The organism is Aerolutibacter ruishenii (genome assembly GCF_007830115.1).
GTDB lineage: Bacteria > Pseudomonadota > Gammaproteobacteria > Xanthomonadales > Xanthomonadaceae > Aerolutibacter > Aerolutibacter ruishenii.
The window spans coordinates 42272-98960 of sequence record NZ_VLKP01000009.1; the positions used below are offsets into that span (position 1 = coordinate 42272).

Annotated in this window: 56 protein-coding genes (1 of these 56 only partly in view); 22 read left to right on the plus strand and 34 right to left on the minus strand. The window is 62.7% G+C overall.

What is annotated here, in order from left to right:
- Window positions 1–333: 333 nt before the first annotated feature.
- The 8 genes from IP93_RS10995 (at window position 334) to IP93_RS11035 (ending at window position 7311) form a co-directional block, all read left to right on the plus strand.
- Complete coding sequence (locus IP93_RS10995) at window positions 334–2187, plus strand: tyrosine-type recombinase/integrase (protein ID WP_144815667.1); 1854 nt, start codon at window positions 334–336, stop codon at window positions 2185–2187.
- Between the two features lie 74 nt (window positions 2188–2261).
- A complete protein-coding gene (locus tag IP93_RS11005) occupies window positions 2262–2417 on the plus strand; it encodes a hypothetical protein (protein ID WP_199747192.1) in 156 nt (51 codons plus the stop codon).
- A gap of 94 nt (window positions 2418–2511) precedes the next feature.
- Window positions 2512–3156, plus strand: a complete 645-nt coding sequence (locus tag IP93_RS11010; RefSeq protein WP_144815670.1) for an ArsR/SmtB family transcription factor — start codon at window positions 2512–2514, stop codon at window positions 3154–3156.
- Window positions 3157–3171: 15 nt separating this feature from the next.
- Window positions 3172–3513 (plus strand): DsrE/DsrF/TusD sulfur relay family protein, encoded by a 342-nt coding sequence (locus IP93_RS11015; protein WP_144815672.1) that lies wholly within the window; start codon window positions 3172–3174, stop codon window positions 3511–3513.
- Window positions 3514–3525: 12 nt separating this feature from the next.
- Window positions 3526–4263: an MBL fold metallo-hydrolase gene (locus IP93_RS11020; protein WP_144815675.1), complete on the plus strand. Its 738-nt coding sequence runs from the start codon at window positions 3526–3528 to the stop codon at window positions 4261–4263.
- Window positions 4264–4266: 3 nt separating this feature from the next.
- Window positions 4267–5514: an MFS transporter gene (locus IP93_RS11025; RefSeq protein ID WP_144815677.1), complete on the plus strand. Its 1248-nt coding sequence runs from the start codon at window positions 4267–4269 to the stop codon at window positions 5512–5514.
- Window positions 5507–6667: a cysteine desulfurase family protein gene (locus tag IP93_RS11030; RefSeq protein WP_228972602.1), complete on the plus strand. Its 1161-nt coding sequence runs from the start codon at window positions 5507–5509 to the stop codon at window positions 6665–6667. Before IP93_RS11025 ends, IP93_RS11030 begins: the two co-directional genes overlap by 8 nt.
- Entirely contained in the window at window positions 6664–7311 is a 648-nt protein-coding gene (locus tag IP93_RS11035; RefSeq protein ID WP_144815680.1) for a class I SAM-dependent methyltransferase, read from the plus strand. The genes IP93_RS11030 and IP93_RS11035 overlap by 4 nt, the downstream gene beginning before the upstream one ends.
- Before the next feature lie 46 nt (window positions 7312–7357).
- On the opposite strand, the gene IP93_RS11040 is transcribed toward IP93_RS11035, so the two are convergent.
- Window positions 7358–7984: a substrate-binding domain-containing protein gene (locus tag IP93_RS11040; protein WP_144815682.1), complete on the minus strand. Its 627-nt coding sequence runs from the start codon at window positions 7982–7984 to the stop codon at window positions 7358–7360.
- A gap of 106 nt (window positions 7985–8090) precedes the next feature.
- On the opposite strand from IP93_RS11040, the gene IP93_RS11045 reads away from it, so the two are divergent.
- Complete coding sequence (locus IP93_RS11045; protein ID WP_003282197.1) at window positions 8091–8390, plus strand: helix-turn-helix domain-containing protein; 300 nt, start codon at window positions 8091–8093, stop codon at window positions 8388–8390.
- Between the two features lie 26 nt (window positions 8391–8416).
- Here the strand turns inward: IP93_RS11045 and mobH are convergent, their stop codons facing one another.
- The 3 genes from mobH to IP93_RS11060 form a co-directional block, all read right to left on the minus strand.
- Complete coding sequence (gene mobH, locus IP93_RS11050; protein ID WP_144815685.1) at window positions 8417–10267, minus strand: MobH family relaxase; 1851 nt, start codon at window positions 10265–10267, stop codon at window positions 8417–8419.
- A gap of 203 nt (window positions 10268–10470) precedes the next feature.
- A complete protein-coding gene (locus IP93_RS11055; RefSeq protein ID WP_144815687.1) occupies window positions 10471–11391 on the minus strand; it encodes a nucleotidyl transferase AbiEii/AbiGii toxin family protein in 921 nt (306 codons plus the stop codon).
- A complete protein-coding gene (locus tag IP93_RS11060; protein WP_199747194.1) occupies window positions 11384–12142 on the minus strand; it encodes a type IV toxin-antitoxin system AbiEi family antitoxin domain-containing protein in 759 nt (252 codons plus the stop codon). Before IP93_RS11060 ends, IP93_RS11055 begins: the two co-directional genes overlap by 8 nt.
- A 226-nt stretch (window positions 12143–12368) precedes the next feature.
- Here IP93_RS11060 and IP93_RS11065 point away from each other — a divergent pair, with 226 nt between their 5' ends.
- Window positions 12369–12737: a DUF3742 family protein gene (locus tag IP93_RS11065; protein ID WP_144815693.1), complete on the plus strand. Its 369-nt coding sequence runs from the start codon at window positions 12369–12371 to the stop codon at window positions 12735–12737.
- A gap of 28 nt (window positions 12738–12765) precedes the next feature.
- Here IP93_RS11065 and IP93_RS11070 read toward each other — a convergent pair whose 3' ends face one another.
- The 16 genes from IP93_RS11070 to IP93_RS11145 all read right to left on the minus strand — a co-directional run bounded on the left by IP93_RS11070 (window position 12766) and on the right by IP93_RS11145 (window position 26917).
- Window positions 12766–14298: a conjugal transfer protein TraG N-terminal domain-containing protein gene (locus IP93_RS11070; RefSeq protein WP_144815694.1), complete on the minus strand. Its 1533-nt coding sequence runs from the start codon at window positions 14296–14298 to the stop codon at window positions 12766–12768.
- Window positions 14299–14313: 15 nt separating this feature from the next.
- Window positions 14314–14667, minus strand: a complete 354-nt coding sequence (locus tag IP93_RS11075) for a hypothetical protein (protein WP_144815697.1) — start codon at window positions 14665–14667, stop codon at window positions 14314–14316.
- Window positions 14664–16070 (minus strand): integrating conjugative element protein, encoded by a 1407-nt coding sequence (locus tag IP93_RS11080; RefSeq protein WP_144815700.1) that lies wholly within the window; start codon window positions 16068–16070, stop codon window positions 14664–14666. The genes IP93_RS11075 and IP93_RS11080 overlap by 4 nt, the downstream gene beginning before the upstream one ends.
- A 10-nt stretch (window positions 16071–16080) precedes the next feature.
- Window positions 16081–17025 (minus strand): TIGR03756 family integrating conjugative element protein, encoded by a 945-nt coding sequence (locus IP93_RS11085; RefSeq protein WP_031754976.1) that lies wholly within the window; start codon window positions 17023–17025, stop codon window positions 16081–16083.
- On the minus strand, window positions 17022–17471 hold the full coding sequence (locus IP93_RS11090; protein WP_144815703.1) for a TIGR03757 family integrating conjugative element protein: 450 nt from the start codon (window positions 17469–17471) through the stop codon (window positions 17022–17024). The genes IP93_RS11085 and IP93_RS11090 overlap by 4 nt, the downstream gene beginning before the upstream one ends.
- A 168-nt stretch (window positions 17472–17639) precedes the next feature.
- Window positions 17640–18134 (minus strand): RadC family protein, encoded by a 495-nt coding sequence (gene radC / locus IP93_RS11095; RefSeq protein WP_003292123.1) that lies wholly within the window; start codon window positions 18132–18134, stop codon window positions 17640–17642.
- Window positions 18135–18329: 195 nt separating this feature from the next.
- Window positions 18330–19073, minus strand: coding sequence for a DsbA family protein (locus IP93_RS11100; RefSeq protein ID WP_144815705.1), 744 nt, complete (start codon window positions 19071–19073; stop codon window positions 18330–18332).
- A gap of 13 nt (window positions 19074–19086) precedes the next feature.
- Window positions 19087–21975: a conjugative transfer ATPase gene (locus IP93_RS11105; RefSeq protein WP_144815708.1), complete on the minus strand. Its 2889-nt coding sequence runs from the start codon at window positions 21973–21975 to the stop codon at window positions 19087–19089.
- A complete protein-coding gene (locus IP93_RS11110; RefSeq protein WP_016446152.1) occupies window positions 21975–22409 on the minus strand; it encodes a TIGR03751 family conjugal transfer lipoprotein in 435 nt (144 codons plus the stop codon). The genes IP93_RS11105 and IP93_RS11110 overlap by 1 nt, the downstream gene beginning before the upstream one ends.
- A complete protein-coding gene (locus tag IP93_RS11115; protein WP_144815711.1) occupies window positions 22390–23823 on the minus strand; it encodes a TIGR03752 family integrating conjugative element protein in 1434 nt (477 codons plus the stop codon). The genes IP93_RS11110 and IP93_RS11115 overlap by 20 nt, the downstream gene beginning before the upstream one ends.
- Entirely contained in the window at window positions 23813–24727 is a 915-nt protein-coding gene (locus IP93_RS11120) for a TIGR03749 family integrating conjugative element protein (RefSeq protein ID WP_144815714.1), read from the minus strand. Before IP93_RS11120 ends, IP93_RS11115 begins: the two co-directional genes overlap by 11 nt.
- Entirely contained in the window at window positions 24724–25416 is a 693-nt protein-coding gene (locus IP93_RS11125; RefSeq protein ID WP_144815716.1) for a PFL_4703 family integrating conjugative element protein, read from the minus strand. Before IP93_RS11125 ends, IP93_RS11120 begins: the two co-directional genes overlap by 4 nt.
- Window positions 25417–25495: 79 nt before the next feature.
- A complete protein-coding gene (locus tag IP93_RS11130) occupies window positions 25496–25906 on the minus strand; it encodes a TIGR03750 family conjugal transfer protein (RefSeq protein ID WP_043221495.1) in 411 nt (136 codons plus the stop codon).
- Window positions 25907–25918: 12 nt separating this feature from the next.
- The gene (locus IP93_RS11135) at window positions 25919–26287 is read right to left on the minus strand and encodes a TIGR03745 family integrating conjugative element membrane protein (protein WP_016446157.1); all 369 of its coding nucleotides are present in this window, start codon (window positions 26285–26287) and stop codon (window positions 25919–25921) included.
- A gap of 22 nt (window positions 26288–26309) precedes the next feature.
- Complete coding sequence (locus IP93_RS11140) at window positions 26310–26549, minus strand: TIGR03758 family integrating conjugative element protein (protein WP_018076243.1); 240 nt, start codon at window positions 26547–26549, stop codon at window positions 26310–26312.
- Entirely contained in the window at window positions 26546–26917 is a 372-nt protein-coding gene (locus IP93_RS11145; protein WP_018076242.1) for an integrative conjugative element protein, RAQPRD family, read from the minus strand. Before IP93_RS11145 ends, IP93_RS11140 begins: the two co-directional genes overlap by 4 nt.
- Window positions 26918–26948: 31 nt before the next feature.
- Between IP93_RS11145 and IP93_RS11150 the strand changes: the two genes are divergently transcribed.
- From IP93_RS11150 to IP93_RS11210, 12 genes are all read left to right on the plus strand, one after another.
- Window positions 26949–27197, plus strand: coding sequence for a hypothetical protein (locus tag IP93_RS11150; protein WP_018076241.1), 249 nt, complete (start codon window positions 26949–26951; stop codon window positions 27195–27197).
- Window positions 27198–27447: 250 nt separating this feature from the next.
- The gene (locus IP93_RS11155) at window positions 27448–27651 is read left to right on the plus strand and encodes a helix-turn-helix domain-containing protein (protein WP_011927933.1); all 204 of its coding nucleotides are present in this window, start codon (window positions 27448–27450) and stop codon (window positions 27649–27651) included.
- A gap of 9 nt (window positions 27652–27660) precedes the next feature.
- Window positions 27661–28176, plus strand: a complete 516-nt coding sequence (gene brxF, locus IP93_RS11160) for a BREX-3 system P-loop-containing protein BrxF (protein WP_018076240.1) — start codon at window positions 27661–27663, stop codon at window positions 28174–28176.
- Window positions 28173–31904, plus strand: coding sequence for a DUF6079 family protein (locus IP93_RS11165; protein ID WP_144815719.1), 3732 nt, complete (start codon window positions 28173–28175; stop codon window positions 31902–31904). The genes brxF and IP93_RS11165 overlap by 4 nt, the downstream gene beginning before the upstream one ends.
- Window positions 31905–31913: 9 nt before the next feature.
- Complete coding sequence (locus IP93_RS11170; RefSeq protein WP_144815722.1) at window positions 31914–33032, plus strand: PDDEXK nuclease domain-containing protein; 1119 nt, start codon at window positions 31914–31916, stop codon at window positions 33030–33032.
- On the plus strand, window positions 33029–35887 hold the full coding sequence (locus tag IP93_RS11175; RefSeq protein ID WP_144815724.1) for a DNA methyltransferase: 2859 nt from the start codon (window positions 33029–33031) through the stop codon (window positions 35885–35887). Before IP93_RS11170 ends, IP93_RS11175 begins: the two co-directional genes overlap by 4 nt.
- A 3-nt stretch (window positions 35888–35890) precedes the next feature.
- Complete coding sequence (locus IP93_RS11180) at window positions 35891–37813, plus strand: AAA family ATPase (protein WP_144815727.1); 1923 nt, start codon at window positions 35891–35893, stop codon at window positions 37811–37813.
- Window positions 37806–38855, plus strand: coding sequence for a hypothetical protein (locus IP93_RS11185; RefSeq protein WP_144815730.1), 1050 nt, complete (start codon window positions 37806–37808; stop codon window positions 38853–38855). The genes IP93_RS11180 and IP93_RS11185 overlap by 8 nt, the downstream gene beginning before the upstream one ends.
- Window positions 38852–41746: a DEAD/DEAH box helicase gene (locus IP93_RS11190; protein ID WP_199747196.1), complete on the plus strand. Its 2895-nt coding sequence runs from the start codon at window positions 38852–38854 to the stop codon at window positions 41744–41746. The genes IP93_RS11185 and IP93_RS11190 overlap by 4 nt, the downstream gene beginning before the upstream one ends.
- Window positions 41743–43737 carry a BREX-3 system phosphatase PglZ gene (gene pglZ / locus IP93_RS11195; RefSeq protein ID WP_018076232.1) on the plus strand — a complete coding sequence of 665 codons (1995 nt, stop codon included), beginning with the start codon at window positions 41743–41745 and terminating at the stop codon, window positions 43735–43737. The genes IP93_RS11190 and pglZ overlap by 4 nt, the downstream gene beginning before the upstream one ends.
- Complete coding sequence (locus tag IP93_RS11200; RefSeq protein ID WP_425480046.1) at window positions 43734–44531, plus strand: hypothetical protein; 798 nt, start codon at window positions 43734–43736, stop codon at window positions 44529–44531. The genes pglZ and IP93_RS11200 overlap by 4 nt, the downstream gene beginning before the upstream one ends.
- 227 nt (window positions 44532–44758) lie before the next feature.
- Window positions 44759–45952, plus strand: coding sequence for a hypothetical protein (locus IP93_RS11210; protein ID WP_019751247.1), 1194 nt, complete (start codon window positions 44759–44761; stop codon window positions 45950–45952).
- Between the two features lies 1 nt (window position 45953).
- Here the strand turns inward: IP93_RS11210 and IP93_RS11215 are convergent, their stop codons facing one another.
- From IP93_RS11215 to IP93_RS11285, 14 genes are all read right to left on the minus strand, one after another.
- Window positions 45954–46703 carry a TIGR03747 family integrating conjugative element membrane protein gene (locus IP93_RS11215; protein WP_019751248.1) on the minus strand — a complete coding sequence of 250 codons (750 nt, stop codon included), beginning with the start codon at window positions 46701–46703 and terminating at the stop codon, window positions 45954–45956.
- Window positions 46700–48856, minus strand: a complete 2157-nt coding sequence (gene traD, locus IP93_RS11220) for a type IV conjugative transfer system coupling protein TraD (RefSeq protein WP_144815732.1) — start codon at window positions 48854–48856, stop codon at window positions 46700–46702. The genes IP93_RS11215 and traD overlap by 4 nt, the downstream gene beginning before the upstream one ends.
- An 8-nt stretch (window positions 48857–48864) precedes the next feature.
- On the minus strand, window positions 48865–49398 hold the full coding sequence (locus IP93_RS11225; RefSeq protein ID WP_144815734.1) for an integrating conjugative element protein: 534 nt from the start codon (window positions 49396–49398) through the stop codon (window positions 48865–48867).
- A complete protein-coding gene (locus tag IP93_RS11230; RefSeq protein WP_013982131.1) occupies window positions 49395–50015 on the minus strand; it encodes a lysozyme family protein in 621 nt (206 codons plus the stop codon). Before IP93_RS11230 ends, IP93_RS11225 begins: the two co-directional genes overlap by 4 nt.
- Window positions 50000–50719: a TIGR03759 family integrating conjugative element protein gene (locus tag IP93_RS11235; RefSeq protein ID WP_144815736.1), complete on the minus strand. Its 720-nt coding sequence runs from the start codon at window positions 50717–50719 to the stop codon at window positions 50000–50002. The genes IP93_RS11230 and IP93_RS11235 overlap by 16 nt, the downstream gene beginning before the upstream one ends.
- Window positions 50720–50805: 86 nt before the next feature.
- Window positions 50806–51453: a GPO family capsid scaffolding protein gene (locus IP93_RS11240; protein WP_144815739.1), complete on the minus strand. Its 648-nt coding sequence runs from the start codon at window positions 51451–51453 to the stop codon at window positions 50806–50808.
- Window positions 51450–52004, minus strand: coding sequence for a PFGI-1 class ICE element type IV pilus protein PilL2 (gene pilL2, locus IP93_RS11245; protein ID WP_019751254.1), 555 nt, complete (start codon window positions 52002–52004; stop codon window positions 51450–51452). Before pilL2 ends, IP93_RS11240 begins: the two co-directional genes overlap by 4 nt.
- 247 nt (window positions 52005–52251) lie before the next feature.
- Entirely contained in the window at window positions 52252–52539 is a 288-nt protein-coding gene (locus IP93_RS15780) for a hypothetical protein (protein WP_019751255.1), read from the minus strand.
- Between the two features lie 18 nt (window positions 52540–52557).
- Window positions 52558–53187, minus strand: coding sequence for an RDD family protein (locus tag IP93_RS11260; protein WP_019751256.1), 630 nt, complete (start codon window positions 53185–53187; stop codon window positions 52558–52560).
- Between the two features lie 18 nt (window positions 53188–53205).
- Window positions 53206–53856 carry a hypothetical protein gene (locus IP93_RS11265; RefSeq protein ID WP_144815742.1) on the minus strand — a complete coding sequence of 217 codons (651 nt, stop codon included), beginning with the start codon at window positions 53854–53856 and terminating at the stop codon, window positions 53206–53208.
- 2 nt (window positions 53857–53858) lie between these two features.
- A complete protein-coding gene (locus tag IP93_RS11270; RefSeq protein WP_125896072.1) occupies window positions 53859–54908 on the minus strand; it encodes a hypothetical protein in 1050 nt (349 codons plus the stop codon).
- A gap of 17 nt (window positions 54909–54925) precedes the next feature.
- Window positions 54926–55414, minus strand: a complete 489-nt coding sequence (locus IP93_RS11275) for a hypothetical protein (protein ID WP_019751259.1) — start codon at window positions 55412–55414, stop codon at window positions 54926–54928.
- A gap of 9 nt (window positions 55415–55423) precedes the next feature.
- Entirely contained in the window at window positions 55424–56068 is a 645-nt protein-coding gene (locus IP93_RS11280; RefSeq protein ID WP_019751260.1) for a hypothetical protein, read from the minus strand.
- 31 nt (window positions 56069–56099) lie between these two features.
- Window positions 56100–56689, minus strand: partial view of a hypothetical protein gene (locus IP93_RS11285; RefSeq protein WP_050543045.1) — the end only. The gene runs 1435 nt beyond the window's last position; 590 of the gene's 2025 nt are visible here — the last part of the coding sequence; its start codon lies beyond the right edge, outside the window; the stop codon is at window positions 56100–56102.

Consider the following 56689-nt stretch of genomic DNA (forward strand, 5'->3'; position numbering starts at 1 on the left):
GTCCACAATCGAGTCCATTCCGTGACGCCTGGATCGGAAAAAACGTTCGTAATAAACGAGTTAGCGACCGGGTGCTGTTCCCATCACCCGCTCCACTGCATCAATCTGCGGACTTCCGCAGAAGTCCAAGAGAGTCTACAAGTCGTTGCCTCACAAGGACTTTTCCTCTCTTTGATGTTCTGCCGTAGTCCACTGCGATCCGGCTACAGCCGGGACTTTTAAGTCCACAAACAAGTCCATTTTTGCGGGCGCGGCTGATTCCGGATTGTTGATGGAGGGGCGAGGTCGACGTGACCAGCATCTGGTTCCTGACTCATGTTCAGGAGCAAGAGCATGGCACTCTCAGACCTGGCCGTTCGACAGGCCAAGGCAACAGGCAAGGCATACACCCTCCCTGACTTGGATGGCCTCTCCCTGGCCGTCACCGCTGCAGGGGGCAGGACTTGGCACTTCCGCTACTACTGGGCGGGCAAGCAGAAGCGGATGTCGCTCGGCACCTACCCGGAGGTGACGCTTCGCGAGGCCCGCAGCCTGCGCGACGAAGCGCGCGCCCTGCTGGCCAAAGGCACCAATCCTCGCGTACACCGCAAGCAGAAGCGCACTGCTGTCCGGCTCGCCGACGAAAACACCTTCGAGGCGGTGTATCGCAAGTGGCTCAAGCATCGCGGGCTCAGCCTCAAGGAAGGCCGGCAGACGACCCTCTCGATACTTCCGCGCATCTTCGACAAGGATGTGCTGCCCACCTTGGGCAAACGGTCGATCTATGAGATCAAGCGTCCCGACCTCTTGGAGGTGATCGCCAAGATCGAGAAGCGCAGGGCGCTCTCCGTCGCCGAGAAAGTCAGGACGTGGTTCAACCAACTGTTCCGCTACGCGCTGGTGATCGTGCCGGGCCTGGAGCAGAACCCTGCCTCCGATCTCGATGTGGTGGCGCTGCCGCTGCCACCCGTCAACCACAACCCGTTCCTGCGCATGGCCGAGCTGCCGAAGCTGTTGCAGAGGCTGCGCAGCTATCGCGGCAGGCGGCAGACCCAGCTCGGGCTGCGGCTATTGCTGCTGACCGGCGTGCGAACCGGCGAGCTGCGACAGGCGACGCCGGATCAATTCGATCTGGACCGCGGGCTGTGGATCATCCCGCCCGACGTCGTGAAGCAACTCCAGTTGGATATGCGCAAGAAGCGGCAGCAGCCAAAGGACATCCCGCCCTACATCGTGCCGCTGTCGATTCAGGCCATGGAGATCGTCCGGCACCTGCTGGATGAGTTCAAGCCGGCCCAGCGCCACCTGTTCCGACACGACAGCGACTTGAAGAAGCGCATCAGCGAGAACACGCTCAATGGTGCGCTCAAACGCATGGGCTATCAGGAACGCCTGACCGGACATGGTATCCGCGGCACGATGTCCACTGCGCTCAACGAGATCGGCTACCCGAAGGTCTGGGTGGATGCACAGCTCTCGCATGTCGATCCCAACAAGGTCAGCGCGACCTACAACCATGCCGAGTACGTGGAGCAGCGTCGCCGCATGATGCAGGACTGGGCCGATCGGCTCGACCTCTTCGAGCAGAACCAGGTCGAGGCGGCCAGCATGCCGCTCACCGTGCATCTGGAAGGCGTTCCCGCGTTCCCGAATGAGCAAACCGCAAGCGCACCCTCCACGTCGGTTGCCGCTTCGCCAATCCTGCTCGTGACGAAGCCGGGTGACGCCATGCCGTTGGTTTCTGCCGCCGCACATCGGCTACCGGCGGTTCCGCCCCCTCGATCGGCCGCGCCGCTGGTGCCTTCGGACATTCAGCGCGAGAGGATGGAGCTGTTCGATGTCTTCGAAGCGCCGCACAACCTTCCCGTCGCGGCGTTTGCCAAGATGGCGGGCAAATCCCGCAGGTGGATCAGCTACGAGATCAAGGCGGGCAACTTGCTGGCGTTGAACATAGGCAATCGCGGCCAGCGTGTGCCGGACTGGCACCTCGACCCACTCAAGCACGAGCTGATCCAGTCCGTCCTGAAGCTGACCAGGGGTGCGGACCCTTGGCAGATCTACCATGCACTGCTGCAACCGCGCTCGATGCTGCGGGGGCATTCGGCACTGGAGGGCGTGACGGCCAGCAATCTCGACAAGCTCGTCATGGCAGTGAGCACAGCCGTGAAGGAAAGCGAATGGACCCCGCTGCGAGTCGGGGTCGCCTAGCAGCACGCAAACACCATCACTTTCAACGCCGCCATCAGTAGCGGCCCAGATCGCCAGGTTGCCCGAAGCTACCAATGGCAGAGATCCGGGCACGCTGGCGGAAGCTGGTCGGTGGCGACACGCCCATCCTGGACGACGCGCCGCCGAACCACATCACCCTGTTCGATCTAGCGGTTGACCCGCCGGCGCTATGGGATGAGCAGCGGGAGCGGATCGGGATGCCGTCCTGAAGGACTGTCATGTAACCGACTGGCTCCCGAAACCACCCTTTCCATACGTTCGCATACTCGTTAGAATGATTGAACAATACCAAGCGTTGTGACCATGAAAACCATTCTCTATGAACAGGTGTCCCGAATCGGGAAGGCGATTTCCAGCCCCAAGCGACTGGAGCTTCTGGAGCTACTGGTACAGGGGGAGAAGACCGTCGAAAAGTTGGCCGATCTGGCGCACATCGATGTCAAGCTGGCTAGTGCACATCTGAAGGCTTTGCGCGAGGCGAGGCTGGTCGGGACTCGCCGTGACGGCAAGTATGTTCACTACCGCCTCACCAACGATGACGTGGCTGACCTCTTGGTTAAGGTTCGCGAGGTCGCCGAAGAGCATCTGATCGAGTTGCGTGTCGCACTGGACCAGATGTCGGCCACGGCAAATCTCCTGAGCTCTGAAACGCGCGAGTCATTACTAGCCAAGGCCCGGGCAGGTGACGTCGTCGTGATCGATGTACGACCGAGCGATGAATACGCGTCGGCACACCTGCCATTTGCGCGCTCGATGCCGTTGGATGAACTGCAGAAGCGAATCGATGAGCTGCCGCCGGGCAAACCGGTGGTTGCTTACTGTCGCGGTCCTTATTGCGTGATGTCCGATGCGGCGGTCGAGTTGCTGAGAAACAAGGGTTTCAGTGCGCACAAGATCAGCGATGGCGTTGGTGAATGGCGCGCGACAGGTCTGCCCCTTGAATGCTGATCATTGGAGGTTCCCGTGAATACCCTGTTCATTCTCAACGACGGGCCTTATGGCACCGAGCGCAGCTATAACGGATTGCGCTTGGCGCGAGCACTTTCCAAGGAACCGGATCAGGTCGTTCGTGTGTTCCTGATGGGGGATGCGGTGGCATGTGCAAAGAGTGACCAGAAAGTCCCGAGCGGTTACTACAACGCCGGTGACATGGTGCGCATGGCCGGAGGAGAAATTGGCCTGTGTGGCACGTGCATGGATGCGCGAGGCTTGAGCGACGATCTAGTGGTTCCCGGTGCGCGTCGCAGCACCCTGAAGGAACTCGCTGAGTGGACGGCAGAAGCCGACAAAGTGCTCGTGTTCTGAGAGGAAATGGCGATGTTCTTCAAACAGCTGGCTACCAAGGAATCGTCTCTGTCTTACTTCTTCGGCTGTGGTGGGTTAGGCAAGGCCGTCGCCGTGGATGTGGTGGCAGGCGACGAGGACTGGTTTATCGAGGCGGCCCGCGAGGCCAAGGTCGAGATTACCCATGTCATTGACACCCACGTCCATGCCGATCACTACTCAGGAGGGCGAGCATTGGCGCAACGTGCCCATGCCCCCTACTGCTTGCACGAATCCAATCGCGACCGGGTGAAGTTCGACTTCCTGCCCTTGCAGGACGGACAGTTGCTCGACATCGGCAACGTCAGGATCAAAGTCCTGCATACGCCCGGACATACACTGGACAGTCTCTGCCTGCTGGTGACCGACAAGCGGCGCGGCGAGGCGCCCTGGTTCGTCATGACCGGCGACACGCTGTTCGTCGGCGCCACAGGCCGTCCGGACCTTGCCGGGCAGGAACGAGAGATGGCGGGCGTGCTTCACGACAGCCTGCATACCAAGCTACTGGCCCTACCCAATGAGATCGAAGTCTATCCGGGGCACCAGGCGGGCAGTGCGTGCGGCGCCGGTCTATCGGGCAAGCCGGCCTCGACGTTGGGTTTCGAGAAGCGCTGGAATCCGGCGCTCGCCATGGAGCGGGCGGCGTTCATCGATTGCGTGACGAAGGAGATTCCGCCGCGCCCGGCCGAGATGGATGCGATGGTGCGTTTCAACCTCGGCGTGGAAAACTGATCTATGCACACGGCCGCTATCCGCCTCGGGCTGCGCGAGAACCTTGGCCAGTTCTCTCTGCTGGTGTTGGTCAATGCCTTCGTCGGCGCCATGGTGGGCCTGGAGCGCAGCATCCTACCTGCCATCGCCGAGCAGGAGTTCCAGATCGCGGCTCGGGCGGCAATTCTGTCATTTATCGTCGTCTTCGGCATCACCAAGGCGCTGACCAATTATTTTGCTGGGCGGCTCTCCGACCGGTATGGCCGCAAACACGTGCTGGTGGCTGGATGGCTGGTGGCCGCTCCAGTGCCGTTCATCCTGATGTGGGCACCCGATTGGAACTGGATCGTCGGTGCCAATGTGTTGCTGGGTGTGAGCCAAGGCCTCACCTGGTCAACCACCGTCATCATGAAGATCGACTTGGTTGGACCCAAGCAGCGGGGTCTGGCTATGGGGCTCAACGAGTTTGCGGGTTATTTCGCCGTGGCGGGTAGCGCGCTCGCCACTGGCTGGCTGGCCGCCCATTTCGGGTTGCGGCCGGAGCCGTTCTACCTTGGGGGCGCCTATGTCGTTCTTGGTTTGTTGCTCTCTGCACTGGCCGTCCGCGAGACCCGTCATCATGTGGCACACGAAGTACGGGCGCATCACGCAGGAGATGAAACGGAATCGCCCAGTCAGGGCGAAATCTTCCGTCGCACCTCGCTGACCGACCGCAACCTGTCAAGCGTCAGCCAGGCCGGGCTCGTCAACAACCTCAACGACGGCATGGCCTGGGGCTTGTTCCCATTGGTTTTCGCCGCTGCCGGCATGACACTCGCCCAAATCGGCACGCTCGCAGCGATCTATCCGGCTGTTTGGGGGCTGACGCAGATTTTCACCGGAGCCCTTTCCGACCGCATTGGTCGCAAGCAGTTGATCGTCTGGGGGATGTGGGTTCAGGCGGCGGGCATTGTCGTCACGGCGCGGGCTACGGACTTCCTCGGTTTCGGCCTTGGGGCGGTGCTGCTCGGCGTTGGCACGGCGATGGTCTATCCCACCTTGCTGGCGGCTATCGGCGATGTAGCCCATCCCGTCTGGCGCGCTTCTGCCGTGGGCGTCTACCGGCTCTGGCGCGATCTGGGGTATGCAGTCGGCGCGCTTTTGGCTGGCTTCACGGCCGACCTGTTTGGACTCGCCGCCGCTGTCTGGTTGGTAGCAGGGCTCACCTTCCTGTCCGGTGTGATCGCTGCAGTGCGGATGACCGAAACGCTTTCGAGAAGAGCCGATGTCTGAAAACATGAAACCTTCGCTTCCGATCTACCTCGACTACAACGCCACGACACCTGTGGCACCTGAAGTCCTGACCGCGATGCTGCCGTACCTGGGCGAGCACTTCGGCAATCCGTCCTCTTCACACCCCTATGGAATTCGGGCGCGGCAAGCAGTGATGCAGGCAAGGGAGGCGGTCGCAGCCTTGATCGGCACCCAGCCGGATGAGGTGATCTTTACCGGAAGCGCCACTGAGGCCAACAATCTGGCGCTGCTTGGTGCTGCGCGTGTTGCCGGACCAGGCAAGCGTCATCTGGTCGTAAGCGCGATTGAGCATCCTGCTGTCATGGCGCCGGCCGAGTATATGAAGACACTTGGCTGGGAAGTGACGACATTGCCGGTGGATGGATATGGCCGCGTCGATCCGGAGGATTTGCGGCGAGCGCTCAGGCCCGACACCTTCATGGTTTCGGTGATGCATGCCAACAATGAAATCGGTACGGTTCAGCCTGTTGCCGAATTGGCGGAAATTGCCCGCAGCCACGGCTGCCTGATACACACCGATGCGGCGCAGTCGGCGGGCAAAATTGCACTCGACGTGGATGCGCTTGGCGTCGATCTTCTGACGCTCGCCGGTCACAAGTTTTATGCACCCAAGGGCGTGGGTGCCCTTTATGTCCGTCACGGCACCCCGCTCGCCGGTATCCTCCATGGCGCCGAACAAGAACATGGGCTGCGCCCCGGAACTGAGAACGTGCCGCATATCGTGGCACTCGGGGCGGCGGCCACACTCGCTGATGGTCGACTCAATGAGGCGGTGATGCGTATGAAAGCAGCGCGCGATGCATTGCATACTCAGTTGGCCGAGGGAGTGCCGGAGCTTGTCCTCAATGGTCATTCCGAATTTCGGCTGCCGAATACGTTGCACGTGTCGTTCCCTCACGTTACCGGCCGGACGTTGCTGGCCGAAGCCGCTGCGGTGGTGGCTGCTTCTGTAGGGTCTGCTTGTCACTCTGAAGGCGACACTGTCAGCGGGGTGCTTGCAGCGATGGGAATCGACACAGCGCGGGCCGCGGGAGCGATCCGGCTTTCCACGGGTTGGGCGACAACGTTGCAGGACATCGAGCGCGCTGCCGACGCATTGATCGTTGCTTGGCGGCGCTTGGCACATCAGTGAAAGCGGCCGAGTACGATGCTTGGTACGACACCGATCGTGGTCGCTGGATCGGAGAAACCGAATACCGACTCTTGACCGAGTTATTGACGCCGCAGTGTGGTGACCATGTTCTCGATGTCGGTTGCGGCACCGGCTGGTTCACTCGGCGCATTGCCGGACTGGCTGGTGTAGAGGTCACAGGTGCCGATATCGATTCCGAAGCGTTGACCTTCGCGCGTGAGCACGACACCCGTTCGCGCTACATGGAAGCTGACGCGTGTTGCCTGCCTTTTGCAAACGACAGTTTTCGCAAGGTGATGTCGGTGACGGCGCTCTGTTTCATCGCCGATTGGCCACAGGCGCTGTCCGAAATCGTTCGCGTCACCAGCGACCGCTTCGCTGTCGGGGTGCTGAACCGCCACAGCCTGCTGTGGTGGAAGAAAGGGCGCAACGGTGGGAGCGGGGCATATCGGGGCGCACATTGGCACACCCATCGGGAGCTGCGGAAAGCCTTGGCGGATTTACCGGTTTGCGACCTTCAGATCCGAACTGCCGTGCTGTTGGCTTCCGGCTCGCCGCTCGCCCGACAGACGGAGCAGTGCCTGTCCGGGCGGTTGCCTTTCGGCAGTTTTTTGGTCGCTGCGGGGCGCAAATTCTCACAGTAGCCCCCGAGGCGAAACCTATACCGAAACCGCGATTCCCGCGCGTCAGTCAGGACACCAAGCGCGCGCGGCGGGCGAATCTTGCCTGGGTGTCCGACAAGGAAGTGTTGCGGCGGAGCAGGTAAGCCATCACGATCGTTGGTGCGCCGGCCAGCGGCCGCACGGCGATGCCTCGGCGTAGGTAGCTCGCCAGTCTCGCGGCAGGCGCAATGGCGATCCCGTACCCGGCGGCCACCAGCGTCATCGCCACATCGAATGTCTCCACCGTTTGCTCTCGCTCTTGCAGCGCGTTCTCGAACACGCGCTGCACGGTCATGCGCCATGGTTCATCGGCCGTGGACTGCGAGCAGATCAAGGGCTGCTTGAGCACTTCCTCGCACGGCACTTCACGGTAGGCCAGCAGGTGGGAGCGCTTGGCCACGGCGACCGCCAGCGTGTCATGCCACAGCGGTTCGCATACCCAGCCAGGCCACTGCCGGGCAACCGCAGACAAGGCGAAATCGAAGCCGTCGCCCGGCAGCTCCGCGCCTCGAACGGGATCTGTCCATCCGGCCAGGACGGCATGGGTCTCCGGCTCTTCGGCACGCTGCATGGCGAGCACGTCGGCGAGCTGGGGAGGCACCCATTCGCCGAGGACGGCCATGCGAATTTCGGCGGTGATGTCACTCGATTCCACGTCCAGCTCCCCCCAGGCGGTGAACTCGTGGCAACTGATCTCGAAGTCGTTGAATGAGTTAAGTTTAACGTGGTTTAAATCGTGACCGTGTTCGACGCTCTTGGCAATGCCAAAGCGTTCGATCCAAAGGGGCCGCCCCACCGGCACCACTACCTACGAAGCGGAACCAGCCATCGCGTTTGGGGCTGCCGTGCGGGAAGAAAGAACGAACCAGGGTATCGCTCAGGAAACGCTGGCCCACATGGCCGGCATCGAACGGTCGCACATGGGCAAGATCGAGCGCGGCGAGCATGTCCCCACGCTCCCTCTCATCCTAAAGATTGCCCGCGCGCTGAAATGCAGTTCCGCCCACTTGATGACTCTGACCGAAGCCAAGCTGGCAGAGTCGGCCCCATCCGCAGATTGAAGCCGGCCCGCACAGCGGTCGCATGCCTACGCCTGATCGGCGTCCTTGCCCCCAAGGGCTGAATCTTCGCGCTTTGCGGCCTCGTTGAGGAGCCGCAGGTATGGGTTGTCTGGCGGCGTCTCCTGGAACAGCGTATCCGGGCTGACAAGCAGGTAGCCGTGCAGCCGGCGCGACTTGCGCGGCCCCGTGACTTCGCAGGTCCAGATGTTCAGCCCGCTGGGCTGCTTGCGGTGCTGCCCCAGCTTCTCGAAGCGCTTCTGCACCCACTGCCACCCCTCCAGCTTCTCTTGCTTGGCCAGCGCGGCGACTTGAAGGTACTCCTGCGCGTAGCGCTGGAACACGCCGGGGCTGACGAGGTAGGTCGTACCGGCGACGGTATGCACCAGGGCCTTGGCGTCGTTGATGATGAGCTTGCGCGTCTGGATGCTCTGACGCAGCCAGGCCATGAAGTGCGCCCCGGAGGGCTCCGCGCGATCCTGGGCAGGCGCGAGGCCCATCTGCGGCGGGGGCACGGTCGAAGGGGCCGGCTCGGGCTCGGCGACAGGACAACTCGGGGTTTCCGGTGCTGTGGGCGGAGCGGTGTCGCCCAGCAGGTCGAGCAGCGCGGCCACGCCGGTGTCTGTGGCTGCGGATGCGATCGGCGTCGTGCTCGCGCGTGCAGCTTCGATACCTTCCACGCGCGGCTCATCGGCCACCGCCGGCGCTAGCGGCGGCGGCTCCGCCTGTTCCTCTTCGACCTGCACACGGCCTGCGAACGGCGCCGGCCGGTCGGCGGCATCCCAGATCATCGCTGGCGAGAGTTTCAGGAAGGTGAAGGCGTGCGACCAGCCGGCGTCGCTGGTGACGGTAGCCTTCCAGATCGCCTTGCCATCCGGCGTCGGTTGCACGATGCCGTGATCCTGCAACACGTTGAACACCGCCGTATTGCTCGCCGGGATGCCGTCGATCCCCTGCGACAGCAGATGTGCGCGCAGCTTGTCGGAGACGGTCTTGCTCACCAGCCACAAGGCGTCTTGTGTCAGCCAGCCGTCCGCCGGGCCGGCCTGATTCAACTTGAACGCTTCCTTGAGCAGGTAGCGCAAGCCGTCGAGCAATTTGCGTTGCAGCGCATGCTTGGGCGCCGCCAGCGCCTTGCTGGGATCGCCGCCGAGTTCCTGGGCGACCGATGCCTGGTCGGCCTGCACGACCAGTTCGCCGAGCGTGCCGGCGTGCTCGTACTGGCCGGCCAGCACGTACAGCAGCGCGGCCCAGAGGTCGGGATAGCCGCTGAGCCAGTCGAAGATGTCCCGATCGAGAAGGCGCGCGTAGAGCAGCCCGGTGGCGGCGCTGTGCAGGCGGTACTCGCGCTCCTTTCGGTAACGGAAGCGGTAGGGCTTTCGCAGCGGGCCGTGCCAGGGATGCCAGACGCTGCCGTCGGCATGTTCGACGTGTAGATCGACCGCAATCTTGCCGATGTCGTGCAGCAGGGCCGCGTAGGCCGTGCCTGCGGTCCAGGCTTCGGCCTGGGCCGCCTGTGCCTCCGGCGTGACGCCCGCAGGCAGCAGGTATGACTGCCGCAGCTTCAGCGCATAGGCGACGATCTCCAGGCCGTGGTCCAGCATGCCGCCCGGATAGGCGTGGTGGTGGTTCTCGGAGGCCGGGAACTGCTGGACCAGCTCGGCGTAGCGTTCCAGTGGGGCGAGGTAGAGCGTGGCGAACTGCCGGCGCGAGAGCGATGTTCGCTGCCAGATGTGTTCCAGCAGTTTCTGCCGACGCGGCGTGGTCAGCAGCGATGCGGCCGACTCCGGCCGCATCGACCCTTTCGGAGTTTCGATGGCGGATGTGGGCGGTGTGCCGGCGGTGGGTGGCACCCGTTTGCGCTGGAACAGCGAGAGCATGGCGAACCCCGGATGACGGGCTGCTCGGGGGCGCCTTTTGGCCTTTTCAGGATAGGGCCTTTCCCCTTGGCACCCTTCCTTTGCCCCTTCCCAGCCCTTTGGCCTTTGTCGGAAGCCTTTAGGTATAGGGCCGCTGCTGTGCGGATGCCACGATGAATGCGGCATGGGGCAATCCCGGCAAGTGGGACGCTGCGGGACGTTCGTCAGCTCTGGCCCAAGCCGGTGTCGAGGGCGGCGGATTGCGCTGCGAAGTCGTCGGGGCGGCGCTTGCGGAAGGTTTCGAGATTGCTCAGCTTCCAGCGCAGTGCCGGCAGTTGAGCGGCGTGTTGGCATTGCACCAGCGACCAGTCCGGTTCCGCGCGCACCAGCCCGCTCAGAAACTGCTTGTGCGCGGTGCTCAGCCGCTGTGGCAGCTCGCGCCGCAGCCTGGCGCGAGCGTCGAGCAGTGTCTCCAGGGAGCAGTCCACTTCGGTCATGCCGACAAAGGCCCGCTCGTACTCGCCGGCGATGTCCTTGTCGTTGCCGAACAGCACTTCGTGGGGCGGCCGGTTGTGGCCCGCCAGATAGATCACGAAGCACTCGACCATGCCGTCGCTGATGTCGCCCGATTCGTAGAGCTGCCACACGTCGAACAGGTCGCGGGGGTGCTGCCGATCCAGCGCGGCCACCAGCTTGCTGGCGTACAGCTCGTCCGGTGCCAGAACCGGCAGCTCGAACTCGACGCCGAACAGATCGCTGGTCTTGGCGCTCAGCGGCCGCCGCTCGACGGGCAGCACGCTGCCTCGGAACACGACGTTGACCTCGATCTTCACCTGGTTGGCGTCGTTCTCGACGATCAGCTTGGTGTCTCCCAGGTCCTTGGCGCGAACCAGGCGTGTCTGCACGCCCAGTGGTGCAACGCGCGTGGCGATGGCGGCCAGCTCCTGGTTGATGGCTTGCAGCGCTTCGTCGCGCGGCGTCTGCCATGGGAGGTACACCACGTCGATGTCCACCGACAGGCGCGGCATGTCCTGCACGAAGAGGTTGATGGCCGTGCCGCCCTTCATGGCGAAGATGTCGTTGGCGAACACGTCGGGCGCGACGGCCAGCAGCAGGCGAACGGTGTCCGCGTAGGTCTTATCCATGAGGTCTCAGGCTCAGCAAGGTGCCGTCATCGAGCCGGCTCATCCAGCGCGTGTTGCTGCCGGTGCGAACCGGGTACTGCTCCAGCAGGGCATCGACATCCACGAGGCTGGTCTCGCGCGCCCAGGTGAGGAACAGGCGCACGGCCTTCACGCTGGCGCAGCAGGACAGCAGTTGCCCGAGCAAGTCCTTGCGGGGGGAACGCAGTCCATCAAAGATGTTGCGGGCCTCTTCGAGGCTCTGCTTGACGCCGGCTTCGTACAGCAGCTCCAGAACGGCACGCTCGGAGGCAGCCACCCGCAGATCCTCGGGCAGGCCAGGCGGCGTGGTCAGGGTCTTGCTGGACAGCGCCGTGTCCGGCCAGTCGAACAGGCGGGCGTGGACGTAGCGGGCCGGAAAGCGCGAGGTGAACCAGGCCGGCAACGCGAAACGACCGTCGCCCCACAGCACCAGCGTCTCGCGGCTGCCCAGGTTGTGCCGCACGCCCTGCAGGGCCAGGGCGCTCTTGCCGCCGACGTGCAGGCCGGGCACGCGCTGTTGCAGGAACTTCAGCGCACCGTAGACCCCGAACTCATCGTTCGGGAAGGCATAGACGCCATGGGCCAGGCGCACGAGCCACCCGCCGTCGGCATAGTGGGCGGCGAGCTGGGGCGACACCCCGAACTGGCTCAGGGTGGCAAGGTCGAACGGCGCCCCGCGGGGGAGTCCCGCCTGCAGCCGCTTGATTACCTGGTGCCTAGAATTTCCATCCATGCTATAAAAATAGCACGGAATCCAATCAGACCCTAGAGCTATCGCAAGAACGTGAAGGGAAAGTAGCATAAGGTTGGATTTTCAGTGCAAAATCTAATCATCTTGGCGACCCCCGAGCCAGCCCGGTATCTGCCAGCCGCAACCCGCCCTCCTGATCGCGGTCTATGCTGGAGGGCAAGCCGCAACCGGCCGCTCCTGAGGTGAGGCACCACTGAAACCGAGGCACATGAGCATGACCACCAACACGCACAACGGGCGCTGGAGCCACCGGCTGGGCCGGGGGGCTGGCCGTGCTTGGCGTGGATACCTGCGCCGCGAGCGGCGTGTCGCCGGCTGGCTGGTGACGCGCGGGCACCCCGCGGGCGCGGCGACGGCGGTGCTCTGGATCGTCAAGCTGGCCGTGCTTGGCATGCTGCTCTACACCGTATCCTGGCTCGTCCTGCTGCTGGCCTTTGCAGTGGTCGCCGCATGGCTCGCGCGGAATGCCGATGAGGACGACGAGAAGCAGCCGGAACTTAGAGACGGGCACTCGGGCGTCGGCCTGTACGACAAAGATGACTGGCGGATCGACATGGGCGATCCCGACGAGCCGTAGCTGTCGCATCGACGCGAGAGAGTGCTCCTTACTTCGCCGCACCTTTCGATACGGCCGTCATCGCAAGGCGAGATCCACTACCTCCAGCCGACTTCGCATCGGACGTGCCAGTGATGAGGCCGCCCAGGAAGTTTCCAGCGCGAACTCCTGTCCATCCGAGTGCCATGACCCAGAACGTCGGCAGCACGATGAACATCGTTGCCATGACGAAGTTCAGCAGCATGTCGCCAAAGGCGTTGTTCAAGCCGATCAGTGGATCGAAGTTCGTGTGCGGCCTGTCCGCGCCAAACCCCCAGCCGTAGAGCGCATCCAGGATCGTGCTGTCGATCCAACGCGCGAGCTGGAACCAGAAGTCCACGAAGAACAGCGCGAACTGGACGCAGCTCACCGTCACCACCGTCTTCAGGTCGTAGGTGCCGATCAGCAGCACCAGCGGGATGCAGATGACGAGCGCCATCTTGAGCATCGTCAGCACCATCGGCAGCGCCTGGCGCACCACGTCCATCGCCGGAAAGAAGCCCAGCGAGCCGACGGTCAGCCCCAGGTCGCTCGCGCCGCGTGTGACGATGTTCGGCAGCGTTTTGTCGATCTGGCCGCCGTAGTCGGCATAGACGGCGCCCTGGTTCATCTTCTGCTGCCTAGGTGAGACAACGGCGCGGATCACCGAGTCATTGACCTCGCTCTGCGACAGGAAGCCCACCCAGTTCCCGATGCGGGTCAGCAGGTCCGGGTCGACCTGTGCCAGCAGCCGGCTGCGCAGTCCCTGGCCGCCATCGGCCCACCACTGCCGGCAGGACGGATAGCCGCCGCCGCTGTCCACCTGTGCCAGCCCCGCATCGCGGGTCGCGTCGTAGGGCCAGGCCGTGCGTGGGGTCTTGGCGCGATAGGTGTCATAGAAGCCGGGCGTGTCGAGGAAGTAACTCGACCCGATCCAGGTGACGTCGTTCATTTGCTCGTCGGAGAGCGTCGGCCGGTTCATGAACAGCTTGGCGCGCGACGGCCCGTAGCAGTCGTGCGTGAAGTCGGCGACCTCCTGTGCCAGCACCGGATCGTCGATGCGCGTGGCATCGACATCCATGCGGATCTGACGCAGGTCCGTGCCGCAGGGAATCGCCGCCACCGCAGCGCCCGTCACGGCTTTCGACAGCGCGTGCATGAAGAACCACCACACCGGCACCAGCGCGCTCTGGTTGTTGAGCGCCGTGTAGACGTTGGACCAGCCCGTGTCGTTGGGCAGCGGGACGTTGACCTGGCATTGCGCGGAGCGCGTAGTGTCGAACCTGATCGTGGCGAGATCCACCGGGATGAACGGGATGCCGGCGAACAGGATGACCACGATCGCCACCCACACCCGGTTCTCGATGCGCATCGACGACAGCACGCCCTTGTTGCCCTCGTCCGCACCTTCGCTGCGGGCCTTGAGCCATTCCTGGATCACGATGGCCACGAACGGCAGCGCGAACACGCCGCTGGCCACGAGGATGCTCCAGATGCCGTTGTTGACCACCCAAGCCACCAGGGTCAGGTAATACTCCAGGTAGTCCGTGGTGTAGAGCGTCATGCCTGCCTCCCGGTCTCAGCCGTGCCGCAACAGTTGGCTGGCTTCCAGCGCGACCACGGCGATCACGGCCGCGATCTCCGTGCGCAGCAGGCGCTGATGCGTCTCGCGGGACGGCTCCCGCCGCAACAAGCGCCGGCGCATCCACCACCAGCCGTAAGCCGTCGCTCCGTAGAGGCACAGCCGCCACCCGAAGAAGTGGCCGGCATGCGCCTGCAGCCAGTGCTGCCAGCCCTCGACGCCGCCGACCACGTGGATGCCGGCGATGTTCACCGCCACCGCGGCGGCGACCACCAGCAAGGTCCACAGCAGCGCCACGCCGACGCGGCGGTTGAACAGCCATGGCAGCCGCAGCCAGGCCAGCCGGCTCATGGCGTACCGCTCCGCGGCTTCTGGACTTCCCGCAGACGGTCGCGTGTGGTGTCGCCCTCGAAGACGCCGCGCGAGCCGGCGGCGCGGGTGCTGTGGCGCTGGATGATCGCCATCGCCGAGTTGCCGGCCAGCGTGCGGCGCAGCTCCAGTTCGGTCTTGAGGTTGTTGATCTCCTGCTCCAGCGCGCTGTTCTCCTGATCGACCGCCTGCACGGCCAGCTCGTTGGCAGCGACGTTCGGCTCCTTCTTGCCGGTCAGCAACGTGCGTTGCAGCAGCAGGGCCTTCTCCAGCACGCTGGACAGCGCAGCCTCGGACGCCAGGCGCCGGCCCAGCACGTCTTGGTCGGGTTCGTCACGCAGGGCCTCGATCACGCCGCGGGTGATCGGCAGCGAGCTGCTGCCGGCTGCGTCGAGATTGGCCAGCGTCGTCGGCCGGGCGCCCGTCACCAGTTCCTGCAGCGCCTGCAGCTTGGTCTCGTACTCTTCCTGGATCATTGGCGTGAGCCCGACGCCAGGCGTGGTCTGGGTCTTCGTGCAGTTTTCGCAGGTGCGCTGCTCGCGTTCGCCCAACACGCGGGTCGCCCAGTCGGCGGCCGCCTGGGGCGAGGACCAGGTTTGGCAGGTCAGGCGGTTGCCGCAGGCGCTGCGCGCGATCGACGAGGTATCGGTGGCGCTGCGCCCGTTGAGCAGGTTGTAGCCCGCGCGCGTCACATCGCCGACCACCTTGATCGAACTCTGGCTGGAGCCGCCCGCGTTGCCGCCGCCGACCCAGGGCACGCCGTTGTTCCCTTTGTTGGACTCGGCCTGCTCGATGGCGGAGACGGCATCGGTGCTGCTGACCGCATCCCGCAGCGCCATCCCTTCGGCGAGCTGGTCCCAGCCGGCCTGGCCGCCGGCCATGTCCGCCATGCGATTGGCGATGGCGCGGCAGGTCATCTTCGAGCGGTCGAAATCCAGGCGCGCCTGCAGGATGCCGTTGGTGAGCAGGTTGTACAGGCCCGGGTCGGCGCGCTGGATGATCAGGGCCGGCAGCGAGGCCACGGCGCTGGTGGCGTTCTGGATCACGTTGCTCATGATCGTCTGGAAGCCGTTGGTGATGCCGTTGAGCTGGTTCTGCAGCGTCGTGGTGATGCTCATGTCGCCGCAGATCAGGTTGCTGTTCCAGCCGACGCCGACGCCGATGCTCTGCATGTTGCCGGCACCACCCATCGACACGGCCCGGCCGCCGCCGATGCTGTAGAGCACGTCGTCGCCGATCACGCTGCCGCTGACGTTCACGCCATTGGGATCGATGCGGGTCTGCGCCCAGGCGACGCCGACGACCAGCGTGATGGCCGCCACGAGCAGCGTGGCCCGCAGGGGCGACTTCGCGCGGCGCAGGAAGTGAGGGAGGGAGGCGGTCATCGTGGGTTCCTCACATGAAATCGACGCTGCCGAGGAAGACCTGGCCACGGCGCCGGCAGCAGGAGTACGGCCGCCACAAGGCCCAGGCGTAGTCGCCTTGCTGGGCCTGCACGCGGGTGCGGCTGTGCGGGAAGACCACGCAACTGTTCGAGAGCGTGGGCGTCAGCTCCTGCCACTTGCCCGTCGAGGCGTCGGTCTCCATCAGCGCGCCGGCCGGCCAGTAACCGTCGCGGGCGTTGGCCAGCAGGGGCTGGTACACGTGAATCTGGTTGCGGCGCGTCACGATGTCGCCCGCGCGCTGCGCGACCACGGCGCCGCTCTTGTGGTCGTCGGTCTGGTGCAGGAAGCCACCGCGGGGATACACGTTGCCCCAGAGGTTCAGGCCGGTGCGCGTACCGATTTCGCGCCGGCCGGGGATGAGCGCTTCGGGGTAGAACGCTTCCGGGATGTTGTAGCGCCAGGCGATCGTGTCGAGCGTGCTCAGCAGATACGGCATGAAGGCCGTGCCAGCGCCTTCGCAGGTGTAGCCGGAGGCGCTGGCGAACTGGCTGAACACCATCCCGGCCGGATGGCCGATGACATCGGCGTTCTTGAACTTGGCGAGGTTGTTCTCGTTGTCGTGATTGGTCGTACCGTCACCGCCAGCCTTGGCGGTCGGGTTGGGCATGCTCATCGCCCTGACTTCCAGCCACGGGTTTTCGCCGGTGTTCGAGTAGCTCGACACCACCGCATCGGGGACGTAGTGGCGCACCTTGACGGAGGTGCGAACCGAGCAGCCGAAGGGCGTGCAGTACAGCCAGTAGCAGATTCCGACCACGCGGTATTCGAGGCAGTCGGGGGACAGCGCCGACGAGACGATGGTGGCGGTGTCCAGGGCGAACGTCGATGTGGCCGCGCCCAGCAGCAGCGAGGCGGCGGTGGCGCGCAGACGCCGGGACGCCAGCAGGAGGCTCATGGGTGCGTGCTCCGGTAGGCGTTGATGCGCGCGATGGCGCGGGACACGTCGGGCTCGCCGTAGACCACATAGCGTCGATCGACCACCACGGCGGGAATCTTGGCGATGCCCAGTCCCCAGGCATCCGCGACACCTTGATAGGCATGACCGATGCGGCGCTGCAGCGCCTCGCCGCCGTCATGCAACCGCTGCCGCACCACGGCTGCGGCCTGTTGCGGGTCGGCCGGCAGGTGCGCGGCGAGTTCGACCTCGATGCGCGTGGCCTGGTCCAGCTCGATGACCCGCACGCCGGCCGGGGCCTGCACCGGATGACGGCTGTCGGTGACGATGAGCACATCGGCGGCCGCCGCGATGGGACCGAGCAGCGCGGCGCACAGTCCAGCGGCCAGCCTCGTGGCCAGGGGGCGCCGCGAAGCGGCAGGAAGGTTGAGGGAATGAGCCGGCATGTCGCGCCTCCGCGGAGTCGATGCAGACTCGTAGTCGAGCGCAACGCAGATCAGGGGACGACAAAGAAACCGAAACCGGTCAGTCCCGATTTCTCGGCGGGTCGGCGAAAGGAAACGGGAGCCAATGGCTCCCGTGGTGATGACATGAATGCGCGTCCGCTGGTGCTGCTACAGCAAGCCGGCTTCGGCGAACGAGTACGGGCTGCCCTTGCCGACGATGAAGTGATCCAGCACCCGGACATCGACGGTGGCCAGGGCACTCTTCAGCCGCTCGGTGATCGCACGATCAGCGGCCGAGGGCTCGGTGTTCCCCGAGGGGTGCTGATGCGCCAGGATCAGCGCCGAAGCGTTGAGCGCCAGCGCACGCTGGACCACCACCCTCGGATACACCGAAGTCTGGTCGACCGTGCCCTTGAACAGCGGCTCGAAGGCGAGCACCTGGTGCTGGTTGTCGAGAAACACGACGGCGAAGATTTCGTTCGGCTCCGCGACCAGTTTCAGGCGCAGGTAGTCGCGCACGGCGGCGGGACTGCCCAGCGCTGGACCGGCCTTGAACACGCGGTTCTCCAGCAGGGTGATGGCCTGCCGGATGATCCAGTCTTCGTGCTGGGCGGCGATCAGGGTGAGCGACTCCGGGCGGGAGTCGGCGATGACGAGAGACATGGCGAACCTCCAATGGATGAGATCGGAGGGCGCCTGCCCCTGGAGGGCAAACCCTCCTGGGGACGATGGGGATGGAACAGGTGACGAGCGGGCATCCACCACCGCGGGTGCGGTGGCTGTTCGCGTCAAGGGATGCGATGCGAACGGGTTTCGATCAACGCGGACGAGCCGCGCCGCAGCCTTGAAGATCGATGGCTACCTGGGCATGTCACCGGCAACGCCGGCGGGCATGTCTGGGGAATGGGTGGGTTCGGCTGCGGTCGTGCTGCCGGCGGCGAGCAGGTCGATGGCCGACAGCAAGGCATCGCCTTCGACGGGGCCGTGCAGCAGAAGTGTCTTGCCGGACTCGCGGTCGCGCAGTTGCAAGGCCGGCGTGGCCGCGATGCCCTGCTGTGCTGCTTCCACCGCCTGGGCACGGATGACGGCATCGGGGCGCTCGCTGTCGAGACAACCCCGCATGGCTGGCGTGAGGCCGGGATAGCGCAGGCCCTCCGGCAGGCCCTGGCCGTCGCCACGGGTGTTCGAGTAGAGCCACGCCACGGCCTGCCAGAAACTGGCATGTCCGCCCGTCTCGCCCGCGCACTCGGCCAGGCGTGCCTCGGCAGTCGCGGCCGGCTCGTGCATGGACAGCGGCAGGTGGTGCCACTGCCAGTTCACCTCGGGATGGGCGTCGATCCAGCGCTTGAGCGCGGGGAAGTAGGCCCGGCAGTACGGACACTCCAGGTCGGCGTACCCGACCACCGTGAAGCGCGCATCGGCACGGCCATACAGCCAGGGCGGGCCGGCCGGTTTCGGCACTTCGGACCCGGCGGCGGCCAGGGGCATGGACTCGGTTGCCGGATGCGGCGCGCGCAGCAGCATCCACGAGGCCACCGCAATCGTCACCACGATCAGCAGACCGATCCAGGGATGACGGCGGGCGAAGGAAGGCATGCGCATCGTGTCGCTCCCGTCAGGCCAACGTGTCCAGCGCCAGAGGTTCGATGCCCCGCGCACGGTCGATCTTCTCGGCCACGCGGAAGGCGGCATCCAGCTCGCTGATGCCGTGCTGCTGCATCAACTGGAAGCGTTCGGCCTTCTCCTCGGGCTCGGTCATCGCCATCGCCAGGTAGAGGCTGGGCGGCACGGCGCGAAACAGCACCTCCATCGACTTGGACAGGATGACGCCCTCGCTGAACTTGCCGGCCTCCTTGCGGGCCGAGAGCATCAGCGCCTTCTGCGAAGCGTTGAGTTCGCGGAAGCGCGCGATCTTCTCGACTTCATCGGGCGGCATCGACAGGCAGATCCACCACTCGATCATGTTGAGCATGGGCTCGGCCGCTTTCGGCAAGTCGTCCAGGTTCTGCGTGGCGAGCCAGAACCAGGCGCCGAGCTTGCGCCACATCTTGGTGATCTTGACCACGTAGGGCGCGAGCAGCGGGTTCTTCGTGATGATGTGGCCTTCGTCCGTCACGTTGATGATCGGGCGGCCCAGGAACTGGTCGCGCTCGGCGATGCTGTTGACGGTGTTGATGAGCGAGATGTAGGCAATCGAGAGTTGAGCGTTGTAGCCCTCGCGCGCGAAGGTGGCCAGGTCCACGATCGTGATGTCCGCCTCGGGCCACGGCGTGCCCGACCGGTCGAACATCTCGCCGTCCACGCCCTGGCAGAACATATCCATGGCGTCGGCCATTTCCAGCAGCCGTGCACGCCGCATCTCCGGCAGCGTGGCGTCGCGGGCGCGCTCGCGCAGCGCGTCGCGCACATCGCGCGTGAGCACCGTGCGCTTGTCCGCCACGCAATGTTGGGCCGCATCGAGAATGCACTGACGGATCAGGCTGCGGTCGGCGCGCGTCATGCGCGCTTCTTCCTTGTCCTCGCCGCCGGTAATCATCAGCCGCGCAGTGATCTCCAGCTCGCCGAGCACGTCGCGCTGCTCATCGCCTTCCACGGCCATGCCGGCATCGGTCTGGTCTTCGTCGAGCGCATCGGCGTCCAGCGTCTGTACCTGGCTCGGCGTATCGACCAGCCGCCAGGCGTCGGCGAACGGAGCCAGACTGACGCCCGCGCCCGGCGCGAGCTTCACGCGATGCACGGTGAGGCCCAGCCGTGCCGCGAAGTCGCCGAACAGGCCGAAGCTGTTGCCCGCCTCGACGATGAACAGGCGCGGCCGATAGATCGCCGTCACCTGATTCAGGATGTTGTTGAGCGTCGCGCTCTTGCCCGACCCCGTGGGGCCGAACAGGAACAGATGCGCGTTCATCTGCCGGTCGAGGCGGTTCAACGGATCGAACGTGATCGGGCCGCCGCCGCGGTTGAAGAACGTGATGCCGGGATGCCCCGTGCCCTGGCTGCGGCCCCAGACCGGCGCCAGGTTCGCCGCGTGTTGCGCGAACATGAGCTGGGTGTACCACTGGCGCTTGTCGGCAGCCGGATCGAACACGCACGGCAGCCAGCGCAGATAGCTGTTCAGCGGCGCCACCTCGTCCTCTTCGCGTACCGGTTGCAGGCCGGCGTTGAGCATCACGTTGACGAGCTGCAGGCCGCGCGCATCGAGCTGGGCCAGGTCGCGGCCGCGCAGGTAGAACGCCAGCGCGCCACGGTAGAGCTTGTGCGCGCTGCCGATCAGCCCGCGCGCCTGCTGCACGTCCTGCCGGGTCTGCTCCGAGGCCAGGGTCTCGCCGACGGCCTTCCTGGCGAGGTGGTTGAGGTGCGCCTCCAGTACGTCCTGGGGTGTGGCGACCAGCGTCAGGCACATCACCGTATCCTCGGGCATCTGGTCGAACAGCGCGTTCATGGCATCGCCGCCTTTGCGCGTCTCACCGGTCAGATGGCCGGTCGCCGGCGGCGTGCGCAGACGATCCATCACGATCACCCGATGCGGCATGCCATCGAAGAACCACAGGCCGTTGGGCACGTCCGAACGTGGCTGGCCGAAGAACAGGCGCTGCGCGAAGTCGGTGCCGCTGGCGAGTTCGATCTCGCCCTCCTCCCGCTCTTCCGGGTAGCGGGTCAGCGCGTAGAAGCGTTCCCGATCTTCGGCAGTGGCGCCGAGCAAAGTCGGATTCGGGTTGAACCAGCGCAGCAGCCAGGCGTGGATGTCCGCCGCGCCGAGACGCCGGGCTTTCACGCCGGCATTCGCCAGCCCGCCGACGAGGCGGTCGCAGATCGTCGTCAGCGCCTGCTCGGGCGACTGGCCGCGCCGCGAGGCCGGGGCCGCGGACGTGCTGCGGTAGACGACCATGCGCACGCGCCGGACCTGGCCGCGCCAAGGCAGGCGCGTCACGGCAGTATCCTCGAACAGGCCACCCGGCTTGGCGATGGCCCGCAGGTGATGGGCGAAGAAACGCAGGTAGAAGTCGCTGAATGCGCTGCCTTGCGCACGCGGCTGCAGATAGTTCGCCAGGGAGCGCAGATAGTTGTCCCAGTCGGCCTCGTCCTGGGCGTAGAGCTGCACCACCCAAGGGTTGTCGTCCAACTCGTCGAAGGAGTCCTGCAGGGCGTTCTCCAGCGCATCGCGCGCCTGCCATAGCCAGGCCATCTCGCGGCCCTCGGTGCCGACCGGCGCCAGTTCGAAGAAGGCCGCCACCGACTGGCCGTCTTCCAGCAACATGCACTTGCTGCCGGGCAGGTACTCGACCCAGGGCAGCAAGTCCGCGAACGACGGCGCGACGCCATAGAGCGCATCGTGGTCGGCCTGGGTGGCCGGTCTGCGCCGGCCCCGGCCGAGCGCGCTGCCCGGCTCGGCGACACCCTGTGCCGCCAAGGCCGTTACGTGCCGTGCCCAGGCATCATCGGTCGCATCCGCGGCGTCAGCAGGCGATGCGCCGGGCTTGCGTGACCACGGCAGCGACCAGGCCATCAGTAGTCCTCCACGCGCTCGCCCGGCATCGCGTACTGCACGCGCTGGTAGAGCGGGAACACCGTGCTGTAGCCGGGCACCGGAACCGGGTCGGTGCCCGCCAGGTGCGGGAACACGTACATCACCAGGTCGGGGTTCGGCAGGCGGTGGAACTGGCGGTAAATCTCGTTCTGCGCGGTACGGGTGTAGCGCGCCTGCATGCCGGGCGTTGCCTGCACAGCGGCCTCGGTCAGCGGCCGGCGCAGGCCCTGGCGCGCATCGAGCAGTTGCCGCGCGGCCTGGCCGCCGCCCGCGCTGCCGCCGGTCTCCCGATGCCAGATGTCGAGCATGGTGCTGTCGCCGTGCGGCAGCAGCTTCTCCTTGCTGGTAGCGCAGCCGCCGAGCAGGGTGGCCGCCAGCAGCACGGCGGCCGCGTCAATCCAGATCCGAGGCATGGGCTTCTCCGGTGCGGTGGTGGACCCGACGCCCCTTGGCGTCGTAGTCGATGTCGAGCGGCTGCTCCAGATGCACGGCCACCCTGGCGCCGGGCTGCACGTAGACCGCCGCGAAGGCCTGGCCGTAGAGCTTGTTGACCCAATCGGCCATGTCGCGCACGCCGCCCGCGAGGATGCGGCCCATCGCTTCGTTGCCGCTGATGCCGACGGTGCCCAGCGAGCCGTTGCTGTTGGCGACCACGGCCACGCTGCCGTTGTCGGACTTGATGAGCGAGGCCGCGCCGGCGCCGGCCGCGGTGATGAGCGCCTGACTGCCCAGGTACTGCTGGGCGTTGCTGCGCCGCTCGCCGCTGACGCAGGGAATGCCGTAGGGGTCGCTGATCCAGCCCAGGCCGCCTTGGATGCTGGCGCCGTTGTGACCCGAGTTGCCGCCGCTGCTGCCGCCCTTGCCGCTGTCCTCCGGCACCGTGCGGATGGTGCCGTCCTGGAACACGAACGTGACCGAGCGGATTTGCCCGCGCACGCACGAGAGCGTCCAGTCGCCCGAGGCCGTGCCGCTGACCACGGCGCCGGCCACGTCGGGGATGTCGATGCCGTTGGCCGTGAGGTTATCCGGGCCGATCAGCACCTTGAACGGGTACGGGTCGTTGACCGTTCCATCGATCGGCACGCGCCCGATCAGCGCCGTCATGGCAATCGAGCCCATGAGCGTCGAGTTCGACGGCACGATGTAGACCGCCTTCGTGGAGGCACCCACCGCGCGGCTGCCGACGTCGGCGACCGATTCCACTGCGGCCGACAGGCTTTTCTGGCCCGGCCCGAAGCTCAGGGGAAAGCTCGGCTCCTTGCTGCCGTTCCTGGCGTCGACCTTGGCATCGTCGGGCTCGACCCACTGCGTGCCACCGGCGCCGCGGTTGAAGCGCTGGCCATCACCCTCTTCCAGCCCCAGCCCGACGGGCAGGTCGGACGGGCCACCCTTGCCGGCAAGGCCGTCCAGTTGCCGCTGCAGATCCTGCAGCAGCAACTGGGTCTGCTGCCTGTCGCTGGCCACCTGGGTGCGCTCCTGCTCCAGGCGATTGCGTTCGCCTTCCAGCGCGCTCTGGATGCGTTGGTCGATCGCGCCTTCCCGCGCACGCAGGCGCTCGTTCTCGGCCTTGTGCTGCTTGTTGTCGCCGAGCGCGCTCTGCAGCTCGGTGCGCAACTGCTTCACCTGGGCCACCAGCGTGGCGACGGTATCGCGCGGCGTGTCGCCAGCGATGCCCAGGGCTTTCATCTCCTCGGGCGTGAGCGTACCGGCCGCGCCCTTGGGGGCGGGCTGGCCGCCGGGGGCGCCGGAGAACAGCTTGATGCCGACGAACACCAGCAGCAGCGCCATCGGGATCAGCAGCCACTTGAGCAGCGGATTACTCTTCATCGCGCGCTCCTCCGGTCGAGCCGGCCGCGGCGGCCGGCGGCAGGTTCACGCTGGCGTCGATCGGGCTCAGCGCCGGCAGCAGCGACTCGGCCAGGCCGTGGCCGCGCGTGACCAGGTAGAGCACCGTGGTGTCGGACGGGGTGCCGGCCGGCCCCAGGTTCGGATGCTGGAAGGTCGCCGCCACGAAGTTCCCCTGCAGGGCGCGCGGGTCGAGTTCGAGCCAGCGCGCGGCGGTGTTGGTGAGTCGCACGGCCGTCACCCACTGGTCTTCCAGGCGCCACGCGGCCAGTGCCCGCGCGTGCACCGGCAGCGTCGGCAGCAGGGTTTCCAGCGCGAGGCCACGGCGCAGGTTCACGCGCCCGATGCCGGCGAGCGGCTCGACGGTGCGCAGCGGCGCGTACAGGTTCTGTGCGGCATGGCGCGTCAGCACGACCGGTACCGGCGTCTCGCGCCGGGAAACGGATTTGTCTGCGGGCGCGTCGGCCTGCTCGTCCGCGCCGCTTGCCGCACCGCCGCCGTAGCGCTTCGCGGGGGCTTCCGCTTCCACGATGCGCACCGGCTCCAGCGGCGCCTGACCGTCCTTCGCCGGCTCGGCGGCGATGTCGAGCAGGATCAGCGCGCCGGATTCCACGTCCTGCAGTTGCAGCCGCGTGGGCGGAATCGGCTCGCTCGCCCGCAGGTAGATCGCGCCGCCGGCACTCTGCACGCGCAGGTGGTCGCCGACGCTGGCCGGCACGCCGACGCGCACATTGCGGTCGATGAAGACCACGCGCTCCTGGCCGACCACCAGCGGCACCGGCAGGGGCAGCCGCTCCCAGCGCAGGATTTCCACGGCCTGGCTGGCCGGCACGACACCGAGGATCAGCAGGACGCCGGCCAGGGCCGACCAGTTAACGGGCTTCATGGGGAGTCTCCCTGCAGATGGCCGGAGGCATTGGCGGGCACGCCGGCCTCGGTCGGCGTCGGCGACGGTTCGATGCGCTGGGGTGCGCTGGCGTAGCAGTCCAGCGCCAGGCCGAAGGGGTTGCGCTCGGGGTCGATGTCCAGCCGGACGACCTTGATGGGGTAGCGCACCAGGGCGCGCTTGACCTGCTCGGAGCCGTAGTATTCGTCCGCGCTCACGTCGAGCGTGACGATCCAATCGCGGTCGGAAACCACCTTGACGCGCGTGGCCGGAGCGTCGCCATAGCCGCGGCCGGGAATCTCGTAGATGCCGCGCACGCGCTGACGCAGCTCGCCACTGGCGCGCCGGTACTCGTAGTCCTGTTGCAGGAAGGCCCGGCAGCTCGGCGTCAGGTAGGCCGACAGCGCACGCAGGTTGCGCGGATAGTCCTCTTCGCCGTTCGTGGGCCAGCGCTGCATCTGCTGCCAGATGTAGAACGAGAAGGCATACACGCTCTCGGGCGGCACGTCCCACCACTTGCGCGTGCTGCCCGAGCGCAGGTCCGGCGGCACATGGATGGTCAGACTCTTCGGCGCACTCCACCAGCCGAAGCCGAGCAGCAGCGCCACCACGAACAACGCGCCGGCCCCCAGGCGCAGCGTCTTCAAGTGCGCCTGCAGGTGCGCAACCTCGTTCTTGAAACGGCTCACTGAACTACCCTCCTGTCGCTGACGCGACATCCTCCCCGAGGGAGGTTCGCGCGCCCTTCGGGCGGCCGTGCGGGCGCGCTCATGGCGCACCTCGATCGGCGTTGCGCCGGGTCGTCCAATAGCCCGAGCGGGTGATGAGGCGCTGGCCGCCCAGGAGCGCTGCCAGCGCCGGGTGCCGCAATGCCAGCCGCCACTGGAGCTGCCGGTACAGCCAGGTGTCGGGCCGGCCGCGCTTCTGCGCGCGCAGGAAGCCGCCGCCGACGAAGACGCCCAGCGCGATGCCGGCGACGATCAGGGTGGGCACCATGGCGATGGTGTGCGTGAGCCAGGCCAGCGGCAGGCCGAGCGCGAACCCGGCTGCGGCCGACAGGCCGGCGCAGATCCACAACTCGTCGGCGGTCAGCCCGCGCACGACCACGGGCTGGCGGTTCAGCCGGTGAGGCAGGAAGGTCACCAGCGTGTCGCGCGGGGTCTCCGAAGGGACGGCCATCGCTTGCCGCCCTCACAGCACGCCGGTGGCCTTGGTGAGCAGCCAGATGCCGACCACCAGCAGGATCGCGCCCACGGCGACCGTCAGGCCGAACTGGCCCCAGGTGGCGCGGCCGGTGTGGATCTCCGAATAGCGTGTGTAGGCGTGATAGCAGACACCGACGAACATCGAGGCGACCACGAGCAGCGCGATCAGCAGCACGATGTCGTAGCCGTAGTTCTGCAAGGTCTGCAGGATGCCGCTGCCCTGGCCGCGCGATGGGTCTTCCATGGTCGGCAGGCCCTGCGCGAAGGCCGACAGCGGCAGGCCCGCGAGCGCCAGCGGCAGCAGCGGAGCGGCGATGCGGGACGGAATGCGATGGGGTGTCGGTGGCGTGTTCATGGCGTATGGCCCTTCGTGACGGTCAGGAGAGGAGAAAGAAGGTCAGCATCAGGTACATCGCCACGAAGCGCACGATGACGCCGAGGAACTGACGTTCAGTGATGCGGTGCTCGGCCCAGCCGACGTAGGCGGTGCGCATGGCCCACACGCCCCACAGCAGCAACACGGCAAACACGAAAGCGAGCACCACGGCAGAGACGGCCGAAGGCGCAAAGCCGCCGTTGGCCTGGAAGGCGGCGACCTGATCGGCAGAGGGCGTCATGGCGACGGCTCCTCGTCGTCGGCGCGGTCGCGGCGGACATAGTCGCCGGCCAGCGGGACGGGATCGCGCGGCTGGGCGCGCTGGGGCACGAGGTAGTCCTGCAGGCCGGCGCGAACGCGCTTCAGGTCTGCGCGCAGTCGGGCGTAGTCGAAGTGATAGCGGGCGCGTTCCTGCGGGGCGGAATTGGCGGCGTGCTCGGCGAGGCGGTCGATCAGGTTGAGTTGGCGGGCAAGGGCCGCCAGTTGCTCGTGTTCAGCGCTGGCATCGTCGGCCGATGCGGGCGATGCGCTGGCCAGCGCGATGGTCAGCGCCAAGGCCAGGGCCGGCACACGGCGGCAGGCGGTCGTCAGGTTGCCAAGGGGTGTCATCACGCCGTTCCGCAGTCGTCTGGATGGCGGGATGCTGCGGCGTGAGGCCGGGGTGTGCCGCAAAGAATCGGAACGGGCGGCGCACCGGATTTGCCTCGATGGTTGGCGTAGCGCCGTTTCCGGACAAGGCCGGGAGTCCAGGACCTGGCTGTTAGAACAAGACAGGCCGGTCACTGATGTGGAAACCCTGCTGGCGCGGTGTGCCTACTTCTCTCCGACCGAAGCCGATGCATTCGCGGTGCTGGCCGAGGTCGTCACCGCGGTGGCTGCTTGGCGCTAGGTCGCACAGTGCCTGCTGGAGGGGCGATCCCCTTATACGAGCGGGCCCCTTCTCAGAACGGCAACCGGATCACCAACGACAATCAGGCACTTTTTCGGAAAAGTCGGTACTAATCGGCACAAAACGCTTGATTTTGGCAATCCATCAATGTAGTTTATGGAGGTTAATTTGCGGCACTGTGTCCGGATTTCGGGTTTCCCGGAGACCTTCGGGCTTTTACCGAAAACATGATGAACGAAGGACGAAGGCTATGGATGAGAGATGGCTGACGGTCGATGACATTTGCAAATACCTGAATGTAAGCAACGAGACGGTCTACAAGTGGATCGAACAACGGGCTATGCCCGGTCATCGCGTCGGCCGTCGCTGGATGTTCAAACAAGACGAAGTGGACGAATGGGTCCGCTCCGGCGGTGCGGCTGACAAATCCGATAAGCCGGACACCGAGCAATAAGGAGCGACCATGGCCGAGCCGATTCACGACAAGATAAAACGATCCCTCCAGGCAGCCGAAGGCTTGTATCACCGTCTGGTGTTGCTGGTGGGTGAGACCGGTTCCGGCAAGACCGGCGTTCTTCGGGATATTGCCGAGGAATTCGGCTCATCTGTCGTCAACGTCAATCTGGCGCTTTCAGGCGAACTGCTTGAGCTGACGGCAAAGCAGCGGTCGCTTCGGTTGCCGGGCATCCTCGATCAGATCGCGGACCAGGCTCAAGCACCGGTGGTGCTGGATAATCTCGAGATCCTCTTCGACAAGGATCTCCAGCAGGACCCCTTGCGCCTGCTGCAGTCCATTTCGAGAAATCGGGCCGTGGTGGCTTCGTGGAACGGAATCATGAATTCCGGGAGGCTTTTGTACGCCGAAACCGGCCATCCCGAGTACCGCAGCTATGACTCGGTCGATGCGCTGATTGTGGGCATGGATGGCACGGCCACGGTCGATTCGGCAAAAAATAATAGAGAGGCAGGACAAGCATGAAATACGGAGACCTTATCCAATTCGACCCGATTGAGTCGGTCGTTCAGTTGCGTGACGCGGACAAATCGAGCGCCGCACACACCCTCGTGAACACCTATGTCATTTCCGAGGAAATGGCCGAACGGCTCACCCAGCTTGTCATTCCTCAGATGCAGTTCGACCAGCCGGTCGACAACAAGGGCCTGCTGGTCGTCGGTAACTACGGCACCGGTAAGTCGCACTTGATGTCGGTGGTCTCCAGCCTTGCCGCAGATGCCTCCCTGCTGGAAGGGCTGAAGAACGATGGTGTCCGCGACGCAGCCTCTCAGATCGCCGGGCGTTTCAAGGTTATCCGTACCGAGATCGGAGCCACCACCATGTCCCTGCGCGACATCCTGGTGGCCGAACTGGAAGAGCATCTCGAAAAACTCGGCGTGGAGTATGTGTTCCCCGAAGCCGGGACCATTACCAGCCACAAGCGGGCCTTCGAAGACATGATGGCCAAGTTCGGCGAGGTCTTCCCCGAACACGGCCTGCTGCTGGTGGTCGACGAGCTGCTCGACTACCTGCGCACACGCAAGGACCAGGAGCTGATCCTCGACCTCAACTTCCTCCGCGAGGTCGGCGAGGTCTGCAAGGACCTGCGCTTCCGCTTCATGGCCGGTGTCCAGGAAGCCATTTTCGACAGCCCGCGCTTCGCTTTTGTCGCCGACAGCATCCGCCGGGTGAAGGACCGCTTCGAGCAGATCCTCATTGCCCGCAGCGATGTGAAATTCGTCGTGGCCGAGCGTCTGCTCAAGAAGACCACCGAGCAACAGGCCAAGATCCGCGACTACCTGATGCCTTTTGCCAAATACTACGGCGGGCTCAATGAGCGCATGGACGAGTTTGTCCGGCTCTTCCCGGTGCATCCCGATTACATCGACACCTTCGAGCGGGTCACCGTGGTGGAAAAGCGCGAGGTGCTCAAGACCCTGTCCATGGGCATGAAAGGCATTCTTGGCAAGGACGTGCCGCAGGACGAACCCGGCCTGATCGCCTTCGACAGCTATTGGGGTACCCTCAAGCAGAACGCTTCGTTCCGCGCCATTCCCGAAATCCGGGCAGTCATTGATTGCAGCCAGGTTCTGGAATCCCGCATCGAGAACGCCATCACCCGCAAACAATACAAGCCGATGGCGCTGCGCCTGATCCATGCGCTGTCCGTCCACCGCCTCACCACCGGCGACATCTATGCCCCCATGGGCGCGTCCGCCGAGGAACTGCGCGACCGTCTCTGCCTGTTCGATCCGCTGATCGCCGAGCTGGGCAGCGATGAGCCCGACAAGGATCTGCAGACCCATGTGGAAACGGTCCTGCGCGAGATCCACAAAACGGTCAGCGGCCAGTTCATCTCCTTCAATGCCGACAACCGCCAGTTCTATCTCGACCTGAAGAAGACCGACGACTTCGACGCCCTGATCGACAAGCGGGCCGAAAGCCTGGGCCAGGCTCAGCTCGACCGCTTCTATTACGAGGCGCTCAAGCGGGTCATGGAATGCCAGGACGCCACCTATGTGACCGGCTACAAAATCTGGCAGCACGAACTGGTCTGGCAGGAGCACAAGGCAGCCCGCTCCGGCTACCTCTTTTTCGGGGCACCGAACGAGCGTTCCACCGCCGTGCCGCAGCGGGACTTTTACCTCTACTTCATCCAGCCCAACGATCCGCCGCGCTTCAAGGATGACAAGGTCAACGACGAGGTCTTCTTCCGCCTGAAAGGCACCGACGAGGAATTCCAGACTGCGCTGAAGAGCTATGCGGCCGCACTGGATCTTGCAGCCACCTCATCGGGCCATGCCAAGGCCACCTATGAATCGAAGGCCAACGGTTTCCTGAAGAAGCTGGTCCAGTGGCTGCAAAAGCACATGAGCGATGCCTTCGAGGTTACTTACCAGGGCCGCGCCAAGTCCATGACCGAATGGGCCAAGGGGAAATCGATCCGCGACCTGTCCGGTCTGTCGCCCCACGAGACCATCAACTTCCGCGACTTGGTCAACACCATCGCCGGTGTCTGTCTGGCTCCGAACTTCGAGAATCAGGCCCCGGACTATCCGTTCTTCTCGGTCCTGATCACCGGTAACAACCGTGCCCAGGCCGCGCAGGACGCCCTGCGGGCCATCGCTGGGCAGAACCGCACCAAGCAAGCCACGGCCGTGCTGGACGCCCTGGAGCTGCTCGATGGCGAGAAAATCGACCCCTATAAGTCGAAGTACACCAAGTTCATCCTCAATGCCGTCAAAGCCAAGGGCCACGGCCAAGTGGTCAACCGCAGCGAAATCATCCAGGACGACCACGGGCTGGAATACATGAACCCGGGCGGTTCGCGTCTGGAACCGGAATGGGTGAGCGTGTTGGTGGCGGCGCTGGTCTACTCCGGCGACATCGTGCTCTCCATCCCGGGCAAGAAATTCGACGCCACCGGCCTGCAGCAACTTGCCGCGACCGGCATGGACGAGCTGGTCCGCTTCAAGCACCTGGAGCAGCCCAAGGAATGGAACCTGCCCGCGCTCAAAGCGCTGTTCGAACTGCTCGGCATGACGCCGGGCATGGCCCAGCTCGTCACCCAGGGCAAGGACGAGCCGGTGCAGAACCTGCAGCAGGCGGTGGGCAAGATCGTCAAGCGCATCGTCATGACCCAGCAGACCCTGCGCGAGGGGCTCTCCTTCTGGGGCCTGGACCTGCTCGCGGGAACCTACCTGGCCAGCCAGGCCAGCGGGCTGGACGAGGCCAAGACCTTCTTTGAATCGCTTCAAGCTTACTCATCGCCGGGCAAGCTGAAAAACTTCCGCTACAGCGCTCCCGAAGTGCTGGCCTTTGAGCCGGCCGTGAAGGCGCTGGATGAGTTGGACGCCCTGCGCGAGTTCATCATGGATCACAGCCCGACGGCGTCCTGGCTCTCCACCGCCGAGGCGGTGCTGCCCGCCGAGCATGACTGGGTGGATCGCATGAAGACCACCCGGCAGGACGTGCTGGATGCCCTCAAACAGGCCGACCTGACCGAGCTGGCCAGCCAGTCTCAGGGCATCGGGGCCAAGCTGCAAAAGCTGAAGAAGGATTACACCGTCGCCTACATCGGTCTGCACACCAAGGCGCGGCTGGGCGTGAACGACGACAAGCGCAAGGCAGGACTGCTCAACGATCAACGCCTGCAAACCCTGCTCAAGCTGGCCGGTATCGACCTGATGCCCCGGCAGCAGCTCACCGATTACCAGAACCGCCTGGCCGGACTGAAAAGCTGCTTCGCCCTGACCGAGCAAAATCTCGACGCCTCGCCCATCTGCCCGCATTGCGGGTTCCGGCCGTCGGTGGAAACCGGCACGGCGGCAGGCTCGCAGATGATCGACCAGATGGACGCCCAGCTCGACGCCATGGTGGCGGCCTGGACCTCGACCATCCTCAGCAACCTGGAGGACCCGATCACCCAGGCCAACATGGATCTGCTGAAGATCGACGACCGCGAACCCCTGGAGGCCTTCATCAAGTCGAAGGAATTGCCGGTGCCGCTGGACAGCAACTTTGTCCACGCCTTGAAGGAAGTGCTCTCCGGCCTGGTCAAGGTCACCGTCAAGGCGCAGGAGCTGCAGCAGGCCCTGCGGGTCACCGGCGGCCCGGCCACCCCGGCGGAGATGAAGAAACGCTTTGAGGCGTACATCGATCAGCTCACCAGGGGCAAGGACCCGGCCAAGGTGCGGATCGTGCTGGAATAGGACCGGAACATGGAAAGCGACACCGATATGCTGGATTTCACTCGGCTGGTAACCACCATCCGGCAGGCCCATGACGAGTTGTCCAAGCAGGCCAGCCGCGCTGTCAATATCAGCCTGACGCTGCGCAATTGGCTGATCGGCTGTTATATCGCCGAATATGAGCTGCGTGGTTCAGACAGGGCAAACTATGGAGACCGCCTGCTCAGCGAGCTTTCCGAGGCGCTGCGCAGGCACAAGATCAGCAACACGGGACGCCGGCAGTTATACAGCTATCTGGCCTTTTACCGCGCCTACCCTCAGATTGTGCGGACGGTGCCCGCACAAACCCGCCATTTGCTCCCAAGAGACATTGACAGTCAAAAAGTGCGGACAGCGTCCGCACAATTGGCTATCGCACCTGAAAAGCTCCTCGAAAGCCTTTCATACAGCCATTTCGAACTGATTGTCGCCCTGGAAGATAGCCTAAAGCGCGCCTTCTACGAAATAGAATGCCTTCGGGGCAACTGGTCGGTGCGGGAGCTGAAACGGCAGATCACCAGTCTCTACTATGAACGCTCCGACCTGTCACACGACAAACAAAAACTGGCTGAATTGGCCAACCAGGCCGCCGAGAAGAATACGTCGAAACTGTCTATTCGTGATCCTTACGTCTTCGAGTTCCTCGGCCTCAAGTCAAAAGAGGTCATGAGCGAATCTCATCTCGAGGAACAGCTCATCGACAAGCTGGAAGCCTTTCTGCTGGAACTGGGCCATGGCTTCTGCTTCGAGGCCAGACAAAAGCGCATCTTGATCGGTGGTGAGCACTTCTTTATCGATCTGGTCTTCTACCATCGCATTCTCAAGTGCCATGTGTTGGTGGAACTGAAACTGGAGCACTTCACGCACGAAAACATTGGCCAGCTCAATACCTACGTGAGCTGGTATCGGCAGCAGATGATGAGCGAAGGCGATAACCCACCCATCGGCATTCTGCTCTGCACCGACAAGAATCACGCCCTGGCCGAGTATGCCCTGGCAGGCATGGACAACAGTCTTTTTGTCTCCAAGTACCTGCTGGAACTGCCCAAGAAAGAAGAGATGCAGGCCTTCATCGTGAGCCAAGTTAAAGAAATTGGAGAAAAAGAATGAAACCCAACCAAGAAGGCCTGTTTCAAACAAAGCTGGTTCCCTCCAAAGAAGGATCGGGAAGGCTGTTCGATGAAGAGCAGGTGACCAATGACGAGCCGGTGACTTGCTTGGGGCTGTCCTTCGAGAACGACGAGGCCCGCCGAGCCCACTTCACCGAAGAGCTGCGCAAGAAGCTGAGGGACCCGGAGTTCCGCAAGATCGAAGGTTTTCCCATCGGTGACGACGAGGACATTCTGAATCTTAGCGATCCGCCCTATTATACGGCTTGCCCAAACCCATGGGTTCAAGAGTTTATTGCTGAGTGGGAATCGCAAAAAGACAATATAGAAGACCATCATCGTGAGCCTTTCGCTACAGATGTAAGTGAAGGCAAGAACGACCCAATCTACAATGCACACTCATATCACACCAAAGTGCCGCACAAGGCCATAATGCGTTTCATCCTCCATTACACACAGCCGGGGGACATCGTATTTGATGCTTTCGCAGGAACGGGCATGACAGGAGTGGCCGCGCAGATGTGCGGTGACCGTGACGTGGTGCTGTCCCTTGGATACCAGGTAAAGCCTGACGGGACTATTTTGCAGGAAGAGGTAGAAGAAGAGAACGGCAAAAAAGCGTGGCGACCATTTTCAAAACTTGGTGCTCGCAAGGCTGTGCTAAACGACTTGTCACCTGCAGCCACATTTATCGCTTATAACTACAATACACCGGTTGACATATTATCATTTAAAAGAACGGCAAAAAAAATCATCAGTGATTTTGAGAAAAAAACAACGTGGATGTGGGAAACATTACACACCGATAGAAAAACGCTTGGAAAAGTTAATTACATTGTTTGGAGCGACGTGTATAGCTGCCCAGAATGCTCGGGAGAGATAATTTATTATAAAGAAGCATTTACTAAAAATGGTGGCGCTGTTGAGTTCAATCCGGAGTTCAATTGCCCCCATTGCAATTGTTCGATTTCAAAAAACCCACCGAAAAACTCGCAAGCACAGAAGCCCGCTCGCATCTTTGAATCCGCCTATGACCCTATCACGAGAGCCGTAACGGAAAAGCAGAAACAGGTGCCTGTCCTTATTAATTACAGCATAGGAACCAGAAGGCACGAAAAACTGATCGACAGTGATGACCTGTTGAAGGCCACATCAATAGATGTCAGTGATGATCTAATCAAAAATATCCCTTTCTCTGAAATTATAGAAGGTGATAAATCTGCCGATCCATTCGGATGCGGTGTTCGTCATGTTCATCAATTCTATACAAAGCGTATTTTGGCGTCGCTATCAATATTGGCCGACCTTACCAAAGGGCATCCACAATTGGAGTTTTTAGTCGGCAGTATGTTACCAAAACTTACGATCATGAATCGATATATGCCTCAGCATGGAGGAAGAGCACTGGTTGGTCCAATGGCCAACACGCTTTATGTGCCTCCTGTCAGTGTCGAAAATAATGTAATAGACCAACTTGTTTTCCAGTTTAAGAAAATCATACAGGCACTAACCTCGCTTTCCGGCTCAGTAATAACAACACAAGCTGCCCAATCAGTTGACATTCAAGATTCGAGTATAGATTACATATTTCTTGATCCACCATTTGGATCGAACATTATGTATTCTGAACTGAGCTACATAAGAGAATCATGGTTACGTGTTATAACTAATAACAAGCCTGAAGCCATTGAGAACAAGACTCAAAAAAAAGGAATTGATGAATATCGCGACCTCATGACCAATTGCTTTGAAAAGGCATTCAAATATTTAAAGCCAGGGCACTGGATGACTGTAGAGTTTTCAAACACTAAAGCAAGTGTTTGGAACAGCATCCAGAATGCACTTTCTGATGCAGGGTTTATTGTTGCATCAGTTGCAGCCCTAGATAAGACTCGTGGCGGATTGCACGCAATGCTTGGACCGACTGCTGTTAAGCAAGATTTGGTCATTTCTGCATACAAACCTAATGGCGGTTTTGAAGAGCGCTTCCAGAAAGAGGCGCAAACCGAAGAAGGCGTATGGGATTTTGTCCGCACCCATTTGAAGTATCTGCCGGTCACCAAGCGTCAGGGGCCATTGATGCTTTTCGTTCCCGAGCGCGATCCGCGCATCCTGTTCGACCAAATGGTGGCCTACTACGTCCGCAAGGGGTACCCCGTGCCGATCTCCAGCCAGGAATTCCAGATCGGGCTGGCACAACGCTTCATAGAGCGTGACGGCATGTATTTCCTACCGGATCAGGTGGCCGAATACGACCGCAAAAAGATGACCTCCGGTGCCCCACAGCAGCTTTCGATGTTCGTCTCCGACGAGGCCTCGTCGATCCAGTGGCTCCGCCAGCTCATCAGAGAAAAACCGCAGACCTTCTCCGACATCAATCCACAGTTCATGCAGCAGCTCGGCGGCTGGAGCAAGAACGAAGCCCAGCTCGACCTGCGCGAACTGCTGAATCAGAACTTCCTCTGCTACGACGGCAAAGGCCCGGTGCCCGAGCAGATCCACGCCTACCTTTCCACCAACTGGAAAGAGCTGCGCAACCTGACCAAGGATGACCCGGCGCTGGTGACCAAAGCCCGTGACCGGTGGTATGTGCCCGATCCCAACAAGGCGGGCGACCTGGAGAAGCTGCGCGAGAAGGCGCTGCTCAAGGAGTTCGAGGAATACAAAGAGGTCAAAAAGAAACTCAAGATCTTCCGCCTGGAAGCTGTCCGCGCCGGATTCAAGAAAGCCTGGCAGGAACGTGACTACGCCGTCATCGTCGCCGTGGCCGACAAGATCCCCAACAACGTCCTGGAAGAAGATCCCAAGCTGCTCATGTGGTACGACCAGGCAGTAACACGGATAGGAGGGGAATAGACCATGATTGCCAAGTGGAAGGTCTTCAACTTTAAATCGATTCGAGAGGAGACCGAGCTGGACCTCGGTCCGCTCACGATCTTCGCTGGCGCAAACAGCAGCGGGAAGAGCACATTCATCCAATCCGTCCTTCTTGTAGCACAGACTTTGGCCCATAAAGTCGGATCACGATCTGTCGTATTGAATGGTGCTCTCACGAGCTTGGGCCAGTTTGACGACCTGAAATCCAACGGTGGTGCCTCGGATCAGATCAGCATCAAATGTACCTGTCGGCCACTTCCAGATCAGGATGCTGCAATAGGCAGGCGGTCTCAGTTCGCACCCCGTCGTGCTGTTTACTATGGACCGCGCTTCAATCAGCTTCAGGAAATCGCTTGTGAGGTTTCGTTCGACGCTGATCCTTCAAGCTCCCAGCGCGATTTGTTCCAAATCCAACCTCGGCTTTTTGCCACGCAGTTGTCCTGCATATCCAGAGACGAGGACAACGTGGATCAGAAAGCCGATATATCGATCCTTCATTCCACCAAGGCCATCTCCGAAATTGAAGGAGCTGACACCGCCAGTGAAATTGACGATCAGCTACGCGCCAGTTTGGCTTACGCTGTTGAACTGGACGATGGTTCCATGGCTGAGGTGAAGGATGACTTTCGCTCGGCCAAACCAATCGGCTGCATACTTCGACACTTCCTTCCCGAGAGAATTGTTTACGCTATCGATACCATCGAAGAGGACGCAAACGCCATCGCCATGGCTCTTCAGGATGATGGCCGTCGTGCCATTGGCTTACGGCGCAACATGGGAAGAGATATCCTTCTTTCCGAAGAGATCATTGCGGTGTTGCGCGAAGTCCTCGAAGGCACAATCGATTTCGACCAGACTTTCAAGGACAAGTATCGGGAAGAGTCACTATTCGGTTCCGAGGCCGATACACTTTCATTCAGGTCTTGGTATGAAAGGTTGCGCAGCCTCCCACGCGACGAGCGCCTGAAGGTTCAGCAGGTCCTGCGTGAGCGCGAGGATCTTTTTGACCGCATTCATACGGCCATGAAGGTCTCTGTTGCCCAAAGGCCAGAATCACATGCATTCGCCCCACTGAGACCACCTCGTTTGATAACCGAGGCCACCTGGTATCTGGACAATTTCTTTGCATCTTCTTTGAAATACCTCGGCCCATTGAGGGATGCGCCTAAGCCGCTGTATCCACTCGCGCCAGCAGCCGACCCACATGACGTAGGCTTACGCGGAGAGCACACAGCTTCCATTCTTGAACTGCACAAGAGCAAGAAGATCCGCTACATCCCGTCGGCAAATTTCAAAGACCCGGTAATTGACCGCAAAACCGTTACCCGGACACTCGAAGCGGCGGTTATCGATTGGCTCCAATATCTGGGAGTCGCAAGCTCAGTCAAAAGCCGAGACCAGGGCAAATTGGGGCACGAGCTGAAGGTGGGGCTTTCCAATTCGGATAGCACGCATGACCTCACGCATGTGGGTGTAGGCGTCAGCCAGGTTCTACCGATCCTCGTCATGTGCCTTCTCGCCGACACGGACTCTACACTCGTTTTTGAACAGCCGGAACTACACCTTCATCCGAAGGTGCAGACCCTGCTCGGCGACTTTTTCCTTTCGATGGCGCTGTGCAACAAGCAATGCATTGTTGAAACCCACAGCGAGTATTTCATCGACCGCCTCCGCTTCCGAATTGCAGCGGCAACACCCGAGAAGGAGCTGAACAGCCAGACCAAGATTTACTTCGTGGAAAAGCCGGGGCAGGGGTCGGCTTTCCGAGAGGTGGTGATAAACGAGTACGGAGCCATCTCAGACTGGCCGGAAGGGTTCTTTGATCAGTCCCAACAGCAGGCCGAGGAAATCCTTAGAGCTGCGGCGATGAAGCGCAAAGCAAGCCGGAGGAATAAAGATGCATAACCTGCCCAGCGTAACAATTGACGCAGGCGTGCTCGCTGTTCCCCATGTTGATTGCGCCAAGGATGATGCTTTCCAGTATGTGGATAGGCTACTGGATTGGAGCCAATTGCTTGATGAGCCATGGGTCGCCATTTACATGAGCGAGCGGGCTTCTGAAGCTTTGATTGATGAAGAGCTTTTTCCTCTCAGAAACCACCTCCGTGAGCTTTTCAATAGACATGGAATCGTGGAATACAGCGTAAACGACATCGCTACAGTCGCGGAAAGACTGCTGTCGCTCACGCCTTCCTTCGAGACCTATTATCGAGTCAAAGATGTACTGTGGGATCAACTTGAAACAGACCCCGATGTTATTCGACTTACAACACACAATGGTCTCCAATCCGATCTGGCTCGATGCATTGCCTTGATCGCAATTCTGCGTAAGCACTGCGCTCAACCTCTTGGCGGTCATTCGCTCATACTGAGGGACGCACCTAAACAGGTAATCCAGGTAAGAGCCCATATTCACGAGCTCGAACATTCCAGAGACGATATCCCTGTCTTGCCGTGCCCGCCCGAGTTCTTTGAAGGCGATGTGTTGGTCTGTGACGATTTTCGAGGGCTGATCGATTGTCTCGATGAATCCGCCATTCTGGTTGGCGCGTCTGACGACCTTGGAATTGATCTCGCCGTCCGAATCGCTCTGTTCAAAAATGCGATTGCGCAAGGTGATTCCCCTGACTGGAGCGGCGTGGTTGTTCCAGTTATTGGGTCCAGATTCCGGGAGTTGTGCCAGCAGGTTTGTGCCGACCAAGGGGACTCCGTGCCACCCAAGATTCTCCGGTCAATCGTTGAGACTATCAAAGGATACAATCTTCCCGCTGTACACGCTCTTCGGACAGGGCCGGGCGGAAATGACCCGCAAAGAATGCGTGGCTCTGAAAAAGCGCAGCGTCGAGATATCGATAGGGAATTCCATCTTCATTACTGGGAGTGCGCCGACGGGACAGTCGAGTTGGCGTCCGTGGTTTATCACAACGATTTTTCAATTCCGGGATGATGCTGATGCATGATGTTTGGCAATACAGCATCGTTCATAACAGTGTCTGCAAGGTCATCCAAGAACAGACCTTGTGGGGGCAGACGGTTTGCCGTGTCTGGTTGCCGAACCAGGACGCGGTGGTGCGCGTGCCCCGCTCCGCCTTGCGGCCGCTGAGTGCCGACTTGCAGCCGGAGATCGAGGCCGGACGCATTGCCTATGTGGCCGCCGCAGCCAAGGTAGCTGAGGTGCTCGAAGGTTCCACCAGCGCCACCGAGGGCCATGTATTGCTGGCTCCCATGGAGTCCAACGTCATTCCGCTGCCGCACCAGATCCACGCCTTGTCCCGGGCCATCTCCGGTGACCGCGTGCGCTACCTGCTGGCCGACGAGGTGGGTCTCGGCAAGACCATCGAGGCCGGGCTGGTCATGCGCGAGCTCAAACTGCGCGGACTGGTGCGTCGGACATTGGTCGTCTCGCCGAAGGGAATCGCCACCCAGTGGGTGGCGGAAATGCAGACCCACTTCAACGAGCAGTTCCAGCTCGTGCTGGGCGACGACATCGGCACATTGCAACGCCTGGCTCCAGGGGCGGATCACCGGAGCTCAGCCTGGTCGATGTTCGATCAGGTCATCGTCTCGCTCGACTCCGTCAAGCCCATGGACAAGCGGCGCGGCTGGACCGCCGAGCGCGTCGCCGAATACAACCGCAGCCGGTTCGAGGATCTGATTACCGCCGGTTGGGATCTGTTGATCGTGGACGAAGCGCATCGGCTGGGCGGCAGTACCGACCAGGTCGCCCGCTACAAGCTCGGCAAGGGGCTGGCGGAAGCCGCGCCCTATGTGTTGCTCCTTTCGGCTACACCCCACCAGGGGAAGACTGATGCCTTCCATCGGCTGATGAACCTGCTGGATGACGATGCCTTTCCGGATATGGACAGCGTCTCCCGTGACCGGGTGGCTCCGTATGTCATCCGTACCGAGAAGCGCAAGGCCATCGATGCCGACGGCAAGCCGCTCTTCAAACCCCGGCGCACGCAGATGGCCCCGGTGGCCTGGGAGAGCCGTCATCACCTTCAGCAGCTCCTTTATGAAGCGGTGACCGACTATGTGCGCGAGGGCTACAACCAGGCCCTGCGCGAGAAGAAGCGCCATATCGGCTTCCTGATGATCCTGATGCAGCGCCTGGTGGTTTCCAGCACCCGGGCGATCCGCACTACGCTGGAACGGCGGCTCGCGGCGCTAAAGGAAGGCGAACAGCAAGCCAGCCTGCGCCTGGCGGAGCTGGAAAACGGCGCGGATGGTTCGGAAAACTTCGACGAGCTGTACGACATGGACGGCCAGGAGCTGCTCGATGAGCTGCTGAAATCCCATGTCTCGGCTCTTCAGAGCGAAGGCAGCCATGTGGAGACCCTGCTGGATGCGGCGGTTCGCTGCGAACAGGCTGGACCGGACGCCAAGGCCGAGGCGTTGATCGAGTGGGTCTACGAACTGCAGGCCGAGGAAAACGAGCCGGACCTGAAGGTGTTGATCTTCACCGAGTTCGTGCCGACCCAGCAGATGCTGAAGGAGTTTCTGGAAGCTCGGGGCATATCGGTCGTCACCCTGAACGGCTCCATGGATATGGAGGAACGCAAGCAGGCCCAGGACGCCTTCCGCAAATCGCACCGCGTGCTGGTTTCCACCGATGCGGGTGGTGAGGGCCTGAACCTGCAGTTCGCCCATGTCATCATCAACTACGACATCCCCTGGAACCCAATGCGGCTGGAACAGCGAATCGGCCGTGTGGACCGTATCGGCCAGCCCAAGAAAGTGCGGGCAATCAATTTCGTGTTCGAGGATTCGGTCGAGTTCCGGGTCCGCGAAGTGCTGGAGCAGAAGCTCTCGGTGATCTTCGACGAGTTCGGCATCGACAAGACCGGCGACGTACTTGACTCCGCCCAGGCCGGTGAGATGTTCGAGGATGTGTTCGCCTCGGCCATTCTCAATCCTGACGGCATCGAAACCTCCGTCGATCACACGGTGGCCCGGCTTCGTGATGAGATTCAGCAGGTGCGCGAGGCCTCCGCCATCTATGGCATTTCAGAAGAACCGGATGTGCAGGCGGCTGAGCGTCTGCGTTCCCATCCGCTGCCCCATTGGGTGGAGCGGATGACGGTGGGCTATCTCAATTCTCACGGCGGCGCGGCCAGCCGCAAGCGCTCCTGGTGGGAACTGAATTGGCCGGACGGCCAGGAACATCGCAAGGCCGTGTTCAACGCCCGGGAAGCGGACCGCCTGGCCGATGCAACCTTGCTCAATCTTGAAAACAGCCGTGTCCGTGGACTGGCCTTGAACCTTCCGCAAATCGCGGCAGGTCAGCCATTGCCTTGCGCAACTGTGAGCGGACTGCCAGCCAGCATCTCCGGACTCTGGGGGCTCTTTGAGATCCGCCTTCAGGCCGGAATGCACCAGAAGACACAACTCCTGCGCATCCCCATGGTGCGGCGGGGCTATGTCAGCGTGTTCTTGAGCGAGGAAGGCAAACTGTTTCTGCCCACGGCCCGGCATATCTGGGATGCGCTACAGACAGCGGAAGCCGAAGTGCAAGCCACCCTCGGGCAGGATGAATCCATCACCGCGCATGAGCGTTTGCAGATTGCTGCCGAACAGGCCGGACAGGAGCTGTTCGACGCCCTGCAGCAAGCGCACCTCGCTTCGGTGAACCGGGAAGAGGAACGTGGCATGGTCGCCTTTACCTCACGGCGGAAGGCCATCGAGCGGGTGGGGCTGCCCGAAGTGCGCCAGTACCGTCTGGCTCGCTGTGATGCCGAGGAAACTGAGTGGCGGCATGAATTGCAATCAGCGCGGCAGATCGTACCGGAAATCCGGTCGTTGCTGATGCTGCGGATCATCAAGGGAAGCGCTCAATGAGTAGTTGGAGAGACGCCATCCTGAACGATTTTGTACCCAACGTCAGCAAGCTGACCCTGGTCGCGGACCCGGATTGTCTGCTGACCGAGGAGAAGCTGGCATTGGAGCTTCGCGGGCGCGGGTTCGACCTGATCGAGTTCAGTGACCCGGTCGAATTCAGATACGCCTATGAGTCAAAGTACCGTTCGATCTGGGACCGGGGTGAGCACACCGATCTGGTGGTAGTCCTCCGCTTGCAGGATGCGGAGCTGGAATCCTTGCCTTACGACCTACTCCAGGCGGGCCGCAAGCTTTCATTCAACTTGGGGGATCTCTTTCCCAACCTGAGCTATCCGGTCATTGAAAAGCTCGACAGGAGCTTGCTGGATTCGCTTTTTGAGGCCCAGCGCAAGTCGCCGCCGGATCGCATGGGCGACAACGCCACCAAGGATTTCATTCTCCGTCATGTGTTCGGCATTGCAGCGGAACTAATTGGGGGCGAGGTGGAGCTGCTTCGCGCATTGCTGCGCCTGCACTATGGGAAGCTACAGATCCCGCTGATGCTGGCTGAGCGGCTTATCCAGGTTCTCAAAGGGCATGATGGATTCAAGGCTTGGCCGCTCTCTGAAATCGTTCCGGACGATGAGGCGTTCTTCGCCTTTTTGCAGGAACGCTGGCCGCTATTTCTTTCCAGGCTCGGCAGCGCTCATCAGGTACGGGAGGATTCGCCGGAATACGGCCTCAAGTATCCCGGCCCTGATCGCCTGCCGTTCGACCATCAGGACATCAAGGTCTACATCGACAACCTGTTCCTGGAGGGGAAACTCACCCCTGTCGAGGCCAAAGGCATTGAAGTGGATGCCGGGTCCTGGGTTCGTAGCGGCATCGCCACGTCCGGCGTGGACGATGACGATCTACGGATCTCTCGCTTGTTTGGCCTTGTCGAGAAGGAGCTGCCCACTGCGGAAGCGCGTTACTCTGATTGGACCGCTTTCGCGCTGAAATGGGCCGAGCTCTCTTCGCTGGTTCATTGTGGCAACAGCACCGAGCATCAGACCCGACTCAAGGAAATCGGCGATGCACTGAACACGACCTTTGCCGGTTGGCTGGCGGACCACTACTCCAGTCTGATCAACTTACCGCCGACCAATCCGGCCATGCTCCACCATGTGCCGCGCCGCCTGGCTCGGGACATCGAGGACTCCGGTAGCAGCCGGGCCGCGCTGATCGTGGTTGATGGTCTGGCCCTGGACCAGTGGGTGACCATTCGCCAGCTACTGCAAAAGCAGGATGCCAATCTGGTCATGCGCGAATCCGCGACCTTCGCCTGGATTCCGACGCTGACCTCGGTATCGCGGCAATCGATCTTCTCGGGCAAGCCGCCGCTCTATTTCCCGTCATCCATCAACTCGACCAACAGCGAAGAGAAACTCTGGAAGCAGTTCTGGGAAGGCCATGGCCTGTCTCGGCTGGATGTCGCCTACCAGCGCGGCCTTGGCGACGGCGATGCTGCGGGCGTCCTCGACTCCGCAATCCATCCCGGAAAGACCAAGGTGGTTGGGCTGGTCGTGGACAAGGTGGACAAGATCATGCACGGCATGCAACTCGGCTCGGCCGGGATGCACAACCAGATCAAGCAGTGGTGCCATGCAGGGTTTCTTTCCGCGATGGTCGGCCAACTGCTGGATTACGGCTATGAGGTCTGGCTGACGGCCGATCACGGCAACATTCAATGCGAAGGCAAAGGCCGCCCATCTGAGGGTGTGATTGCCGAGACTCGCGGCGAGCGGGTTCGTGTCTATCCCACGCCGGAACTCCGCGCTCAGGTGGCCGGGGCCTTCCCGTTTGCCCACGAGTGGCAGCCGGTCGGGTTGCCCGCAGATTATTTCCCTCTGGTAGCCGGTGGCCGCGACGCATTCGTGAATCCGGGAGATGCCATCGTAGGTCACGGCGGTGTAGCCATCGAAGAAGTCATCGTGCCCCTTGTGAAGTTTGAAAGGAGAACACGGTGATGGGCAAAAGACATGAAGCCATTGGCATCAAGCAGGCGATCCGTTTCGAGTGGATGCAGAAGGCAGCCAATCTGCTGCTGGCAGGCCTCGACGCCAAAACCATCCGCCAGGAGCTGCATGAGTTCCTCGTGGACAGAAAAGGCAACGGCTCAGAGCGCGAACGAAGCGATCAGACCCGGACCTTCGTGGTCAACAACTTGATGAAGATCTGGGTCTCTCCTGACCCCGAGTTGATCCCGTTCCGGGATGCCTCGCTGGCGCTTCTGCGGGAAAACCCGGCCATGGCTCTGGCGGTCCACTGGGGGATGATCTCGGCGGTGTATCCGTTCTGGTTCAATGTGGCCCGCCAGACCGGCCGTTTGCTGGCCTTGCAGGATCAGGTGACCCAGACCCAGATCATCAACCGCCTGAAGGAACAGTACGGCGACCGGCAAACCGTCAGCCGCTATGCCCGGTTCGTCATCCGCTCCTTTGTCGCCTGGGGAGCCCTGAAGGATTCCGAGACCAAAGGCTGCTATGAGAAAGCCGCTCCGGTGAGCATTGCCGAGCCAAACCTGGCCATCCTGATGTTTGAATCCGCACTCCTGGCCACACCGGAGGCCAAGGGCGCATTGGGTCTGCTCCTGAACAACCCGGCATTCTTCCCATTCCAGCTCCCCGTGATGACCGGTGACTTTGTATCCCAACGCAGCGAGCGTATCGACGTGGTTCGCTATGGACTGGACGATGAGCTGTTGAAGTTGAAGGATCAGCAAAATTGTACATACAGTAAAAACTACTGCCGAGCAGATTAAACAGCCGGGTTCTTTCGAACCCAGTGAGGGGGTCCATGCATCAGCAGACGCAGCCAGCACCAAGAGAGCATCATTTCTACGTTGCGATTGCCAAGTTCCTTTTTCACCATCCGGAGCACGGCGTTGTATCAGTGCAGGACCCGATCAAGGTCAAGGACGCAGAGCGGTAGGGGCTCAGCCCCCTCATACTCTATGGATTGACCGTTGCCGGGTTGCCCATTCGGTGGATGACCTTTACCCCAGCCGATCAGCCCAGGGCCTTCCGGGATGTTCTTTTGGATGCGTGGCGTAACGCCAAGGGCTTGCGTGGCCGACCGGACATTCTGCGGATCAATCGCCACCTCGCGACGGCCAGCCCTGAACTGGTAGGGGAAATGGCAAGAATCGGAGTCCAGGTCGAGGTCGCTGATGCCAAGGAGAAATCCCTTCCAGCGTCTCTGCGCTCGGCCCAGGACTCCAGCCGGTGTCTGCTGAGGAAGCACGACGGAAAAGACCGATCTCTTACCGGGTCCATCCAGGCCCTTTGCCGGGACGCTCAGAATGACCACGATTTTCGTATCAGGGATGGTCACAGAGGCGTGAACAGCCGCGAGGTCGTGGTCAGAATCCAGCAGTGGCTGGCCTTACCGGCGCAAGTACCGGTGCCAACAATGACAGGTGGGCTCGACTGGGAACCCGGTCCATGGATGTCGTCCTGGGAGACCTCTCTGCCGCCCGATCAGCCCCGTTATTTCAACCTCGACGGGTTCGATGGCAGGACTTGGCTGGTGACAGGTGAGAAGGCACCGGACGGCATCGTTGAGGATGATGATTTCTGGGCCGACAGTGACTATGACAACGCAGCCGAAATCGCCAAGAACCTCGTGGCGTGCTGGCCCAATTCGCCTGCAGACGTTGCCAAGTGTGCAGGGATCACCCTGCGGGAACTTCAATGGTTCACCTCGGGAAAGGCTCCCCTGGGCCGACATGCACGCTTTGACCTGGAAGACTTGCTCGGCATCGAATACGACGAACGCATGGGTAGTTATGTAGGGGCCGGGCCTTATGTGCTGGTGGCCCACAAACCCCAGGCCATCAAGGAGGTCTACGAAGCCATGTCCAAAGGCGGAGACGCACGTCCCTGTGAGATTGTCCCTCGCCAGGGAGCCGCAGACCCAAGCTGGCGATACGTGTTGATCAATACGTATGGAGAGCCCCCGAGCATTGTGATGGCACCTCGCGGAGCAAATATCACGGAGCGTCTTCCGGACTTGCTTATGAATTATGACGGCATCAGGACTGTCGCTCCGGAGTTCTACCGGGATGTCGTTTCTACCTGCGCCCGGGCCTTCCGCGAACCTGCCGTCAACATCCGGGAGATGAAAGACTTCGTAAAACGCTACGAAACGCACTGGGCAGATTGCGCCTGGCAGCCGGAGTGATCTACAGATACTTCTTGAACGTCGCCGCCGCAATGCATACCGCCACGCCGAGCAGCACGGCGCTGGGCAGCAGGATCAGCAACGGGTTCACGCTGACCGGCAGTGCCAGGTAAGTCACCCACGGCAGCACGGCCAATGGGATCAGGCTGGCCCTGGCGCGGTGATAGATGAACCCCGATTCGCGTCCCGCGCCGAAGCGGCGGATGTCCCGGCGTACCAGGCCGTCGACCAATCCGACGAAGGCGGCCATCAGGAACAGCGGCAGGGTCAGGCACAGCACCAGCAGCCGCACGAGGAAGACCAGCGTCGTGTAGGCCGCCGCGATCAGGTAGCTCTCCACGTTCACGTAGACCAAGCCGATGTAGTAGCGGAAGTCCTTGGTCGGGCGATGGCTGCCGGCGCTGGCCTGCGCCGCGGCGTCGCGTATCCAGTCCAGCAGGCCGCTCTTCACGAACAACCAGTCGTAGCCTTGCTCGACCAGCCGGTGCGCGGTGCGCCCCGGCTCCTGCACCAGCGCGCTGCGCGTGAAATGCGTGGAGAGCTGATCCAGCTCGTAGTGCAGCATGCCCTGCGCGTGGCGCCAGCCCTGCTCGGGCCAGAAGAAGTGCATGCCGACGCATTCGATCAGGATGCACAGCAGCAGCGCGCCGCACAGCACGCCGAAGAAGCGGAACGGCAGCGTGACCAGGCCGGCGATCAGCCCCTGCTGTCGTTGCTGCTGGCGCTGGGCAGCGACGGCCGGATCGCTCATGCTTCGGCCTCTTCAGCGGCGGCCATCTGCCTGAAGTCGTCCAGCAGGTCGTCGGGCAGCGCCTTGTCCTGCAGGCCGGGGATGCCTTGGTTCTCCCACCAGTCTCCTGCCTCGACGTAGTGCTGCCGCATGTAGCCGGCCAGCTCCTGCAGATCCTTCGGCATGGCTTCGTCGGGGTCGGGTGCCGGCAGCGGCATGCGGACTTTCCAGAGGTTGCCGCCCTCGATCAGCGCGAAGCACTGCCCCTTCGGTAGCGCCACCACATGCGCGGGCTCGATCAACGGCACGCTGGTCGTGCTGATGCGGTCCTGCGTGTTGGACGTGAACGCGGTATTGCCGTGCGGGTCGGAGCTGTCGGTGGCGCCGCTCATCAGTGCCGTGGCGTACACCTCGACCTTGGGCAGTTGTCGCGTCAGCAGCTCGGCGGTGGCGGTCTCGCGCACGCGCAGCATGAACAGGTTGTTGAAGTTGCCGACCACCTGACCGGCCTTGGCACGATTGCCGATGCGCGCCTCGATGTCGCTCAAGGTCTGCGTGTAGGCCGTCACCTGCACGCCGGCACCGCCGCCCTTGTTGACCATCGGGATGAACTCGTCGCCCATGAGTTCATTGAATTCGTCGGCGTGGACGTTGATCGGAATCTTGGCGCCCGCCGCGGCGCCGGGCAGCCCGTCGTCGACGCCGAACTTGTAGATGTGGCCGGCGACCGAGACCAGATCGCTGAACATCGAGTTGCCCACCGCCGCCGCGACTTCGGCGTCGGACAGCGCATCCAGCCCCACGTAGACCACCGCGCGTTTGCGGATGACCTGCATCCAGTCGAAGATCGGCCGCGGGTCGGACAGGTCGGAATAGTTCGGTGCGAGCAGTTGCGCAATCTTGCCGGTGGTGAGCTTCTCCAGCAGCGGCAGCAGCGAAGCGACGATCTTGTCGAAGTAGGTCCGGTCGTAGCGCACGGCGCTGCGCAGGCCGTCGAGCACCGGGTCATAGATGCGCACTTGGGACAGGTACTGTTCGAGGGCCACCACGCGCTTCTCGCGCCCGATCATGTTGCGCGGGATGTTCTTCTCGTTCAGCTTCGCTTCGAGCTGGACGATGACCTCCCAGGCCTTCGGCTCGTTCTTGGCGAAGTAGTGCTGGGCGTACTCGATGAACAGCGCGTCGATGTTGATGACGTGGCGCTGGATCAGCAGGTAGTCCGGCCGCTGCCCCAGCTCGACCAGGGCGCGCGCGATGATGTTGACGAAGCGCCAGGCGAATTCGCGGAACGCGGCGCTGTTGCCTTCGCCGGAGAGCTGCCCGGCGATCCGCGTGGCCACCTCGGAGATCCGCCCGAACCGGCCCACCGCGTTGTAGCGCGCCGAGATGTCCGGCCAGCCCAGATGGAAGACGTAGAACTCGCCTTCGCGCCCGGCGCGCTTGGCCTCGACGTACATGCGCTTCAACAGGTCCGCATCGCCCTTGGGGTCGAAGACGATCACCACCTCGTGCTCGCCGCGGACCTTGCGACGGATGTCCTGGGTGATGAACAGCTCGGCCAGCCGCGTCTTGCCCACGCGCGTGGTGCCCAGCACCAGGGTGTGGCCGACGCGCTCGCCCAGCGGCAGGGTGACGTCGACCTCGTGCGGCTCGATGCCATGCAGGCGTGGCAGTCCGCCGACCGGCGGCAGTGGTCGCGCCGGGTTGAGCGGGCTGTCCCAGGCCAACGCGCGCGCCAGCGTCGAGACGGGAAACGGCGCGAACTCAAGCCGCTCCTCCAGCCGCCGGGCGGCCCGGTAGATCGCCGTCGGCTCGACGTAGCGGCGGAACTCCGGCCGATAGGTCTGCATCAGCCGGTGCGTGTGCCGCTGTTCCCAGCGAAAGCCCTGGCCGACGAACAGCCGTTGCTGACTCACCGGCACGTCGCGGCTGGTCATCACGTAGCGCGGCAGGCGGCGGATGTTGCGGCGATAGCGCAGGATCGCCCAGGCATCGCGCAGGCGAATCGCGCCGAAGGTCAGGAAGGCCAGCGCCGAGCCCAGGCCGAGCAGCGGGTTCAGCGCGAGCGACCACGGTGCCACCAGGCACAGAATCGCGGCGCCGGTGCAGACCGCCACGGTATAAAGCTCCACCGCTGGCCGCAGCAAGACCTCGACCGCATGCGGTTGGGCCATTTGCGCACCTACTGCTCGACACCGGTGGCCGTGATGAGCACCGGGTAGTGGCGCAGGCCCAGGCGGCGGGCCAGGTCATCGCCGGAGGCCGGCGACAGGATCAGGCCGGGCGCCAGCCTGCGCAGCGCCGTCAGCGCAGCCATCGACTCCACGTTGACCACCAGGCCCACGGCCTGCAGCTCTCGCAGCGCCGCCTGCCGCTGCCGCAGCCAGGCGCGCGAACGCTCGTCGTCGCCGATCAGGAACAGCGCCGTCAGGCCCGGCGCCCGGATGACGCGGCGCTGCACCTCGCCCGGCGACAGTTGCGTCGAGCGCACCGGCAGCATGGCGGCTTCGGCGTCGGCCGTGTTGCCCGCGCGAGGGGTCGGCATCGGGGCCGGCGGCGTGGCCTGATCCGGCTGAGGATTCAGCGACTGGTAGTACGGCAGCGCGGAGTCGCCGCCGCGGTCTTCGACGACGATCAGCGGCCCGGAGACGGTCTGGGCGAAGATGGTGGTCGTGGACAGCAGCCCGATGGCGGCGATGAGGACGGTGTGGTTCATGGCGTGGTGGCCTGGAGAGTTGGAACGGGAACGCCGGGGTCGAGTACGCGGGTCAGGTGCCGATGCACACTGCGCCGGTATCGCGCCGCGGGTGCCCCGCCGGCGGGCCGGTGGTAGCGGCCGATGGCAAGCAGCCAGTCCTCGCCCGGCGTGTGCTGTTCGCGCAGGATTTCCGCAGCGATGGCGAGGTTGCGGTACGGGTCCAGCAGCTCGCAGGGCTGCGTGTAGCGATGCGTGTGGTAGCCGAGATTGACCTGGCCGAGGCCGGCGTCGATGCGATTGGCCGGCGTGTGGGCGAGCGCACGGTGCAGCCCCGCGCAGGCCTCGACGCGGGTGGCGTAGCGCTGTGGCGAGCCGGCGACGTTGAGCGTCCACGGCCAGGGGATCAGGCGCCCGCGCAGCATGGCGCCGCTCTCCTGCAAGGCCACCGCGTACAGCACGGCCGCCGGCACGTCTGCACGATGCGCCGCCAGTTGATAGGCCGGCGGCGGCACTTCCCGCGCCAGGGCGGCCAGCGCCCAGCCGACGGTGGTGAGCAGCAGCGCGGCGCTGGTGCAGCGGATGGCGACGCGGGACGGCCGGTGCTCCCGGCCCGGAGCACCTATTGCCGCTGCCATTGGCCGTTCACCTCGCGCACCACGGCCGGCAGATCGCCGGGCAGGCCGAGCGACAGCCAGCGTCCCGCATCGTGGTTGAGCGTGATGGTGCGGGCGCGCACCCTGGCCGGGTCGATGCCCGCCTGGGTGGCCCACTGCCGGATGCGCGCGTCGTCCTGACGGCTGCCGACCATGTAGAGATCGAAGGCCGTGCCGGCCGCCTGCAACTGCTGCACGCGCTGCGCGCACGGTGCGCAGTCGGCCTTGACGAAGACCGCCAGGCGCCCGGAGCCGGTGTTGCCGGCACCCTGCGCCTTGGCGCCGGGCAGGCTCACGCGCGGCTGGCCGGGAAACAGGCGCTGCCACGCCGCGTCGTAGGCGCGCTGGTAGGCCAGCGTCTTGCCGACGCGCTGGGCCTCGGCCTGCACCTGCAACTCCGCGTAGCGCCTGCGCTCCTCGTCGCTGCGGGCCTCGATGCCCAGCGCCGTGAGCGGATCGAGCAGGGGCGAATAGACCCCGAGCGGCCCCTGCATCAGTTGGCGGTAACGTGCCCACTCCTCGGGCTGAAGCCCCCACTCCCGCGCCTGCCTCTCGTCGAGCGCGGCATCAGCGCCCGGCTGCACCTGGGCGGGCACCATGCGCGAGTTCGTCACCGGGGCCGGCTGGGCGGATGCGCCGAAAGCGGCGAACAGAACGACGGTAGCGAGCAACGGCCGCAGGTTCATGGTCAGCCTCCGCCGAGCCGCCTCAAGGAGGCTGAAGCCCCCTCGGGGGGCTGCGAACGAAGTGAGCGTGGGGGTCATGGCACCTCCTACGGCACCGCAACGCGCTGCGTCTGGCCGTTCACCTGGAACACGCCCGCCTGCGCCTCGATGGACTGCAGTTGCCAGCCGCCCTCGGCATCGCCCTGGCGCAGCAGCCGGGCGCCCGCAAGCGAGGCCGCGGCGGTGGAGGTGATCGACAGAAAGCGCTCGCCTCCACGCAGCTCCACGCCGAGCACCCGGAACGGCGGCTCCGGCACCTTGGGCTTCGTCGCAACCGGAGCGCGCGGGCGAGCGGCGGATGCCACCTGCCGGGTCCTCTCCAGGCGGGTCTCGATTCCGTTCACGCGCGCCTGCAGCGTCTGCAGGTCGACGGCCAGGGCCCTCGTCTCGTCGGCCTCTTCGAGGCGCGCCATCCGCTCGTCCAGCGCCTGCCGCGCGGTGGCGAATTCTGCCTGGCTGATCGGCACCGGCCGGCGCTTGTCCGCATCGGCCTGTCGTTCGAGATCGGCCACGCGCAGGCCCAGCGCGTTGACCTGCGCATCCTGTGCGCTGCTCTGGGTCTGTTCGGTGAGCCGCGACAGGCCGACGCTGTTGATGAGTGCCACGGCACTGATGAGCAGCAGCCAGAAGGCCGCGGCGACCTTGAGCCAGCGCGTGCGGGAATTGCGCTCGGATGGCGCTTGGGGAAAGGTCATGGCTGCAGCTCCTCGGGCCGGTCGGCGTCCGGCACGGGCGTGGCGGTGCCGGGCGGGTTGGCGGAAAGGAAGGTGGGAGCACCGTGCCGGCTGAAGCAGACCTGGCGGGTCAAGTCATCGACCGAGAGCTCCCAGGCGGGGCCGGCAAGGGTCAGCAAGGCATCGCGCAGCATCAGCGGGCCCAGGCGCAGGTGTGCGGCAGGCAGCGGCAGCGCGTAGAGGGTGGCGGCCTCGGCCGCATCGCAGAGCCGATAGCCGGAGCGCAGCAAGACGTGGCGCATGGCATCGCCCACGCTGGCATCGAGCATGGGCGGAATCGAGACTTCCACCGCCTGCTGCAAGAGATCACGCTGCGCAGGTTCCGGTACCAGCTCGACCAGGGTGTAGCGGCCGTAGCGGGCCACCGGAACCAGCCCCTGGTCCACCACCGAAGCTATCTCGTCGGGTGGCGCTTCTAACTGATCAGGGGTGGCCGGTGTCGTCGTGCAACCGGGCAGTAGGCCGCTGAGCACGGCGAAGATGCAGAGGAAACGAGGCAGAGACGGCAGCATGTGGCACCCCACTGTGACGGGATGCCTTCACCTTTGCAGAAACGTGCTGCGCGGGATGCCGAAAATCCGAAACGCGCGGCGCCCCATTTCCCAAGGGAGGGGCACATATCAATCAGCCAGCGTGACTGGCTCGCTGCTGGGCCGGAACTGCGACGATGGATCTATAGAGGCTGGAAAGTGCTGCCGGGGCTGGCAGCTCGGTGGGAGGCAGGGCAACGCTCTTTCTCACATGGACGGAAGACAGGGGTCATCGAATCATCGCCAAGAGGCCAATTGCGACAACAACGCCAATGACACCGGAAGCGGCAACAGCCCCCCATGTTCCCAGCTTTGGTTTCAGCCAGTAATAGCTGCCAAAGGCAACCAACCCGCCGACAAGGCCAAACAGCTTGACGATGATAACGGCCAGAATGGACGGCCAAAGCCAGTCCCATGAACCAGACTTCTTCTCGGTCGTAGCTGGTGCTGGCGTAGCCGCTGGCGTCGTTGTGGACGCCGGCGCAGATGACGGTGCGTTCGGATCTTCGTAAGCCATTGTCTTCTCCTGTTGTGGTTATCGATTTCCTACGGCGTTCAATGCGCTCATCAAAATCAGCACAGCAAAGACGGCGGCGGTACACACAAGCGCGCGAACCACCCCCCATTTTTTGTGGAGTACCACTGCGCCGGCAGATGTATCCCACAACGTCGTGCCCGTTTTCGTGAGCCGCCGATACGCGAACAGTTGGGTGAAAAGTGCGACGAATGGAATGCCAAAGCCCACGCCCTGAACAAAGACCAGAAATGAGCGATTCAGCGCCTCAGAAAACGACAGCAAGTTGCCACCTGGGTGTGCGATCTTGATGCCGAACAGCCACTTTGCCGGGGTGGTCCCAAACAACGATAGCAACAAAGCCTCGGCAGGCAACCAAACCAGATACAGCACGATACTGGCGACAATTGGGTTCTCTACTGCCTTTGCGAAGCCCGCCGCCTGTACGGGCATCGCCGCGCTGAAAGCGAATATCAAGAGAAGAAACAACACAAATCCAGCCGTGCAGATGTCAACCGTGCGAGCAAACAGCCTTCTCCATGGGTGATGCTTCCCTCCAAGAAAACTCTTGCTTTGATCAACGGGTGAACTTGATTCCTGGACGTAGTTAGCGGAGACAGGCGACGGTGCGTTGGGGTCTTCGTAGGCCATTGGCTGTTCCTGTTCTTCTTATCGAATTACGATGCTGTTCTTCAATCGATTGTGGGCAGCGATTGCCTGCTGATCACCTTCAATGTACGAAAGAGTGATCAATGCCTTTTCGGCGCCCAGCGGCACGTGGTACTGGGCTACTCTCATCGTCTCTGCCGAGTTGACGGATGATGTGCGTCCATAGCGAATGATCAGGGCGGTCTGGCCTCCAATGGGTTCAACGGCAAAGCTGGGGCGTCCGACCTCCTTCATTCCATACTTCGCCATCCCCGCCCACATCGTTGGAGACTCTTCGCGCCAGACTTCCGCCAAATCTCTCAACACCTGCTGCTTATTGGCCTGAACCTCCTGCCTAACGTCTGCTTGAGTAAGTGGCGGTTCCATTGGAATGAACGACACCCGGACAAACACCCGGGAGGGTGCTGGATAGGACTGCACCGATAGCGAGGCCACATGATCAATAGCCACGCCAGTCATCTTTTCGCTGAATTCCTTGACACGCCTGCGCTGTTCGGCATCACTGATCGTCCAGTCGCCCGGCACTTCAAGCTGGACCCGCCCTTTGACGTTGAGCTTGGTGTAACCGGCTGACTGCGCGGCCACCGGCATGGCGACCGCAGCCAACAAGCAGAAGCACAGGGCGAAGAATATTGTTCTGGAATTGTTCATCATCAGTTCTCGGTGAGGAGGCTGTTCAGCAACTCCTGCTGGACAGCTTGCAGTTGGCCACGGCTCTGTGGTGAACCGGTTCCCTCATAAACGTTGATCGAGAGCGGCAGGGAGTTCAGGAGCGTTATTGCGCTGATTCCCGAAATTGGTCGGCTGCTTTCCCCAACGCTCATGTTCATCCGCATGGAAAAATAGACCGCGTTCCCGTCCCGCCCAATCGGTTCAAACTTCATGTCTGTTAGGGCGACGTCGCTATTCTCGAACGACGCTTTCAGCCGTCGATTGAGCTCGGCGGAATTCACCCGGGGAGTCGACTTGGAAAGGCCGGAAAGGAACGCCTCTCGCGGCATCTCGATTCGCTGGAAATTCCCCTTCGGGCCGATAAGTTGGATTTGCAGCCAGTGATCCAGCATGTCCCTGCGGCCCGCTCGGTAGTCCTCCAGTTCGGAGCAACGGACTGCTGCGTGCACGAGGCGCGAACCTTCTGCGAGGGAACGCTTAGCCAAGTCCATGAGCTCGACTTCGCGCGCCGACTTACCCGGCGTGCAATAGCCACTTGGATTGGAGAACAGGACCTGCTGACCAAGCACGTTCACCGACTCCGCAGCCGCGCGTTGCTGGATAACTGTCTCCAGGGCAGCCTGCCGATTCTGCGTGACTGGCGCGACAGTTGGCGGTGGATAGGAGGGGGCCGCGGTGACGGGGGCTTGAGCAACTGGTGCCGTCGCCGAGCGGGTGGGCTCGTTCTTGGTCGAGTTGACGAAGACAATGAGCAGAAGCCCGATGCCCAAGCCGATACCGACCATCCATTTACCGGTGGCCGCGTCTGATGAGCCGTCGCTCTTTGATTTGGATGGCGGTGGAACAATTGAGGCAGACGGTGCTTCCTCGGCCTGTCTGGGTGGCGCTTCGGGAACCGGAGCGGGGTTGGGCGGCGGAGTTACTTGTGGCGTGGACTCGCCGGCTGGGCTGCCTTCGTCGACATCCGAAACAAGTGTCGAAAGGCCTGAGAAGCCTTTGGCGTTTCCATTTTGTTTGTCGTCAGCAGCCACGGCTCTTCATCTCCTCTTCAAAGCCGCAGCTTCGTATAGACGCCTTCGACCATACAGTCGTCTCCGTCTTCGAAGCGAAGTTGTCCGAACCCAGAAGCCGAAATTGTCAGGTAGGCTTCTTCGCCGAGCGCAAGGGAGAGACAGGTCGATGTCTTGATGTACGAATCTGTTCCGAGGACCTCGTACCAATCATCATCTTCACGACTGACCGTCACCACGTACTTACCAGCCTTCTGCTTCGACAGACCAAAAACCGCCTTCACATCGCACTTGTCCTTGCTGTCGAAGAAGATTAGCTCTCCGCCGTAGCCGGACGCCTTGAAAATGGCCTCTTCAGAGTAGGCATACACGTAGCAGTAGCGCGTCTGGATGATGATGTCTTTGCCGTCGATCTTGTAAACGTTGCTGCCCTTGCGGGTCAGGCTCACCTCATAGTTTTCAGCCAGAACTGGCCCGGCCTGAAGGGTCATCAATGCGGCAAGCGTGGCCAGCAGGGTCTTCTTCATGACCATCGCCTATTGGGTCTGGAAGCTCGACAAGCGGCTTTTCACGAGGTCGAGCTTGGCCTTATGGGCCAGTGGCCTGTTGAAAACACGATTCTGGATTTGGTCGGACACCTTGCTGATGGCGATGTACGCCATGCTCAAGCCAGACTCCCGCTCTGAGGCCTTCTTCTCGACGAAATCGTATGGGAAGTTCTCGCAGAACTTGTGGAAGCCGGAGAACTGCGCGACATCCTTCGTGAATCGGAAGCCGTCTGGGGTCAGGCGCGAGCGCCGTGGATGGTAGAGGTCAACGAAAAAGATGAACCATCCGCTTCCGTCGAATGTCACGGCCTCAAACACGTCCACTTTATCGATGGCCCCGAGGCGATGAAAAAGAATGCGCTGCCCCGACTGCGTTTCGAGTCTGGACAGATATGCCAGTTGACCGATCGGCCCGTTAACCGGGATGGGGTTCGTCTCAGTAAAGCCAAATGGGCCAGAGCCGTTCGGGTCCTTGTCGTAGGCAGGCGCAGATTCCAGCATCACCTTCATCATTGGATGAACGAGCTCCAACTGGAACTTTTCGTCATCCAGGATGCGATGGATGTGCGCAAGCGCCTCACGTAACGCCTTGTCTTCTTTGTTGCCCCCGAAGAGGTTTGATAAAAATCCCATATAAGCTGCCCCCAAAGTCGAATGGATTACGTCATTGCAGCAGTTCGCTCAGTCGGCGCAGTCCGGGCTTCTTGAAAGCCATGCGAATGAGCTGCTCCAGGATGTGCGTGTTTGCGACGTGAATGTAGGAAATGCCGACATTGGTTTTCTTGTCGTCCTTGGACCCGATGCAGAACGATCCATCAGCATTCCATATCTGCACCTGCCCCCACGTGCACCGCACCCTTTCATTGGCACCCAGGAATTTGTGCTTCACCAAGGTGATGCCATCGTCGTGAAGGAGTGCGTCGCCGAAGTACAGGTCCCGCCCATCCTTCAGCGCTTCCAGCATCTCACCCAGCAGGCGGACGCACACGGCTCGCCAAAGCTTGTCGATGAACTTGCTGTAGATGTCCTCTTTCTTTAGCTCGACAACCGCCTCAGAGCGTTTGTCTCCGAAGGCAATGGTGTAGGTCGTCCCCGTCGGCACGCCGTTGACGGAGTGGCGCACGCCACCCCAGCGAACTCGAGTGATCGAGTCCAGAGAAAAACTCTGTCCTTTCCACGAGATGCCATCGGGTGAAATGCTCAGGGTGTCCTTGAACATCACACCAATTTCAGCGCGGTAGGTTATCTCGTGCG

Coding starts and splice junctions, on each gene's coding strand:
- IP93_RS10995 (WP_144815667.1), top strand. CDS start 334: ATGGCACTCTCAGACCTGGCCGTTCGACAGGCCAAGGCAACAGGCAAG.
- IP93_RS11005 (WP_199747192.1), top strand. CDS start 2,262: ATGGCAGAGATCCGGGCACGCTGGCGGAAGCTGGTCGGTGGCGACACG.
- IP93_RS11010 (WP_144815670.1), top strand. CDS start 2,512: ATGAAAACCATTCTCTATGAACAGGTGTCCCGAATCGGGAAGGCGATT.
- IP93_RS11020 (WP_144815675.1), top strand. CDS start 3,526: ATGTTCTTCAAACAGCTGGCTACCAAGGAATCGTCTCTGTCTTACTTC.
- IP93_RS11025 (WP_144815677.1), top strand. CDS start 4,267: ATGCACACGGCCGCTATCCGCCTCGGGCTGCGCGAGAACCTTGGCCAG.
- IP93_RS11030 (WP_228972602.1), top strand. CDS start 5,507: ATGTCTGAAAACATGAAACCTTCGCTTCCGATCTACCTCGACTACAAC.
- IP93_RS11045 (WP_003282197.1), top strand. CDS start 8,091: ATGCCAAAGCGTTCGATCCAAAGGGGCCGCCCCACCGGCACCACTACC.
- mobH (WP_144815685.1), bottom strand. CDS start 10,267: ATGCTCTCGCTGTTCCAGCGCAAACGGGTGCCACCCACCGCCGGCACA.
- IP93_RS11055 (WP_144815687.1), bottom strand. CDS start 11,391: ATGGATAAGACCTACGCGGACACCGTTCGCCTGCTGCTGGCCGTCGCG.
- IP93_RS11060 (WP_199747194.1), bottom strand. CDS start 12,142: ATGGATGGAAATTCTAGGCACCAGGTAATCAAGCGGCTGCAGGCGGGA.
- IP93_RS11065 (WP_144815693.1), top strand. CDS start 12,369: ATGAGCATGACCACCAACACGCACAACGGGCGCTGGAGCCACCGGCTG.
- IP93_RS11070 (WP_144815694.1), bottom strand. CDS start 14,298: ATGACGCTCTACACCACGGACTACCTGGAGTATTACCTGACCCTGGTG.
- IP93_RS11075 (WP_144815697.1), bottom strand. CDS start 14,667: ATGAGCCGGCTGGCCTGGCTGCGGCTGCCATGGCTGTTCAACCGCCGC.
- IP93_RS11080 (WP_144815700.1), bottom strand. CDS start 16,070: ATGACCGCCTCCCTCCCTCACTTCCTGCGCCGCGCGAAGTCGCCCCTG.
- IP93_RS11085 (WP_031754976.1), bottom strand. CDS start 17,025: ATGAGCCTCCTGCTGGCGTCCCGGCGTCTGCGCGCCACCGCCGCCTCG.
- IP93_RS11090 (WP_144815703.1), bottom strand. CDS start 17,471: ATGCCGGCTCATTCCCTCAACCTTCCTGCCGCTTCGCGGCGCCCCCTG.
- radC (WP_003292123.1), bottom strand. CDS start 18,134: ATGTCTCTCGTCATCGCCGACTCCCGCCCGGAGTCGCTCACCCTGATC.
- IP93_RS11100 (WP_144815705.1), bottom strand. CDS start 19,073: ATGCGCATGCCTTCCTTCGCCCGCCGTCATCCCTGGATCGGTCTGCTG.
- IP93_RS11105 (WP_144815708.1), bottom strand. CDS start 21,975: ATGGCCTGGTCGCTGCCGTGGTCACGCAAGCCCGGCGCATCGCCTGCT.
- IP93_RS11110 (WP_016446152.1), bottom strand. CDS start 22,409: ATGCCTCGGATCTGGATTGACGCGGCCGCCGTGCTGCTGGCGGCCACC.
- IP93_RS11115 (WP_144815711.1), bottom strand. CDS start 23,823: ATGAAGAGTAATCCGCTGCTCAAGTGGCTGCTGATCCCGATGGCGCTG.
- IP93_RS11120 (WP_144815714.1), bottom strand. CDS start 24,727: ATGAAGCCCGTTAACTGGTCGGCCCTGGCCGGCGTCCTGCTGATCCTC.
- IP93_RS11130 (WP_043221495.1), bottom strand. CDS start 25,906: ATGGCCGTCCCTTCGGAGACCCCGCGCGACACGCTGGTGACCTTCCTG.
- IP93_RS11135 (WP_016446157.1), bottom strand. CDS start 26,287: ATGAACACGCCACCGACACCCCATCGCATTCCGTCCCGCATCGCCGCT.
- IP93_RS11140 (WP_018076243.1), bottom strand. CDS start 26,549: ATGACGCCCTCTGCCGATCAGGTCGCCGCCTTCCAGGCCAACGGCGGC.
- IP93_RS11145 (WP_018076242.1), bottom strand. CDS start 26,917: ATGACACCCCTTGGCAACCTGACGACCGCCTGCCGCCGTGTGCCGGCC.
- IP93_RS11150 (WP_018076241.1), top strand. CDS start 26,949: ATGCTGCGGCGTGAGGCCGGGGTGTGCCGCAAAGAATCGGAACGGGCG.
- IP93_RS11155 (WP_011927933.1), top strand. CDS start 27,448: ATGGATGAGAGATGGCTGACGGTCGATGACATTTGCAAATACCTGAAT.
- brxF (WP_018076240.1), top strand. CDS start 27,661: ATGGCCGAGCCGATTCACGACAAGATAAAACGATCCCTCCAGGCAGCC.
- IP93_RS11165 (WP_144815719.1), top strand. CDS start 28,173: ATGAAATACGGAGACCTTATCCAATTCGACCCGATTGAGTCGGTCGTT.
- IP93_RS11170 (WP_144815722.1), top strand. CDS start 31,914: ATGGAAAGCGACACCGATATGCTGGATTTCACTCGGCTGGTAACCACC.
- IP93_RS11175 (WP_144815724.1), top strand. CDS start 33,029: ATGAAACCCAACCAAGAAGGCCTGTTTCAAACAAAGCTGGTTCCCTCC.
- IP93_RS11180 (WP_144815727.1), top strand. CDS start 35,891: ATGATTGCCAAGTGGAAGGTCTTCAACTTTAAATCGATTCGAGAGGAG.
- IP93_RS11185 (WP_144815730.1), top strand. CDS start 37,806: ATGCATAACCTGCCCAGCGTAACAATTGACGCAGGCGTGCTCGCTGTT.
- IP93_RS11190 (WP_199747196.1), top strand. CDS start 38,852: ATGATGCTGATGCATGATGTTTGGCAATACAGCATCGTTCATAACAGT.
- pglZ (WP_018076232.1), top strand. CDS start 41,743: ATGAGTAGTTGGAGAGACGCCATCCTGAACGATTTTGTACCCAACGTC.
- IP93_RS11210 (WP_019751247.1), top strand. CDS start 44,759: ATGACCTTTACCCCAGCCGATCAGCCCAGGGCCTTCCGGGATGTTCTT.
- IP93_RS11215 (WP_019751248.1), bottom strand. CDS start 46,703: ATGAGCGATCCGGCCGTCGCTGCCCAGCGCCAGCAGCAACGACAGCAG.
- traD (WP_144815732.1), bottom strand. CDS start 48,856: ATGGCCCAACCGCATGCGGTCGAGGTCTTGCTGCGGCCAGCGGTGGAG.
- IP93_RS11225 (WP_144815734.1), bottom strand. CDS start 49,398: ATGAACCACACCGTCCTCATCGCCGCCATCGGGCTGCTGTCCACGACC.
- IP93_RS11230 (WP_013982131.1), bottom strand. CDS start 50,015: ATGGCAGCGGCAATAGGTGCTCCGGGCCGGGAGCACCGGCCGTCCCGC.
- IP93_RS11235 (WP_144815736.1), bottom strand. CDS start 50,719: ATGAACCTGCGGCCGTTGCTCGCTACCGTCGTTCTGTTCGCCGCTTTC.
- IP93_RS11240 (WP_144815739.1), bottom strand. CDS start 51,453: ATGACCTTTCCCCAAGCGCCATCCGAGCGCAATTCCCGCACGCGCTGG.
- pilL2 (WP_019751254.1), bottom strand. CDS start 52,004: ATGCTGCCGTCTCTGCCTCGTTTCCTCTGCATCTTCGCCGTGCTCAGC.
- IP93_RS15780 (WP_019751255.1), bottom strand. CDS start 52,539: ATGGCTTACGAAGATCCGAACGCACCGTCATCTGCGCCGGCGTCCACA.
- IP93_RS11260 (WP_019751256.1), bottom strand. CDS start 53,187: ATGGCCTACGAAGACCCCAACGCACCGTCGCCTGTCTCCGCTAACTAC.
- IP93_RS11265 (WP_144815742.1), bottom strand. CDS start 53,856: ATGAACAATTCCAGAACAATATTCTTCGCCCTGTGCTTCTGCTTGTTG.
- IP93_RS11275 (WP_019751259.1), bottom strand. CDS start 55,414: ATGAAGAAGACCCTGCTGGCCACGCTTGCCGCATTGATGACCCTTCAG.
- IP93_RS11280 (WP_019751260.1), bottom strand. CDS start 56,068: ATGGGATTTTTATCAAACCTCTTCGGGGGCAACAAAGAAGACAAGGCG.